The organism is Nitrospira sp., from assembly GCA_016788885.1.
GTDB lineage: Bacteria > Nitrospirota > Nitrospiria > Nitrospirales > Nitrospiraceae > Nitrospira_A.
The window spans coordinates 1-56,500 of the sequence record JAEURX010000037.1; the positions used below are offsets into that span (position 1 = coordinate 1).

The window sequence follows — 56,500 nt, forward strand, 5'->3', positions numbered from 1 at the left end:
CTGCAGCTTGTGAAAAATATTGCGCACATGGTTTTTGACGGTCTTCTCGCTGAGATCCAAACTATTGGCAATTTCCTTGTTCGTCTTTCCGTCGGCCACGAGGCGCAGGACTGTGATTTCACGTTCGGTTAGGTCGTGCTCGACCCACGCCGGCTTTTTTCCCTTCTTCTGTGACATGAGGGAGAACTCGGCGAGGATTTTGCTGGCGACTGACGGGTGGATGAGCGATTCTCCCCGATAGATCGCCCGGATGGCCGCGACGATTTGCGAGGATTCCGAGTCCTTGAGCAGATAGCCGGTGGCGCCGGCTCGCACGAGATCGAAGATGTATTGCTGTTCCTCATACATCGTCAGAGCCACGATGCCCATGTGGGGGAATTCCCGTTTGATTTGCCGAGTGGCTTCAATGCCGCCCATGCGTGGCATGCTGACATCCATCAGAATGACATCCGGCATGAGGGTCTTGGTTTTTTCCACCGCTTCGACACCGTCCTGCGCTTCTCCGACCACGTTGATGTCGTCTTTTGTTTTGAGGATGGCCGCCAGGCCTTCGCGCACCACGCGGTGATCGTCAGCGATCAGGACTTTAATTTTTTCCATGACGAATCGTCTCCTTGTCGGCTAACGGGATGCGCAACACGATCCGCGTGCCGCGCCCTTTCTTTGAATCGATCGTGGCTTCCCCGCCCACCAGTCGCGCTCGCTCCAGGATGCCGCGAATGCCGAAGTGATCCCACTTTTCCGGATCGCGGAGCACGGCGTCCATGTCGAACCCGATCCCGTTGTCGGAGATGGTCACTTGAAGCAAATCGAAGCGAATGTCCAGTTGAACCGAGACTCGGCGGGCCTTGGCGTGTTTCTGGACGTTTGTCAGCGCTTCCTGGACGATGCGGAACAAGAAGATCTTTGTGCGCGGGAACAGGATCGTCTCGTCTCCGGTCACGGAGAACGCGGTCTTGATGCGGTATTGTGTTTCGTAGGACTTGAGATAGTTCGTCAACGCCGGGATGAGCTCCATCTTGTCGTAATGCAACGGCCGCAGGTTGAAGATCACCTGTCGCGCTTCTTGGATGGCGAGCTTCAGTTGAGCTTTCGACTCCCGGATCGTGGCGAGGCTGGCTTTGGGATTCTTGCGAAGGAGTTCCTGGGACAACTCCAGTTTGAAATTGACGCCGGCGAGACTCTGCACCAGACCGTCATGAATTTCGCAGGCAATGCGAGTGCGTTCTTCCGTGACCGCGGCACCCGTTTCTTTGACGTAGAGTCGGTACAGGGACTGGTACTTGTTCAAGGCCTTTTCGATGTCAGCAGTCGCCCGGATGCGAGCTTCGATCAGCTGCCACATGAATTTGGCGCTGGCGCCTCCGATCACGGAGACGCCCATGCGACGGATGTCTTGCAGATATTCGCCGACCTCCGGATTCCCCGACACATCGATGACCAGATCGACCGGACCCATGGTCATGAGTTTCCGGTAGTGGCGAGTGACACGAATTCGCAGGCGCCGGGCGAGTCCGAGACCGGGTGCTTGTGCACTGATGTCGGCAACCCCGACGATGCGCACCAACGGGTCGTTGGCGAAAATTTCCATCAAGGCCGTCCCGCCGCGTCCGGCGCCGATGATGGCGACATGTGTCGCTCCGGGTGTTCGCCGTCTGGTGGGCTGAGGGGTCGTTTGTCGTGCGTGGGTGGTTTTGGTGGTTGCCATATGTGTCGGCACTGGTGAAGCGGAGGTGGCTCCGCGGTGGCTGCATCGTTTCTGTCTGGACTGACACCGAGCGAACCAATCCGAAGCAGCGAGGAGCAGGGGAGGGACTAACGTTCCCGGCGCTGCTGGGCCAGCGACTTGATCTCGTCCATGAACTGGTCGATGTCCTTAAACTCTCGGTACACGGAGGCAAACCGGACGTAGGCCACTTGATCGAGCTGAGACAGTTCTTTCATCACTTCCTCGCCGACGGCGGTGCTCTCGATTTCAGTTTCTCCCATATCCTGGATGCGTTTTTCGATACGGTCGGTGACGGCCTCGATAGTCGTGGTGCTGATCGGCCGCTTTTCGCAGGCCTTCTTCAATCCCGAGACAATCTTGCCTCGATCAAAGGGCTCCCGTCGTCCATCCTTTTTCACGACGGCCGGCATGGTTTCTTCGACCCGTTCGTAGGTGGTGTAGCGGCGTTTACACGACAGGCATTCGCGCCGACGACGGATGACCTCACCTTCCTTGGCCATCCGCGAGTCGACGACTTTGTCTTCGACATCGTCGCAGAAAGGGCACTTCACTGGCGAACGTCCTGCCTAAGCGGGAGACGAATCGTAGGCATGAAAGATGGGGAAACGGTTGCACAATGTTTTTGCCTGCGCACGGACTTCGCTCTGCACCTGTGAGTCTTGCGGATGCTGCAAGACCCGATCGATCAGCGCCACGATTTCGCGCATCTCAGCTTCGCGCATTCCGCGTGTGGAGACGATCGGACTGCCGATCCGGATGCCGCTAGCCACGGCGGGCGGTTTCTCATCGTAGGGAATGGCGTTCTTGTTCACGATGATGCCGGACGCGTCCAAGGCGGCATCGGCTTCTTTTCCGGTGATGCCCTTGTTGGTCAGATTCACCAACATCAGGTGCGTGTCGGTTCCTCCCGAGACGATCTTGTAGCCGCGCTCGATCAGCCCCTGCGCCAGCGTGCGGGCGTTGGCCACTACCTGTTGCTGATACCGCTTGAATGCTGGGGACATGGCTTCCTTGAAGGCGACGGCTTTGGCGGCGATCACATGCATGAGCGGGCCGCCTTGCAAGCCGGGGAAAATGATCTTATCGACAGCTTTCGCATGCTCGGCTTTGCACATCGTCACACCGCCACGGGGGCCACGCAACGTCTTATGGGTCGTCGTCGTCACAAAATCGGCGTAAGGAACGGGATTCGGATGCAACCCGGCGGCAATCAAGCCGGCGATGTGGGCGATATCTACCAACAGATAGGCACCAACCGATTTGGCAATGTCTTGGAACTTGGCGAAGTCGAGGGTGCGGGCATAGGCGCTGGCCCCCACCACCAGCATGCGGGGACGACATTCTTCAGCGATCTTGCGGACCGCCGCATAATCGATGGTTTCGGTCTGCCGGTCCACACCATAGGAAAACGCGCGGAAAATGATACCGGAGAAATTGACCTTGCTGCCGTGGGTGAGGTGTCCCCCTTGGGCGAGGTCGAGGCCCAGGATCGTGTCGCCGGGTTTCAGCACGGCCAGATAGGCAGCCATGTTGGCTTGCGACCCTGAGTGTGGCTGTACGTTGACATGTTCGGCCCCGAAGATTTGCTTGGCGCGATCGATTGCGAGGCTTTCGACGGTATCGACGTGCTGGCAGCCGCCATAATAGCGTTTGCCGGGATATCCTTCGGCGTATTTATTTGTCATCACGCTGCCTTGGGCGGCCAAGACGGCGGGACTGGCAAAATTTTCCGACGCAATTAGCAGCAACTTGTCGCGCTGCCGCTGCTCTTCGGCGACGATGGCGTCATACGTCTCGGGGTCGGTCGATTTCAACGCGTCCAATGACCCGATCAGATCCTGCATGCTTCCTCCGAGCGTGGCGCCGGTCGGGCGGCCACGCGTCATCGCACCACAGATTAGGCCGTGGGAGCGGCTGCTTCCGTTTCTTCCTGTTTCTTGACCACGTGCACCGCGATCGTGGCGGTCACTTCGCGCGGGAGCTTCACGGCAATCGCGTGGGTTCCGAGTTCCTTGATGGGTTGCGCCAGCTGGATCTTGCGACGATCCACGGTAAAGCCCTGCTCGGCCAACCCTTCCGCAATGTCCTTCGCCGTCACCGATCCGAACATCTTGTCGTCTTTTCCGACCTGGGCTGCGATCGTGAGTGACACGGTCGACATCTTCTTGCCATGTGCTTCGATCTCTTGCTTTTCCTTCTTGGCCTTCTCGGCTGCGGCGCGCTTCGCGTGTTCGAATTCTTTGATGTTCCGGCTATTGGCTTCCACAGCCTTCTTGCGCGGCAAGAGATAGTTCCGGGCAAACCCGTTGGAGACGTCCAAAAGGTCGCCAAGATCGCCCACGCCATCGAGTGTTTCCTGGAGAATCACCTTCATACTGCAACTCCTTCTGTTGGAAAGGGAAAAAGCATACTGACGGGCTGTACAAAAGTCAATTGATCCGGAGCGGTCGGATCGGGGTTTTCTTCAGCCGTCCGGACCAGCGATACGGGTGCGTGGCAGGGCGTGGTGCGCCCGTTCGCCATTCGGAGCAAGGGGAGCGTCTGGTTGGTGAGGGGGGTGTTCCCGGCTGGACAGGGTCTTTCTCAACTCTTTAAGATACGCTCCCTATTTCACTGAGCATGCTGCCGCAGATGTCGGGGGCATGTAGGGCCGAGCCCCTTCGACAGTCAGGAGCATAACGAGTTATGGCCGCCATACCCGGCACCTTGCCGGATCTTCTCGATCAGTTGGCTGCGACCCTCGAACGCGATGCCGCGCAGAGTGCAGCGCAGGGGCAGGATCAAGCGGTCGCGCTTGTACGCGGGCGGTTGCTGCAGACAATCGGGAACCTGCACCTCTATGAGTTCTTCCTTCCGCCGGATGTTCGGGTGGGTACCGATCTCGCCGCGACTCTGCTGCTGGGCGAGGAGACGGAACCGACGGAAGGCCTCGTCTTGTTCCAGGAGGGCGAGCGTCTGGTGCTCCAGGTGTTTGATGCGATCGGCGAGGTGGTCCCGCACGCCACGCTGGTGCCGGACTCCAGCGGATTGGTTCTGACGACCAGCCATCGGTTGGCGGAAATGAGCAAGGCAGGTACGTCGTATACGCTAGGTCCTGCGGAACGTTTGCTCCCTATCCTGGAAGCAGCACAAACAGGAGACCATGCCGCGTTGGCGGCCGTGACCCCGACCTCGGTGTTGACGCCGCTGTGGCAGGAGGATACGACAGCGCGCCGGCAGAAGGTGGCCACGCTGGTTATCGAGTTGATTCGAGCCAACAAGCGTATTCTTCTGGTCACCCCAGATCATCAGAGCGCAGATGTCATCACCCTTGTGGCCGCGCGGGCCATAAAGGCGGCCGGGCTGACGTTCAAGAGCTGGCTGAGTCGGTACGAACTGGCGACCAGCAAGGAAAGCGCGGGCATTCCCCTCCCGGATTTGGGATTCGAGGCGCAGATGCATCAATTCTATGCCAAGTCTCGGTCCGACAAGGCGGCGCTGCGCAAGAAGTACGATCGGTTTCGCGAGCTTACGCCGATCCTCGCCTATAAGGCGCAAAAGCAAAAAGATTTGGACGAAGTGCGCCTCCTGGAATGGCGTCTGGTGACACAGTTGAGCGACTACCAGGCGAAGATCAAAGATATCGACGCGACTCTGGCGCAGTATGAACAGCTGCCGATTTGGAAACGTCTGTCCATGCAGGCCATGGGAAAAAATGTCGACTCCCTTCGCGAATACAAGGTCATCTATGAGCGCTACAGCGCCGGGCTTCGCAAGGAGGTCGATATCGCCAAGCAGCGGATCGAAGAGCTCATTCCCGAAGCGACGGTTCCCAAGGAGCTCAAGCCGGAATTTGCCGAGCTAAAAGAGGATGTCATTCATTTGGGCGGCACCAAGAAAATCCGGGAGCTCCTGGCGGCGGAAGAGCATACGAACCGTCAGGCCTTCGTGCAGAACCGGCGGGTGATCGTCACCACTGCCGCGCGAGTGGCGGCGGATCCTTTATTTCGCAAGGTGCGGTTCGACGTGTTGATTGCTGAAGAGGCTCCTCGTATCCCGAGTCCATTTCTCCTGGCCGCGGCGGGGCTGGTGCGCGAACGCATTGTGCTCACCGGCGATCTGCGGGAAGTGACCCCGCACAGCGCCTGGAATCTTCGGAACGGCCTCTCTCCAATCGTGTAACTATCAGGAGGGTTGGCCACGAGCGAATTTTCAGTCGCTCACCTTGACGGGTTCTAACCGATCAGCGATAATCCCGCCTCATTCCTCGAGCCGAAGTGGCGGAACTGGCAGACGCACTGGTTTCAGGTACCAGCGCCCGTAAGGGTATCCGGGTTCAACTCCCGGCTTCGGCACCACCCTTTCTAAATTGTAGCGATTTCGTGAGCTTGCGAAGAGGCAGGGCAGCGACGTGTTATGAGCGTGTTCACGCGGCTCATCGCGCCGTCGAGTTTCTCAGCCTTGATCGACCGGTCGCGCAGGGATAATTCCCTCGATGCATGGCCGACAGTCTTCATGATCGTGTCGGGATCCATCCCGGTGTCAGCCAAGCACGTCACCACACAGCGCCGAATATCGTGGAAAATGACGTCTTTGATCTCCCGTATCCTGCAGAGCGGCACGAGCCACTTCATTCTCAACTCGACGTCACGGTCCTGTCCCCGAACTACTACTGCCTGATCCACAGCACGGAAGATTCTGAAGAACTAAAAGTAGTCCGACCACGATCCGCACCCGAAGCGAGGACTGCGTATGACTGACAAGCTCAATCCCAAGCAGCCGTTAAGTGTAGAAGAGAGCGTCCTCGCCACCATGTGGGCGATGGAAGCGATTGTTGAGCTACTCCAGAGCAAGGGACTCTGTTCGAAGCAGGAGGTCCATGATATGGTTTCGGAATTGCGGACCCGGCATGCTGAACTGAAGGGAAAGGTCATTGTGCCCGGCACTCTCGCCAACACTACAGAAGAGCAATATCTGATCGATCATGTGCTCAAGCTCATTGAGGCGGTCGGGTTGCAGCCAGCAGAATCGAAGGAACTTCTTCGCCGAGTGTCGTTGATCATCGATCAGCACGCACGCACGAAACAGATGCCGAGGTGAGTTTTCGCCACCAAGGCATGCGTATTCATTTCACGAGACGCTCAACCCGTTCCCTTCCTTCTGTACCCGAATTGTTGCCATCTTCCGAAAACGTTCTCCACCTTCACAACGATCTGAGCATGGCCACGGACGCCGCTATGAGGAAGTCCCTGTGATCAAGAGATTCGTCGACGTGATGGCTTTTCTCGTTCTGGGCCTGGCCGGTGTGGTTGTCATGTATGGCCTGTTTGCCTTCATGGTGGTCGCTTGGAGTTGGCTGGAGGAGCGGGGGCTTCTGGGGCAGGCAGGCCTCGTGGTTCTGCTCGTGGGGTGGGCATCTCATCGTGTCCTCCTGTTTTGGAGGGAGTCGCAATCAGAAGGTTGATCAGAATGGGGATCGCCTACTCAAACCGTGTGTCTGGCACCTTGTTGCGGATGGGTATTGTCGGCGATCGGCTGATCGGCACAAACATGTGATCACCCAATGAGGGGAGGGTTCGCTGTCGAATCCCGCAGGCCCGCCCTCCACTGTCCGCCAGAACTCTTCGACAGACTCAGCCAGCAGATTTTTGATGCGCTCAATCACGAAGGCGTGACTTCCCACTAAGCCCTCCAGGTTGTGGCCCGCACAGCGGAATTCTTCGCCGCCGTTGATCTGGTCGCGGGCCGTCCCTCTCATTCGCGCCCGGACTGGTTCCTCAGTACCCCCTGCTCGGATGTGTTGTGACGAGATGCCCTACCTCTTTGGCTCGTCGACAGGCCTAACTCGGGAAGCAAGGAGGGCATCACTCCTTCTAGGCCGTAACGATATTGAGCGTTTGTTGCGCGAACTCGGCCAGGGGAGTTTTCCTCTCCCTTGAGGTCGTCCTGTGCGTGGTGCAGGGATGTGGAACGGAGTCGGTTAGGAGGGATGGACTACGATCCGACCGGCGTCATCAACCAGTTGGTGATATAGACGTTGAGAACCTGGCCCTTGCCCTTTGGCAGCAGCTTGTTGACGGTGCGCTTGAGATCTTCTCGCAAGGTGACTGATTGACCGGGCACGCGCAGGTCTTGAACCGGATAGGTATGCAGCATTTCCATAATGTACCGATCGATCTGGTCGTGTCGTTCCCTGATGATCGTGGCGGTCGCAGGCCGATCGATCTCCACGGCGAGGTTTGCTTGAACGTAGTAGAATCGCGCCCCGTCATCGACCGGGGCCACGATGGCCGGCAGATTGATGGTGAGGCCCGCAGATGTTGGTGAGAGTTCAGCGGAGGGCTTGCTCAGCGAGAGCGTGCGCGGAATCAGGTCGGGGGTAGAGAAGCCGCCAAGATACCCGACCACCAAGAGGATGGACGAGATACTGATCAAGAGGGCGAGGCAGATGCGCAGGGTGATGTTCATGCCGTCAATGATTGGGGTATGGTGACTGCTCAGCCGGCGCTGCTGTTCAGAGGCCGGAATCGCCGTCCGGATAAGCGTACCACCTGCCGCCTGAAAGTCTGTACGTAGTCATCATGGTTTTCGAGCTGGGTAAATGCCCAGGCTGTTCCAAGCGATGTCGGAATTCTCTCTCCCCATACATTCAAAGACATCCGGCCAATTGTCAGATGTGTCCGACAGTGCCTTGGTTGCAAAGGGAACCGTGGTAGCAGCAACCGGTAAGAACGCTCACTGTCCCTGCCGTGAGCACAGTGATCAACCTGCCCTTTTATCCCCATGATCGCAGTAGTCCCCTTTGATATACTCCCGGCTAATTCGGTTCTCCTGTCGTCACGATGCCGCTCGTGCCGGGCGCCGTTGGCGATGGGAGCCACGCCATACGGATGTGGTCCACTCCCAATCGGTCGTCCTCCACTCCGGCTCACAACTACTCATCAAGATTATGACACTCGGTTGGAAGCGGAAGAAGAACCAGGTTCTTTGGGCGGAACCGGATGAGTGAGCGGAGATCAGCCAGATCAGTTGGACCTGGGTGCGCGGCCACAAGGGGCACCCTGAAAACGAAGCCTGCGACTTCCTGGCGCAACGCACCGCCTCCATCGCGGCGTCCTCTGGTGGCGCGCAGGTTCAGAAAGGACAGCATGCATCTCCTCAAGGTCGGACGCTTCCATATTAACCTCGACTATATCCAATTCATCCACGAGGAACGGGAGGATTTAATTCTGCATTTCGGTGAGGGGGCCAACCTTCGGACCACCTCTGTCGCGCGCAATTCCCCTGAAGGTGAACTGCTGCAGCGGTTCATGGTCCACCATCTCTGGGCGGATCCGTCTCCGGCCTAGTAGGCATCAAGTCTTCGTACCTGCCCTTGTGTAGTGCAGCTCATTCGATCATTGCCGGTGTGCGGGAGCAGGTGTTGTGGTGGGTGTGTCGGGTTGGACGGAATGCGTGGACTATCCAATGCGGAGCGTCGATCTCGGCTTGGTTGCCGTTCGGCAATTCCCTGAACAGCCGGTGTCCCGGCCCGTCAGCCAGAGCCGGTTTCTGGCGAACCACGTATAGCCTCGGACGAGGAGCGGATCGATGAGAGGGAGGCGGCTCAGGCGGGCCAGCATCCCCAGTCCGACCGCCTGCCAGATGGCGCGGAAGACTTCCACGCCGGTGATGAGCATTCCATCGTCCCATTGCGCGTGAATCACTGCGCCAAGGCGTGCGGGATCGAGGCCGGTTGATCCTGCGTCGTACCCAGGGGCCGAGAAATCACAGAGCTTCAGCCGTTGCTTTCTATCCAAGTGCTTCATCAGCGCCATCTCGCGCGCACAGATGGGGCAGGCGCCGTCATAGAACACGGTGAGTGGGTAGAGTGGCATCGAAACCGACCCTTCGTTAGCCTGGGATCGGAAAGCGTCGCGTGAGTTGTTCCAGCTTCTCGTCGAGCTCGCCGAAGGTTTCCAGCACGTCGATATCGGCTTCCGTAAAATGCCGCCGCATGGCAAGTGCTCCCTGGCCGCCGGCCAAGAGTGCGGACAGCGGCGCCACCTCTTGTGCCAGCGCGTGAATCAATTCACTTGCCGGTAAGTCCGGGAGTGCGATGGTACAGGAGAGAATGGTCAAGTCCGGGGCGACTTCACGACAGAGGTTGCTGAGGGAGAGGATGGGGACGTTGGCTCCGAGGTAGTAAACCCGACAGCCGCGAACTCGGCAACGATAGGCGACGGCGAGCGAGGCAAGATCGTGTTCCTCGCCGGGCGGGCAAGCCACGACGACCGTGGCGCCGAACTCCGCGACCGGGAGTTGGTTCATGGCCGCATACAATTTTTGTTTGATCTGGCTGGTCACGTAATGCTCGACCGCCACGCTGATGCGGCCGGTATGCCACAGCTGCCCCACACGTTCCTGCAGCGGCAGCAGAATCCCGTGGAGTGCTTCTTCGAAGGGCACTACCGCCACGGCACCGTTTAATCGCTTTTCGAAGGTGATCCGATCGAGTGGTTCCAGGGCGATTAGCAGTTCTCGCAACAGCCGATCAAACGTATTGTCGACGACGGCCATTCGTGGCCCCGATGTGCGCATGCGGTTGATTAGCTCTTCCCGTCCCGCTTTGGCCAGATCTCCGATTGATGCTCCCGCATCCAGCTGCTGCTTGAGATACCGCAGCAGTGCCACGTCCTCATCTGAATAGTTGCGATAGCGGTTGGCTCCTCTGGTCGGTTTGAGCAGAGCAAATCGACGCTCCCACACGCGAATGACGTCGCGGCTCAGGCCGGTGAGTTTCGCAACCCTATGAATTCTGTGAGTATTCATCGCGTGGATTCAGTATAGATTCATGTCCAATGTTTGTCAAATATTATCCCATAAAAACTCTTGACACGTTGGACATATAGGGTGTAAACATTGGACATACACGTTGCAAACATTGGACACTGTTGCGCAGGAGTAACCATGGCAGCACAACACGCGACCGAAGAAATCGTAGGACGAAGCGAGACCCGGGTCGAGGTTCTGAAGTTCCGGCAGGAGTCGAGCTGCACGCGATGCGGTGGGCTCATGGTTCCTGATTTCTGTACGGATCTGCTGAACGGTTCCGGCTCGCTCGACTGCTCCACCCTCCGCTGCGTGCAATGCGGTGACATCGTCGATCCGGTCATTCGGTGGAATCGTCATCTCCAGCGACTGGCCGGTGCAGCCCGCGAGCTGAAGGTCGTGGGTCAGTTCTCCCGCGCTCAGGTGCCCGCGTAGGATTCATTGTGATGAAGATCATGGGCGGTCTAACGAAGGAGGTACACATGCGGAGTCGAAAATCTGTGCAGATAGGCATAGCGGCAGTGCTGTTAACGGGGGCCGCGACGTTGGCGGTCGCGGCGGAATCGGCGGGCGATAAGGATATGGTGCTGATTCCGAAAGGAGAATTCACCATGGGGAGCAATGAGCATGCCGATGAGGCCCGGCATCAGGTGGTGCTGGACGCCTACCTCATCGATAAGTTCGAGGCGTCGAATGCGCGATACAAGGAATTCATGCGGGCGACCGGCCATCCCGCCCCGGCCTACTGGGACGATCCGCGTCTCAGTAAGCCTGAACAGCCGGTTGTTGGGGTGAGCTGGACCGACGCCAACGCCTTTTGCAAGTGGGATGGCAAGCGGTTGCCCACGGAAGCGGAATGGGAAAAGGCGGCTAAGGGACCGGAGGGCGACAATCACTATCCGTGGGGCCATCATCTCGACCCGAAAAAGGCCAACTATGGTCAAAACGTGGGACGCACCATGCCGGTCGATTCCTATCCCGAGGGCGTGAGCGGATACGGCGTCTACCACATGGCGGGCAATGTCTTCGAGTGGGTGGACGATTGGTACGATCCGAAATATTACCGGAGCAGTAACGCGCTGAATCCTCGCGGCGCGGACAAAGGCTACAACTTCGCGAACCAAGGTCCGGTCAAGGTCTTGCGCGGCGGCTCCTGGCTCGCTCCGGAAACCTCCCTGCACACCAGTCACCGATTCTGGAATCAGCCGGAAAACAATTCCTACGGTGTTGGATTGGGCTTCCGCTGTGCCAAGTCGGTCACCGTGGTGTCGGAGGAAGCGGCTCAAGCCGGACGTGACGCATTTATCCAGGCACTCGTCGGGATGGGTGCGGAGAAGCACGCAGATGCCCTTGCGTCTATTGAGAAGGCGCTCGCGGCAGATCCAGACAACCGAGAGTATCAGGCGACTCGAGAGCTCATCAAGAACAGCATGAAGAAGTGATCCGTGACGCAGAGGGGCGGCGATGTCCGCCTTCCTGCCGCACCGCGGGCAAGGAGGTACGGCATGAATATGATGAGACACGTGCTTGGAGCAGGTTTGGCCATGGGTGTGGTCATCGCGTTGCCGGTAGCCCATACGGAAGAATCCGACATTCCGAGCGATACGGTGTGCGTGGGCAAGGGCCGTCTGTGATGGGATTGGACAAGACTGAGCTGGCCAAGTCAGACCGGCGGCTCTCCATGTACGTCAAGCGCATGAATACACCCTGGTCAGCGGAAGCGTTTCACGACGAAGGTCCGGCCCATATGGTGTTCTTGGATTCGTACCTCATCGACACGTATGAGGTGGCGAACAAGGACTATGGGGAATTCATTTGTGCCACCGGCCATCCCGCGCCGGCCTCTTGGGATGATCCTCGTCTGAACACGCCACGTCAGCCTGTGGTCGGTGTGAATGGGATCGATGCCAAGAGCTAACTGCGAGTTCCGGGGGAAGTGCCTTCCGACGGAGGCGGAGTGGGAGATGGCGGCTCACGGGCCGAACGGCAACCTGTATCCCTGGGGCAACGATGTCGATTCCGATACGGCCAACTATGATCGACATCATGAGGCGACCCTGCCCGTGGATTCGCATCCGGAGGGTGCCATCCGGTCGACGCATCGGTTCTGGAATCACCCGCTCAACAACAGCTACGGGGTGGGGTTAGGGTTCCGCTGCGCCAAGAACGCGCCGTCTGATTGGGAACAGCGCATTCGCGACAGCAACATCACCGCATGAGTGGAAATGGGCCGGGAGCGATTTGCCGAGGCGTTGCAGGCGGTCAATCGGGGGCTGGTGATGGATTCAGTTAACGTAGAACTCCTGGAACTGCGTCCCCTGATCGAGCAGTCGATAGCCCGACGCTGAGGTCTGCGCGCGAACGGAGTCGCTGAGACAGTTCCTACGAGGGAGGCAGAGCCATGACGAACAGGACAATGATCACGCTGATCGGTGGGGTTGCGGCGTGGCTGTGGGCGACGGCGATTCACGCCGGTCCCCTGGATGCCAGTCGCCACATGCATCCGGAAAATGTGCAACTCGTGCATGAGGCGGAGCATAGCGTGGACCATGCCTGGGAGGTGTACCACCGTGCGGCGCTCGGCGGGACCGTGGCGTCGCCCGATCTGCAGGCACAAATCGAACAACACTTGCATGAAGCACGAACCCTCGTGACCCAGGCGCAGGAGGCCGCCGACCGTGGCGACGCAGGTGCCGTGGAGCGCCTCGTCGGTCAAATCAGCAGGCACACGGAACAGGCGATTGCGGGGAGCAAGGAGCAGAAGCGATGACACAAGGTGTGAGTGAGAGAAGGACCAGGTGGAGTGTGGCAGGTCTCTTCGCGACGGCCGCCTTTGCACTTGCCCTGAGTCCTGCGACGGCGGCGCCGCCCAGCAAGGAGCTGGATTCCGTGCCGATGATCACCGTTCCGGCCGGACCATTCACGAGGGGGACCCAGAGTCCCAGGGGGCGAGCTGACGAATGGCCACAGCGCACTGTGCATGTCGATGCCTTCGTCATTGATCAGGTGGAGGTGACCAACGAGCGCTACCTGGCCTTTGTGGCGACGACCGGTCACCGAAACCCGCCGAATCCTTATGGTACCGGTGCGCTGGTGTCGGCGAAAGGGATCGAGCAACTTCCGGTCGTCCAGGTGACCTGGTACGACGCCAAGGCCTATTGCGCCTGGGCCAAGAAACGGTTGCCGACCGAAGCGGAATGGGAAAAGGCGGCACGCGGGACCGATGGTCGGACGTATCCGTGGGGCAACGACGAAGCGACGTCGACACGGGCAAATTATGACCGCGAGTGGGTCAACGAGAAGACGCTCTATGCGGTGGGGTCGCTGCCGGGAGGCGACTCACCCTATGGTATCAAGGACATGTCCGGCAACGCTCGTGAGTGGGTTCAGGACTGGTACGACCCTGACTACTACCAGAACGCGCCGACGACGAATCCGCAAGGTCCGGACAAGGGCATCGTGCGGGTCATTCGAGGAGGATCCTGGCACAGTCCGCTGGCTGACATTACGGCGACCGCGCGTGGTCGGGGCGGATTTGCATTGCAGACCCATGGGACCGGATTCCGCTGTGTGCGTGGTCTGGCGGGACAGGACGCTGCCGCTCACGAACCGGCGGCCAAGTGAATCACGATGGGCGGTGGTCGGCTCAAGCTGATCGAAATTGAGAAATTGGAGGTACCGCGACTCCGCACGCGGCCTCCCGTTGAGGCGGATGGGTTCTTCCTTCGGAGGAACCCGTCCCCTCGGCGAACCATCGAACGGAACAACACAAGGTCCCCTATGGGTGGGACATGAACGAAGGAGGTGCACATGGGGCAGCTGATCGTCGTAGGTCTGGTCCTCGTAGCGGTGAGCGTTGCCGCCGCCGCATTGATGAGTCGCAGGAAACCCGTCTACGTCGTCGTGAGGCAGGGAACGTATCGATCTCACAGCGAGTAAGTCACGTGTGGCGAGTGGGTGTGCTGCACCGTGATCAGGGAGAAGAGATTCAGGGAAGACTATTTATTTTTCTCGAAGTCGGGGGTTCCAATGGAAACACATGGGACGCCGGAATCATACACTCCTTCGCAAGAGGGCAACCATCGATGCCCTCGTTGCGGTGGGCTCTTGTTGACGCAACAGTACATCGATCTCCTGGACGACACTGGTCAGATTGATATCACGGCATGGCACTGCACGATCTGCGGGGAGGTGCTCGATCCCGTGATACTGAAGAATCGGTATGGCCCTCCGCCGAACTTGCTGTATGGCACAAAAGAGCGCAAGTTCAGTCAGCGTGTGACGGCTCTCCCGGGCCAGCCGGGATCGAAACCGGCAACAGATTTGGGTGAAGCAAGGGGCAGCAGAAATTCCCCTGAGGGCGGGTCTCCCATCGAACCCTCGTAGAAACTTCTTGTCGGCAAGGACGCGAGATATGCGGATTGTCATCACCGGAGGAACGGGATTCATCGGGCACGCGCTGGTCGACGCGTTGACGCGCCAGCAGCATGATGTGGTGGTTCTGTGTCGGAAGCCCGCACGATCGGTTCACTCGTCTGCTGTGTACGTGGAGTGGGATGCTCGAACCGTGGGCCCTTGGAGAGCTGAGCTACAAGAGGCTGATGCGGTCGTCAACTTGGCCGGTGCCCCCATTGCCGAAGGTCGGTGGACGCCGGCCCGTAAGCGTCTGCTGCTGGAAAGCCGAACCGTTAGCACCAGACTATTGGTCGATGCTCTCGCTGCCCGTATCTCGCCACTTCCTGTGTTCATCACGGCGTCGGGCATTGGGTACTACGGTGCGAGTGACGACCGGGTCCTCGACGAGGGGTCGGCACTCGGAGAAGGATTCTTGGCGGACTTGTCTGCAGCGTGGGAGGCAGAGGCGTTGCGTGCCGCCCAGTTCCGTACGCGGGTCGTGGTGCTGCGTACGGGTATGGTGCTTGAAGAGGACGGTGGGGCATTGCCGAAAATGTTGCTACCGTTTCGCTTCTTCGCCGGGGGGCCGGTCCTGCCCGGCACGCAGTGGGTCTCGTGGATTCACCGCGCGGATCTGATCGGACTTATTCAATGGGCGATGACGACGCCGACCGTGTGTGGTCCGCTCAATGCCGTGGCTCCTGAGGCGGTAACGATGAAGACCTTTTGTACGACGGTCGGCAGAGTGCTCCATCGTCCCTCGTGGCTGCCGGTCCCGAGCTTGGCCTTGCAGCTGGCGCTGGGGGAGCTGGGGACATTGATGACGACCGGTCAACGTGTGGACCCGGCGAAGGCGAGAGCGGGCGGCTACGCCTTCCGGTATCCGACGCTGGAGCCGGCGTTACGAGCGATTGTCGGTGGGGAGCGTCGGCCATGACTGCCTTCATTGAACCCGTCATGCAGTATGCGCACGCACTGGCGGTGGCCGTACTGGTCGGCAAGGTGGTGTTGCTCTCCTTTGTGGTCGCGCCGATTCTTGCGAAGCAGTTGGGACCGGACCAGTTCGGTCCTGTCGTTCGCCGATTATTCCCTGCCTACTACCTGTTGGGCATGGGCGCGGCGACGGTCGGACTCCTGTCGCTGCTCGCGATTGGATCCCTGCGCGGGCTGAGCGCGTCGGTGCTGGGAGCGGGAGGGATCTGGGTGGTGATTCTTCTCGCAGAGTCCTACTGTCGTTCGCCGCTGACTCCACAAAGCAACGCGATGCGGGATCGGCTCAAGGAGCAGGAGCAGCAGGGTGATGTTGATCCGGTGTTGCAGGCGGCCTGGACTCGGCTACACCAACGGTCGCTGTGCCTGAATTCATTGGTGCTGATCGGAGGCCTGTGCTTGGTCGGCATGATTCGTCAAATCTCATGATGATGAAGGGGGAAGGATGATGCACACACAAGGGTCTGTCGGGCGTTGCCTCTTTGCGGCGCTACTGAGCCTCGCCGTGAGTCAAACCTGGGGCATCAGTGATCAACTTTGGGCCGGGGACGGTCATGAGAAAGGCGGGTCGCAAGGCCCGATGTATGGTCTGGAGACGACCATTCCGGACGGCGTGATCGGCGTGGCGCTGCACGTGGGGGCTGAGCGCGTCGGTGATCCGTCGGTCTTGTTTATCGCGCAAGTGTTGCCGGATGGTCCGGCGGAGAAGGCGGGGCTCAAGCAGGGTGATCAAGTAACAACCGTAGATGGCGCTGCGCTGACCGGCAAGACGTACGAGCAGGTTGCGCTTATGGTGCGTGGGGAGCCGGGAACCGTGGTGAAATTGGGGGTAAAGTCGGAGGACGGTGTACGGGAGGTCTCCGTCACGCGGGTTGCCGGGCAGACCTTGTACAAGGGGCAGATGGGGTCGCACGGTGGTCAGACTAAATAGGTGAGGCATGAAACAGGTGATTGCAGGGATGGTGGCGTTGGGGCTTGTCGCCGCCCTGTCACCGGCTCAGGCGGTGGAGACAACGTCGGCATATCCGGCCCTGTCGGGGCTTGCGAGAACAGGACTCTACCTATTAGCCGGCGACTATCGTCGGGCACTGGAGGCCTGCGAACGAGGGATCCAGGACCGGCCGTCAGCCGAAACCTATCTGCATCTCACCTACGTCTATCACGCCATCGATGCGTACCTGGAACAGTTGTCCAAGGATGAAAGCTGGATGGCCGTCGAGCAGTTGTATCTGAATCTCGCCTATCGGCACACCGAAGATCTCGTCGACCCTCCAGGCGGGCTGGCCCGTATGGCGAAAGAAATGATCCAGACCAGCGTGCGTCAGCAGGCGGACGTCAGCGCCGCAATGGCGGTTCGGCTCAACAAGTCGGTGTCCGATCGACTCTGGACGGAGCAGACGCAATGGCGGAGCGCGCACCCCACGACCTGGTGGCAGGCGTTTCCGGAGGCCTGGGTTCGATGAGGACGGTTCCCCCGCGGCATCGTGTCCGCACAGTGAAGGAGGCAGGACCATGCTGAGACAGACCACTCAACGCGGCATCGATCTCAAGTTATTCGGCGCCATGTTTCTCCTCGTGGGCTTGATCGATATGCTCATCATCGAAGGGTTCCCGGCCTATGCGCTGAAGCTGTTCGGGGTCACGATCGCGGGACCACTGGCCTACCTCGTCAAACTGCATTCGCCGGCCGCCCACTTCCTGATCGGCTATGGCTTCGTGTTTTTGCGCCCCTGGGCCTGGGGGTTGGCCATGGCCTATGGAGGATTCGGCCTGATGAGTGAGCTGATGAACCAGTTTCAATTCGGCTACCACCATCTGCGTACGGGTTTCATGGCTACAACGGTCCTGTTTCTCTGCTATGTTTCGTGGCGACGAGTGTTGTTTGTCGATCCGTTGCCGCCACCGACTCGGTTGGCGTCTTCGTCCCCAGAGGTGCATTTATGAAGGGGCTGGTCTGGTTTCGTCGAGATCTCCGGATACATGACAATCCTGCGCTGTCAGCCGCCTGCAAGGAGTGCCGGGAGATCGTGCCCCTGTTCGTGTTCGACGAGCCTCTGCTGCGTGATCATGTCTTCGGGGCCGCCTGTGTCGGGTTCATGTTGGGATGCCTGGAGGATGTACGCCGCTCCTTGGCTGAGCGCGGAGTGACGCTCCTCTGGCGGACGGGTGAGCCGGTGGAGACGGTGTTGCGGACGGCTCAGGACCTGGCGGTGGACGCGGTGTATTGGAATCGTGATTATGAGCCAGGCGCCATCGATCGGGATCGAATCGCACAGCAGCAGTTGGCTCGACAGGGTCGTACCGTCAAGACCTTTAAGGACCATGTGGTGTTTGAGGCTGAGGAGGTGCGGAGTCTGACCGGGGATCCGTTTCAACGGTATAGTGCGTATCGCGATCGGTGGTGGGCGAAGTGGCGTGCGGCCGCGCCGCCTGTGCTGCCTGTGCCGACCCTTCCATGCGCGGGGAACACGGTATCTTCCATGCCCCCCTGGCCGAAGCCGGAAGATCTTGGCTATACGTCGGTGCCGATGTGGATCGAGCCGGGTGAACAGGCGGCGCGAGCCAGATTGCAGTGGTTTTTACAAGGGCCGATCCATCGCTACGTCAGCGGGAGAAATCTTCCGGCGCAGGACGGGACATCCAAGTTGTCCCCGCATGTGCGGTTCGGAACGATCAGTGCGCGCACGATGGTGCATGCCGCACTCCACACCCTCTCGCAGGGCGGACAGGTCTCTCGCGCCGATGTCTTCACCTGGATCGACGAGTTGGTGTGGCGGGAGTTTTTTCAGCAGGTGTTGACGGCGTTTCCGCATGTCGCAGAGGGGCCGTTCAAGGCGAAGCCCGGACTGCCCCCTCCGCGTTCTGCCGGGCCTGAGCGCGACCGGTTGTTTGTCGCCTGGAGTCAGGGTCAGACCGGCTATCCGATCGTCGACGCCGGGATGCGTCAGTTGAACAAGACCGGATGGATGCATAATCGCGTGCGCATGATCGTGGCGTCGTTTCTGGTGAAGGATCTTCGTCTGGATTGGCGAAGCGGTGAACGGTACTTTATGGAGCAGCTGGTGGACGGTGACCTGGCAGCCAACAACGGCAACTGGCAGTGGTGCGCGTCGACCGGTACGGATGCCATGCAAGGCTATCGCATTTTTAACCCTACCCTTCAAAGTGCGAAGTTCGATCCAGACGGGGGGTATGTGCGCCAGTATGTCCCGGAACTGAGTCAGGTACCGACCAAGTGGATTCACGAACCGTCGCTCATGCCCAAGGAGGAACAGGTGCGGGCTCGATGCCGCATCGGCATCGACTACCCTGAGCCGATCGTCGATCATCGGCAGGCGCGTCAGGAATATTTGGATCTCGGGAAGCAGCAGGTGGCCCCGTGACGTCGCCGGCGCTTCGCCTCGGCATCAGCCGGTGTTTGCTCGGCGAACAGGTTCGGTTTGATGGCGGCCACAAGCGGGACCAGTTTCTGACGGAGGTGTTAGGCCGATATGTGGAATGGGTTCCGGTGTGTCCGGAAGTCGAGGCGGGGCTCGGCACGCCGCGTGAAGCGATGCGACTGGTAGGAAATCCGCTGCGGCCGAGCCTGGTGTCGATCAAGAGCGGGCAGGATCACACCCTTGCCTTGGAGGTCATGACGAACAGACGCCTGGCTGACCTGGAAGGGGTGGATCTGTCGGGGTTTGTGTTCAAAAAAGATTCTCCCAGTTGCGGAGTGGAACGTGTCCGAACGTACAATGAGCATGGCATGCCCAATCGCAAGGGCGTGGGCCTCTTCGCGCGAGCCTTCGTCGGACGGTTCCCGCTTGTCCCGGTCGAGGAGGAAGGCCGGCTGAGTGATCCCATGTTACGAGAAAATTTCATTGAGCGGGTCTTCTGTTATCGGCGCTGGCAGGATTTGATCCGTGGCGGGGTGACGAGGCAAGCGGTAGTACGATTTCACACAATTCATAAATACCTGCTCCTGGCCCACAGCGCTCCGCACTACCGCCAGCTTGGCCGGTTGGTGGCGCAAGTCCATGAGTGTCGCCCCAAAGACCTGGCCCTTCGATACGGTGAACTCTTCATGCAGGCCCTGGCGGTGCGGGCGACGGTACGCAAGCACGTCAATGTCCTGCAACATATCCTGGGGCATTTCAAGGATCGCCTTGCTGCGCAGGAAAAAGCGGAACTATTGGGTGTGATTGCGGACTATCATCAGGGACTCACGCCGTTGATCGTGCCCCTGACCTTGATCAAACACTACGTGCAGGTATTTGATGTCGAATATATTCGCGAGCAGGTGTATCTGAATCCCCATCCGAAGGAATTGATGTTACGTAATCACGTATAAACGGATGTGATTCCTCGTCCGAGGCCTCTGCGATGAACCGTCTTCGCAGTGAATCGCATCCACAGGCATCCAGTCGAATGCGACGGTGAAGAGAGTCAGTGTCAATCCATGCGAGCGAGACATTCTTGAGAAGGAGCGAGGACATGGCGACAGTGCGGAAGGGTGTGATTCTAGTCGGACACGGCGGCATTCCCAAGGGCTGCCCACAAGATTTGGTGACGAAATTGAAGCGGCTCGAAGCCCAGCGCCGCGCGGCCAATCAGCCGCCGTCGGCAGAGGAACTGGAGTTGGATGGCAAGGTTCGCCACTGGCCGAGAAATGCGGAGACCGATCCCTATCAAGCCGGTTTGGAAGCCGTGGCGGCGAAGTTGCGCGCCACGCTGGGGGATGTGCTGTTCGCCGTGGCCTATAACGAGTTTTGTGCCCCGACATTGGAAGAGTCGGTCGACCAACTCGCCAAACAGGGTGCGACCCATATTACCGTGGCGACCACGATGTTCACGCCTGGTGGTTCGCATTCTGAAATCGAGATCCCTGAAATTCTCACGCACCTTCGTCCGCAGTACCCGGGGGTGGAGCTCCGTTATGCCTGGCCGTTTGATCTCAGCCTGGTCGCAGGAACGCTGGCTGAACAGGTGAAACGATTCTCCTGACCGTTCCCCTGATGTGCATTCCGATGGTATACGGAGTGGCTAGACCGGTGCCGGAGTCGTGTCATCGGATAGTAGGCTGATTCAGATGAACCGTGTTGGGCAATGCGTGATGTCTTCTGATCGGCAACCAGTGTAGAATCAGCCGCCGGCACATGGGCCTGCGAGCTGCATCGACGGCATGGCCCCTGGGCGATCATGGGAGCACAGGACAAATCATGCTGCAAGACGAACTTGTCGCCGCGTTTCACAAGACTCAGTCGTTCAAATGGGATCCGAGCGGAGGCTTCAAACTCGCATCGGGATTGCTGAGCCCGTTTTACGTTGATTGTCGAACCTTGATGGCATTTCCCTATGCACGCCACTTGGTGGCCAAACGAGCGTGGGAGGTCATCAAGGATCAAGACATTGATTGTCTCGGAGGGCTGGAGATCGGCGCGATTTCCATCGCCACGTCGATCTCCGATTATGCCTATCTTGCGTCTCCTCGCCGGGAGTGGCGGACATTTTTCGTACGCAAGCAGGCGAAGGATCATGGCCTTGGTCGGTTGGTCGAGGGAGTCGTTCTGGCCGGGGATCGTGCGCTCGTCGTCGATGATGTGCTCACCAGCGGTGGGTCTGTCGTGAAGGCGATCGTCGCAGCTCGTGAGGCAGGGCTTGAAGTGAAGGAAGCCCTGGTGATTGTCGATCGGAAAGAGCAGGACGGTCGAGCCCGTGTCGAGCAGTTGGGAGTGCGGGTGGCGAGTCTCCTCACGATTGATGAGCTCATGCAGGGTCGGCCGTCCGCTTCCTAGGCTATTTGCACTCGAACTGTATTCCCCACCGTCGCTCCTCGACGACATCGCTGGATCCTGCGATGGGACTGGCTTGGCGAAGTCGCCCCTTGGTTTCCCCCTCGCGGACGATCGTGTGCCCGCCCGGACACTTGTGATCGATGATCCGCATTGCGTCCTTGCGGAATGTGGACAACAGCGTGCCTTGCTCGGCACGGTACGGGTACACGACGACGCCTCCATGGTCTGAGTCTTTAACGAGAATGGCGCCGTCTCCGCAAGCTGACAGGAGGGCGCACATCACCAGGCTCATCAGACTTGACCAACTTTTCATCGAGTACCTATCATACAAGGTGAATGCCAGACCCATCATGTCGTCAACCAAGGAGCCAGCCATGCGATATCTTACTTGTATCACGTGTGCAGTCGTTCTCGGCGGGTTTCTTCTCCAGGAACCAGTGCCTTCCCTCGCCTATCATTCCTACGTATTGAGCGTACAACAATTACGAGCCGGCCTCGCCAAGGCGCCCTCCACGAGCGCCAAGGGGTTTGTCTTGATCGATGTGCGCTCCCCGGAAGAGCATGCGTCCGGCATGATTCCCGGCACCGACCTGAACATCGATTTTCGAGAAATGAAGGCGCGTCACCGTGAACTGGGGGTGAAACTGGATGATCATATCGTCGTCTATTGCCAATCCGGCCATCGCAGCAACATCGCTGCGGAAACCTTAGCCGACCTGGGGTATACGCATGTCTACAATGTGGTGGGAAGCATGAATGCGTGGACCGAAGCGGGATTTCCCATCGCACCGGGACGGTGAGTCGGGTGGTGTCAGGGCTTTCGGGGTGCCTGCGACGATTCCGACAATGCTCCTGTCCTCGCAGAGGTCCGCGGGCTGATCCCGATGACCGTGGGAAGAGGAATGTGGACGCCTGTGTTGCCGGCCAGCAATGCACGCCAGCCAGCCTGGGCGGCGGTTTCCTGGGCGGCGTGCAGCAGATCCTGGCTGGCGATGACATCGGACGAGGCGCCACCGTCCATGGCCATGGCCTGCCGGAGTGAAGGGAGTTGCCGATGCAGACAGTCGGCCAGGTGATGTAGCGACACGATGTCCACGGTCTTGATCACGAGGATCGCCCCTTGCCCGTCTTCAGCCACCACCGTCTGAAACGCACGTTTCCCGCTGTCTCGCACCCGGAGTTTGCCCGTCCGGTCGAACAACATCAGTGATTGTGCAGCCTCGCGGTAGAGCGGCGGATCTTCGGTGAATGCTTCAAACGCGAGATCGAAGACGCGCGCTTTTCGAAGTGTTCCGTCGACAGGTTCCGCCGCAAACAGTCCTTGCCACGAATGATGTTTCTTACCCCCGAGCGACCGGCCTTCTTTCAGCAACACGCCCAGATAGGAATAGTCCTCGCGAAACAAGCCTGCATTGAACATGACGTAGGCGTCGGTCCGTTGCTGCCAATCATGGATCGAGATCGGAGCGCGAAGCCCTTCGTCGCGATACTGATGGATGGAAAATCGGAATCGTTCCGGGTCGACTTGGAGCATCAGCAAGGCGGGAACCTGCGGGCAGGTGTCGATGGGGTTCCAGAGCGCCACTTGCATGCCGGTAGTCAGTCGCTCCCAAGGCAATGATTCTGCCTCGGCCGGCCGAGCCGTGACGACTCCATACAATCCGATGATGAGCAGGCAGCCGCACAGTGCATGTTCCCAGCGATGGAGTGTCGGCGGTCCTGAGCGGCGATGGTCCATTAATACGCGTTGTCCTTGATCGTTTCGACAGGGCACGTCGGCACGACGCCCCTGCGGTCTGAGTATAAGAAGGATCGACACATGGGTCAAACTGGTGATGGGCAACGGTCGGTCGGCACTGATCTCTTACGAGGCTCTGGCGGTGCGAGATGTGTGGTTCGGTGGTGATGTTTGCACGTGCGCCGGCCCGGTCCCCGGCGCAGAGGAGTCGAGCAGTGCGCGCACGGTGCGTAGCAGCAGATCCGGCGTGAACGGTTTCTGGAGAAATGTGGTGCGGTGCGGATCCATGCCGCTGTTGACGGAAATGTCGTCGAGGTATCCGGACATGAACAGCACCCGGAGATTTGGCTTGATGACCGCCAGATGTTCGGCCAGCTCCCGGCCGTTCATGCCCGGCATCACCACATCGGTCAGCAGGAGATCGACGTGATAACTCTGTTGCGTGGCCGTGAGGCAGGCTTCGACTCCGTTCTTGGCCTCGATCACCTGGTAGCCGGTCTTGAGTAACTCGCGACGCACGAGGTCGCGCACCCCATTATCATCTTCGACCAACAGGATGGTTTCAGATCCGTGGCGTGGTTGGGCCTGTGGGGAATCGGTGGACGTGGCGGTGGTTTGCGGTGTGGCTCGCGGGAAGTACAGGTCAAAGGTCGTTCCGTGTCCGACCTGGCTCCAGACATCGATGCCGCCGCCGCAGGTGGTGACGATCCCGAAGACGGTCGACAGGCCGAGGCCCGTGCCTTTATGCGCTTCCTTGGTGGTAAAGAAGGGCTCGAATAGGTGGCCGAGCACGTCGGTATTCATGCCGCACCCGGTGTCCGTCACCGTCAATTTCACATAGTGTCCGAGCGGCAAGGGGTGTAGGTGGTGCATCGGGGTGCGCGCAAGCTCGACCTGTGAAGTTTCAATGGCCAGGAGGCCGCCGTTGGGCATGGCGTCTCTGGCATTCACGACCAGATTCATCAGGACTTGCTCCAATTGTCCTGGATCGGCTTTCACATGCCCGTTATGGGGATCGGGACGGATGACCAGTTGGATGTCCTCTCCGATGAGGCGCCGGAGCATGCCTTCGACGTTGCCGATGACCGAGTTCAGCGGCAGTACGTTCGGTTCCATCGGTTGCTTCCGGCTGAAGGCCATCAGTTGGCGAATCAGGTTCGCCGCCCGTTCGCCAGCCTTTTGCATTTCTTCGATCTTGGCGCGGATGGGACTACCGACGGACAGTTCGTCCAGCAGCACCTGGCTATGTCCCATGATGACGGTCAGCAGATTGTTGAAATCATGGGCAAGTCCCCCGGCCAGGCGGCCGACGGCTTCCATCTTCTGCGCCTGTCGCAATTGCTTTTCGCTCATCCGTAAGGCGTCTTCCGCGCGTTTCCGCTCCAATCGCTCATCGAGTTCGCGGAGCGTTCGGCGCACGGAGGGCACCAGTCTGCCGAGACGCTGTTTGGAAATGTAGTCGGTTGCGCCGCGCTGCATCATATCGACGGCGAACTCTTCCCCTTGCATGCCGGAGACGAACAGAAACGGCACGTCGGGATGCAGGGCCCGCGCGAGGTCAAGGGCCGCCGCTCCATCGAAGTCGGGCACTGTCGTATCAGCTAGGATGAGGCTGAATCCGCCCTGCCGGAGCGCCGCAAGAAAGTCTTCCCGCGTGTGGACCCGTTTTGTCTGGCAAGGAATGCCGGCATTCCGGAGCGTGGAGTCAATCAGCTCCGCGTCCGCTGGGTTGCCCTCGAGATGGATGAGTCGCAGGGGCTGAGTCATCTTTACGTTCGGGCTCAAATGGTTATGCCGACCGTTCAGCTGTACGGCCGGCGCCTTCAGGGGGTGGTTCGTTGATCATGCCCCAGAATACACCGAGTTCTTTCACGGCTTTGAGAAATTGGTGGAACTCAACCGGTTTGACCACGTAGGCATTGGCGCCGAGCGCATAACTTTCCGCCAGATCCCGCTCTTCTCGGGAGGAAGTGAGCATCACGACGGGGATGGGGCGCAAGTCCGCATCATTCTTGATGGTGCGTAAGACTTCGAGTCCATCGACTTTCGGCATCTTCAAGTCAAGCAGGACGACGGCCGGGTTGCCCTGGAGTCGGGTCTTGAAGTGGCCCCGGCAATAGAGATAATCGAGTACTTCCGCCCCGTCATGACAGAGGATGACCTTGTCGGCCAGCTGGTGTTCTTCCATGGCCGCGAGCGTCAGCTCCGCGTCGCGCGGGTTGTCTTCTGCCAGCACAATGGGTTTGGAGAGTGTCATGTGGAAGGCCTCGCTAGCGGGAGGCTGACGTAAAAGGCGGCACCGTTGCCGAGGGCCCCTTCCGCCCAGGTTTTCCCCCCATGTCGGTGAATAATTCGTCGGACATTGGCCAGGCCGATGCCCGTCCCTTCGAATTCATCCGCGCGATGGAGTCGTTGAAAGACTCCAAAGAGCTTGTTGGCATACTGCATATCGAATCCTACTCCATTGTCTCGCACGAATAACACTGCTTCGCCGGGACCGTCGCTCCGGGTTCCGATTTCGATGGTGGCGTTCGGCTGTGTGCTGGTGAATTTAATCGCGTTGGCGATCAAGTTGATGAACACCTGGCGCAACATAGCGGCGTCCCCCGTGACGTCAGGGAGTTGAGCGATTGTCCATGAGATGGCGCGATCTTGCAAGTCATGTCGAAGATCGTGCAGGACGGCCGCGATCAATTGGTTCAGATTGACGGTGCCGCGCAACATCTCCTGTCGACCCATGCGGGAAAAGACCAAGAGATCATCGATGAGTTGCCCCATCCGGGTGGCGGCCTCCGAGATGGTGTGTAGGTAACGTTTGGCCTTGTCGTCGAGGGAGACGGACGTGGCTTTGGCCAGCAGTGAGGCGTACCCATCGATGTGTCGCAGCGGTGCGCGTAGGTCATGGGAGACGGAATAGCTGAACGCTTCCAATTCTTTATTTGCGGCCTCAAGGAGTTCCCCCCGCCGATGCAGTTCTTCGGCGATCCGCCGTCTTGCGGTGATGTCATGCCGGATCAGGTAGTACACCGCCGCGAGGAGCACGAAGAGGAGGAGGGCACCGATGCTGAGCAGAATGATGCTGGAGCGGGTCGTCCTGGTGGATTCGATCACCCGTTGCGCAAGCGCCTTATTTTCTTCCTGCTCCATGAGTCCCTGAAGTTTCCTCGCCGCATCGAGCGACGCCTTCGCGACACCGGTTAAGGCCATGTCTCGAACGGACTCATATCCGGTCTTATTCCGTACCTCAATGGCATTGCGTTCTTGCTGCAACTGTTGAGTGATGAGCTGTTCGAGGTGCGTGACGTGTGCCCCCTGACTGCTGTCGGGGTCCGTGAGATCGCGCAGGTAACGGATGAACTCCGGTGCGCGGTCCCGAAGCGTATTGTAGGCCGCAAGGTAGCTTTCGTCTCCGGTGACAAGGAAGCGTCGGTGGCCATTTTCTGCGTCGTCCAACGCCTCTCCCATCGCACCGAGCAGTTGGATGAACTCGTGGCTGCGCTGGTCTTGGTGGCCGTTCCGGATGAGGACGGTCATGTTGCGATAGGAAATGACGGAAATGACGAGGATTCCCGCAAACACCAGCCCAAAGCCTGCCAAAACGCGCTGTTCGATGGAGCGCGCCTGGACGCTTCGAATCAACGAACCGACAAACGATAATTGGGACGGGACTCGTTCGCCCTTCGGAAGCGCGGTATTGATGCTGGCATCGAGCGTCCGTTGAGGATCTGGTTCGTTCATGTTCATCATGAAAGCCCAGGTGTGCCGATGGACACAAGCGGGTCGTGCGGGACGCTAATGAGTGCAGTCCGTGAACGTCAGCCTGTATTGTAGCAGAAGGCCTTGATAAGAGAAGGGATTTTATGAAAACCGGAGGCGGTGACCGGAGCGGCGCTCTTAACCCCCGACGGGGGGCGTCGGAGGAGAAAGCGACGCGGCCGGACCGAGGAGGTTCGAAAACATCAGGGTTGCGGAGACCGCCCAGTCGAGGAACGGTTGCGGATAGATGCCGATCACCAGCGTACCAGCCAGTCCGACATAGATGACGGCACGCAGCGGGCCTGTGGTCTTGATGGGAGAAGAATCGAGTGGTTCATTGATGTACATTTTTTTGACCACGATCAAGTAGTAGTACATCGAGACGACGATATTGACGAGCCCCACGGTAATAAGCGTGTAAAGGCCTTCTTTGATCGCGGCGACAAAGATATAGAGCTTGCCGATGAAGCCGGCGAGCGGCGGGACGCCAGCCAGTGAGAGCAGGAAAATCAGCATGGCGAACGCGAGAAACGGCGAACGCCGATTCAAGCCGCGGTAGTCATCGATCTCGTCGGTGCCCAACGAATTGCTGATCGCCATGATGACGGCGAAGGCACCAAGATTGGCAAAGAGATAGGTCAGCAGGTAGAACAAAATGGAATCGGTGCCCATTTTGGTGCCTGCAGCGAGACCGATGAGGACGTTGCCGACCTGCGCGATACCGGAATAGGCCAACAGCCGCTTGATGTTTCGTTGTGCAATGGCGACGATGTTGCCGTAGGTCATGGAGAGGATCGAGGCTGCTACGATGAGCAGCGCCCACGCCGGCTTGAAGGTCGCAAGCGCTACGAGGAAGAGGCGCAATAGAATGGCGAAGGCGGCGACTTTCGGTGCGATGGACAGGAACGCGGTCACGGGAGTCGGGGCACCGTGATAGGTGTCCGGAATCCAGGAATGGAAGGGAACGGCGCCGATCTTGAACCCCAGGGCGGCAAAAATGAGGAGGAATCCGATGACCAGGCCGGTGGTCGGGTTGGCCCCGGTCATTTCGGAAAAGACGAGCTTGCCGGTTTCCCCATAGACGAGGCTGATGCCATAGCCGAGCAGCCCCGCAGCAAAGACGCCGAGAATGAAGAATTTGAGGCCTGCCTCGTTAGAGGCCATGTCGTCGCGCAGGTAGGAAACGAGCACGTAAAACCCGAATGTGGCGAATTCCAACGTGACAAAGAGTGAGAGGAGATCGTTGGCGGAGGCCATGAACATCATGCCCAGCGCCGACATCGCAACGAGGAAATAGTATTCTCCTCTGAAAAAGGAAAAGCGGTGTACGTAATCGATCGAGAGGAGAATGACCAGAGTCGTGGCTAGGAGGATCATCACCTTGAAGAAGATGGCCATCCGGTCCACCACGAACATCTTGGCGAAGAGGGTCCCGGTGATGCCGGTCATGTCGAACCACGCAAGGCAGCCCAGAGTGATCAACAACCCGGCGATCGTGAGATACGCTAGCTGTTCTTGGACAATGCGCTTGAAGGAGAAATCTACGGCCAGCACGACACACAGCCAGACCGTCAGAAACAGCTCGGGAAGCAAGAGCAAGAGATCGCTGGGCGATAGCGTCAGAGAGAAATTCATCGCGGGGTCACCTTCGCGATCGCCTCATGGGAAGCCGATACTGGCGTGATGGGCGAACTGGCAAGTGGAATATGTGTCGGCTGCTCCGCGACCGGCACGACTTTCGTGATGCGTGCGATCAGCGGGTCGACGCCGGAACGGACGACCGAGTACAGGTGGCCGGGGAAAATGCCAAAGCTGACGCTGACCAGGATCATGAGGAGGAGTGGCATGCGATCCACCACGGCAACGGCGTCGTGGGAATGGCTATATTTTTCCGCCATCGAGCCATAGAAGAGGCCTCGCATCATCTTGAAGAGATACGCCATGGTCAGCACGATACCGAGCACGGCGACAACCACTTGGAACGGGTATTTATTCCAACTGCCGACGATGATCATGACCTCGGCAATGAAGTTCACGGTTCCCGGCATTCCGATTGAGGCCATGCAGCCGATGACGAAGGCGGCGGAGATGAACGGCATCCGGTTCGAGAGACCGCCGAGGGACGGAATGTCCCGGGTGTGAGTTTGGTCATACACCCAGCCGGCCATGGCGAACAGCATGCCGGTGGCCATCGCGTGGGCGAACATGTAGATGATGGCTCCGCTGAGGCTAATGTAGTCCAAGGCCGCCATACCCAGGAAGACGTATCCCATGTGGCTCGAACTGGAGTAGCCGATGACGTATTTGGTGTCTTTGGCGTAGTAGGCAACAAGCCCACCGTAAATGATGCTGAAAATGCAGAGCACGGCGGCGATCGGCATCAGCTCCCGAGTCGTTTCGGGGAGGATCTCAAATGCCACGCGAATGATGGAGAAGTGTCCCAACTTCATCAGCACGCCGGCGTGCAACATGCTGGTGGCTGCCGGAGCGGCGGCGTGACCGACAGGCGACCAGGAGTGCAAGGGCCAGATCGGAGCGATGGATGCAAAGCCAAAAAAGATCAGCAACCAGATGAGCGTGGCCAACGGGCCTGAGAAATGCGCCTTCTCCCGCAGCACGAGAATATCGAAGGTGTTCAGGCCGGAGAACTTATAGATGAGCAAGATGCCCATTAAGGCCGCAACAGCGAACGCTGAAAGGAACAGGACCAGCTTCATGGCCGCGTATTCCTTGCTGTTGGCGCCGAAGTTGAAAATGAAGCCGACGGAATCGCGCTGTTTCAAGCCTTCCGGATCGGTCATCTCGAGGTACTTCTTCGTGTGACTGCCCCACATGCCCAGGAGCAAATACATGGGGATCACGGACATTTCATAGAAGAAGTAGAGGAAGAACAGGTCCAGCGACATGAAGACGCCGATGGTGGCGGCGGCGAGGATCAAGATCCAGATGTAAAACTCCTTCATCCGATCTTTGATATGCCAAGACACAAAAATACCGGCAAAGAGCAGAATGCCTGAGGCGAGGACAAGCGGAGTCCCGATGCCATCGACACCCAGGTGGAGTGAGATGCCCAACTGCCGCGACCATTCAAGGCGTTGGATGAACTGGTAGCCGCCTTTGATCGGGTCGTAAGCGTAAAACAGGTAGATGGACGCCACCAGTGTGACGAAGGCGGAGCCGGCTGCCACACCGCGCACCAGCGAGACCTGGCGATTGGAGACAAAGATCAGCGCGAGTGCTCCGACAAACGGGGCGAACAAGATAATGAGGAGAGTGTATTCAGCCATGGTCTTACTTTGAGGGCACTTGGGTCACAGTGTTTACCGAGGCGACTTTGGCGCGATCCAGCCGGTCGACGAGGGCTTGAATCGAGCCATTCATCATCCTCAGGAATGGGGATGGGTAGAGGCCGATCCACAAAATCATGATCGAGAGCGAAAGCGCAATGGTGATTTCGCGCATGTGGAGATCCTTGATGGCGGTAGAGACGTGTTTGCCGACAGGACCCAGCATGGAACGTTCGTAGTACCAGAGAAAATACGCGGCACCAAAGATCACCCCGAGGACAGCCACCGCGCCAAACCACCATTTGGCTTTGAAGGCGCCCAGGAGGATCAGAAACTCACCCACAAAGCCATTCGTGCCTGGAAGTCCAATGGACGCCATGCCGATCAGCAGGAGAAACGTGGCTAAGAGCGGCGCTTGTTTGGCAAATCCCCCAAACGATCCAAGGTGTGAGCTTTGTTGCCTGGTTGAGAGGAAGCCGGCCATGAAAAAGAGCCCGGCCGTACTGAATCCGAGGTTGATCATGGTCAGCAGGCTCCCTTGAAGCCCTTGGAAGTTCAAGGCAAACAACCCCACCACCACGAAACCAAGGTGGCTGATGCTGCTGAAGGCAAGGAGCCGTTTGAAGTCGAGTTGGACCAATGCCACGACTGCGCCATAAAGAATCGCGGTGAGGGCCAGCACCATGACGATGGCAATCACCCCTTCGCTCTTTGAAGCCTCAGGGAGTAACGGGAAGGTAAAGCGAAGGAATCCATACGTGCCGAGCTTCATGCCAGCCAGCATGACTGCCATGCCGATTGGCCCTTCGACCAAGGCGTCAGGGAGCCAGGTGTGGAACGGGAACACCGGAGCCTTGAACGCAAATCCCATGAACATGAGCCAGAAGATCAAGATCTGCTGGGAGAGCGGAATCGGGACGGACAACAGCTCCAGGAGATCAAATGAGTAGACATGGTCGAAGTGGTGCGTAACGGCCCACTGATGGTAGTTGATGTCCAGCAAGGCAATGCCAACCAGCATGAATACGCTGCCCAAGAGCGTGTAGAGCACATACTTGAGGGCTGCGTAATGGCGATCGGCCCCGCCTCCCCACAGCTTGATCAAGAAGTAGCTGGGGATGAGCATGAGCTCCCAGAACACGAAAAACAGGATCAGGTCGATCGAGACGAAGATGCCGATGGTGGTGGTTTCCAGTGCCAACAGCGCCATGAAATACAGGCGCACCTGGTTGCGGACGGTGTCCCAGGAGTAGATCACGACCAAGACGGTGAGAAAGGCCGTCAACCCTACGAAGAGCACACTGATTCCATCGACGGCTAAGTGATAGCCGATGCCGAGCGCCGGCAGCCATCGCGCATGTTCTGCAAACTGCATGGCTGCGGAATCGGGGACGAAGCGCACCAGGACGAGGCATGCGAGCGCCAACTCCACGAGGGTAATGCCCAATGTCGTGGATTTGAGGAGATCTTCGTCGTCAATCAGCCAAAGCACTGCCGCCCCGACCAAGGGAAGGAAGATCAGGTATGACAGGATGGGAAAGCCGAAACTAAACTCTTCAAGCATCGTAGGTCCAAACAATCTGCCGCGTCAGCGTGCTGAATACCCGGTGGAACCGCCTCCGGTCCAGATCAACAAGATGAGGTGGACGAGAATAAAGAGTCCCGCCACGATGATGGCCGCATACTGGTGTACCATGCCGGTTTGAAGGCGGCGCCAGGAGCGCGCCAGGAGGTGGTTCGCATATCCAATGATATTGAGTCCGGCATAGACCACGTGTTTTTCTGTCCAGGTGATTGCCGCAGAGCTTAGATCGGTCCCACGATCGATGCTGCGGACAATCCCGTCGATAATGGTCCGATCAAACCAGTCGCAGAGTCTTCCCAACTGTTTGGTAGGTTCGACGAACAGGGTATCGTACAACTCGTCCACATAGTATTTGTTGAGCAGTGTGGTGTAGACGCCGGGCAAGCGGTCGGCCAGAGCGGTGGCTGCCGTTGACGGTCCACTATAAAAATAGTGGGCAAGCCCCCATCCGAGGAGCGCGATGACAGTGGCGGTCCCCATCAGGCCAAACATCAATGCGGGCGGAGTTGCATGTTCTTCTCCGGCGACTCCGGCAACCGAATGCAGAAAATGGTGGAACCAACCGTTCTCTGGCGGCACACCAGGAAAGCCGCCGACGACTGAGAGGGTAGCCAAAACGATCAAGGGCCCGATCATGACCATTGGAGATTCATGCACGTGTTCTGCAGTGTGATGATCCAGCCGAGACGTTCCGTAGAAGGTCAGATAGGTCAGTCGGAACATGTAGAAAGACGTCAAGAACGCGCCGACCGCGGCCATGCCATAGAGCAGATAATGGTGGTGGACGAAGGCATGGCCCATGATTTCGTCCTTACTCCAAAAGCCTGCTAGAGGCGGGATTCCCGCGATGGCGATAGTACCGATGAGAAACAACGCGTGCGTCCATGGAATCTTGGACTTCAACGCCCCCATTTTTCGGATATCCTGCTCACCGGAGAGCGCGTGAATGACAGACCCTGCCGAGAGAAAGAGTAACGCCTTGAAGAATGCGTGGGTCATTAAATGGAATACGGCAGCGGTGTAGGCGCCGAGACCGCAGCCAAGAAACATGTACCCCAGCTGGCTGACGGTGGAATAGGCTAACACCCGCTTGATATCGGTTTGGACGAGGCCGATTGTTGCGGCAAAGAGCGCCGTCACCCCCCCGATCCAGGCGACGGTGGTCATGGCGATGGGCGCCAGATCGAAAATGGCATGGTTACGCACGATCATGTAGACGCCGGCGGTGACCATGGTAGCGGCATGGATGAGCGCGCTGACCGGCGTGGGGCCTTCCATCGCATCCGGCAACCAGGTGTAGAGGGGAAGCTGGGCTGACTTGCCGACGGCACCCACGAGAAGGCACAGCGCAATGGCGGTGGCCATTTCTGGTGAGAGTTGCGCGGCATTCTGCATGACTTGCGTGTAATCGAGCGTCCGGAAGTTCACGAAGATGAGGAAAATCGCGAGGAGGAATCCGGCGTCTCCGATCCGGTTGACTACGAAGGCTTTTGTGGCGGCTTTGGCAGCCGAGACTTTGTCGTAGTAGTAGCCGATCAATAGGTACGAGCAGAGTCCCACTCCTTCCCAGCCGATGAACAACACCACGTAGTTGTTGCCCATGACGAGGAGGAGCATCGAGACCATGAACAAGTTCATGTATACGAAGAAACGTGTGAAACCGGTCTCCCCATGCATGTAGCCAACGGAGTAGACGTGGATGAGGAAGCCCACACCGGTGATCACTAACAGCATGATGCAGGTAAGCGGATCGATCAAATAGGCGAGGTTGATCGTGAGATCTCCGCCAAAGATCCATTTGTACGCGATGACCTCCCGTGCCGCTCCCGTGCGGAGGGTTTCCGTAAACACGGCGAGCACACAGAGGAAGGACATCAGGACCGAACCCCACGCGAAGCGGTGGGCGAGATCGTGAGAATAGCGGTGTCCGAAGAGGCCGTTCACAAGGACAGCCATCAGGGGAAACAGGGGAATCAGTTTGACGATCAGATCAATAGAGTCGGACACGTTACCACTTCAAAAGATTCATTTCGTCGACGTTGGTGGAAATTTTGCCGCGGAACACCACAATGATGATCGCGAGCCCGATTGCCGCTTCTCCCGCCGCAATCGCGATGATAAACAAGGCGACGATCTGACCTTGCATGGATTCGAGATAGTGGGAAAACGCCACCAGATTGATGGTGGCGGCGTTCAACATGATTTCGACGGACATCAGGACGATAATAAAATTGCGCCGGATGAGGACACCGAGCAGGCCCGTCGTAAACAGAATCGCGCTGACGACAACATAGGCGGATAAGGGAATCATGCGTCCCGCCTCGTCTCAACTGACTTCGGGGTTTTGGCCAAGACGATGGCACCGACGATGGCGCCGGTAAGAAAGACGCCGATGATTTCAAATTGGAGCAAGTAGTCGCTGAACATCTTGATGCCGACGGCATGCGCATCGCCATTGAGAAGGACGGCGGCCGTCGAGGCGTCCCCCCGGGATCCGCTGAATGGAGAGCGGACCAACAGAAATACGAGATACGCCAAACCTATCGCAGCGGGAGCCAGCAGGTACGGCGTTTTGGCATGGAAGTAGCGATCGTCGGTCTTGAGATTTAATAGCATGAGCACGAACAGATACAGCACGAGGATCGCGCCGGCGTAGACGATGACTTGCACTGCCCAGAGAAATTCGGCGTTCAGCATGACAAAGAGACCTGAGACGTGAAGAAGCAGGGCCAGGAGTGCGAGCCCGCACTGCACCGGGTTCTTCAGCGACACGGTCAGGATACCGGCGACAATACTGACCACTGCGAAATACGCGAAAAACAAGAAAGCCATAACAGTACGGTTCAGCTCAAATGTTTGGGTTGTGACTGTGTAGGTTTGAGGACCGATTGCGGAAAGTAATAGCGATACTCCCGACTCTCGTCCGAATTCTTTTCTTGGTTGTGCGTATACAGATATTTTTTTGCGTCGTCGAGATGGCGTGCGCCGACCTCGTAGAGGCGTTTTTTGTCGAACAGGAGAGTCCGCTTGTCGTGCGTGGAGAATTCATACATTTTGGTCATCGCCAGTGCGTTGACCGGACAGGCTTCGACGCAATATCCGCAAAACACGCATTTGGTGATGTCGATATAGAACTCGCTGGCGAAACGCTGTAAGGGCCGTTCGGGGTCTTCCTGGCTGATGACCTTGATGCAACGGGACGGACAGGCAGCCTCGCAGAGATCGCAGCCCACACAACGATCGCGACCATCCGCGTAGCGAAGCAGGCCGAGGGCACCTCGGTGACCATCCGGAATCGTCCGCTGCTCGCGAGGGTACTGGAAGGTGATGGGGCGATGAAACATGTGTTTGAAGGTCACCTTCATCGCGTCCCATATTTCATAAAACAACGCCGCATGAAGAATTTTTTTGGTCAACGCCCCGACACTCATTCCCAACACCTTTCGCGACATCAAAAAGACGGACGAGCTTACTCTTACGCACCAACCTTTTCAATCGTTACACGCGTCGATTTGAAATACGGCACTCCGGTGACTGGATCGGCTTCCGTGGTCATCAAATCTTTCACCGGGGGTTCGTTGAAATGTTCCGGAAAGAAGCAGCAGCCGACTTGGATGTCCGAGTCAGCCTTCACTCCCGCTTGGACAGCACCTTGGCGTGATGTGAGTCGGACGGTGGACTGCTCTGTGAGGCCGAGTTTTTCGACGTCGGCCGGATTCATGCGTATCCGCCCGGTGTTCGGTTCGATATTGATGAGCCCTGATGCCTGGGTGGACATCTTGCCGGAGTGATAGAGGACCTGTCCCATCATCAGGGTATAGGGCCGTGCCTCATCATCCGTGGATGCCTGTGCCGCAGGGCGGCGATAACGCTCCTGGACCTCGGCTGCGTAACCGTTCGAAAGATAGGCATCCGGAGACGGCGAGACCCGCCGAGGCTGGCCGAGGTTGTAGTACCCCGGCAACAGTTTCATAATTTCGTTTTGCACGTCCTGGGGCGACTGGTAGGGCCACTCGTAGCCGAGCCCATTGGCCAGGGCGATCAGGATATGCCAATCCGGGAGGCTTTCGCCGACATGATCAAGCGCCTGGCGGACGCGTAAGACCTTCCCTTCAAGGCTGGTGAAGGTGCCGTCCTTTTCCGCATAGGTGGCGGCCGGTAGCACGACGTGCGCCATGTTGGCGGTTTCAGTCAGGAACGGATCCTGAACGATCAAGAGTTGAAGTTTGTCGAGGGCAGCTTTCACCTGCATCGAGGCAGGTAAGGTGGCCAAGGGGTTTTCCCCAATGACGTAGAGCGCCTTAATCTGGCCGGTCTGGATACGTGCCAGAATCTCAAGGAGATTCGCGCCCGTGCCGGTCGCGGGCAGGGTGACTTCCCAGGCTTTGCCGAAGCGTTCACGCGCGCCGGGATCATCGAATCGTGCTTGCCCAGGCAAAAATTCCGGAGCCACGCCCATGTCGATGGCGCCCTGTTCGTTGACCTCTTCGGTCACGGTCGTGACGCCGGAGCCCGGTTGCCCGAGTTTTCCCGTCACCCAGGCGAGATCAATGAGCTTGAGGACATTCTGGTATCCATTCGGACGACGAACGATGCCCTCTGCGCACAATGCAACGGCGCGCGGTGCTTCGGCAAAAATGGTTGCTACCTCGCGGATCTGATCGACTGGGACGCCGGTTTGCGAGGCAACGTGATCCAGCGAAATCTGTGCGACCGCCGCTTTCAGAGCCGCAAACGCCTGAGGATGTTGCGTGGTAGCCGCTTCATCTACGAGATCCTGTTCGATGACGGCTTTGACCAGGCCGTCGATCAACAGGGCCTCCGTTCCCGGCTTCACCAGGAGCGGGTGTGACGCGAGTTGGCCAATGTTGGTCGTGGCAGAGTCGACGACGATCACTTGGGCATGATAGACGCGGACAGCTTCCTTGATACGGACGGCGGTTAAGGGGTTGGTTTCGGTGATGTTCGACCCGATGACAAGGACGGCCTTGGCTTTGGTCAGGTCTTCCCAATCATTCAGCGGGCGGCCAATGCCGACGGCATGGCGAACAGCGTGAACATAATTCAGATGGCCATACCGCGCGCTACTGTCGAGCTGGTTGGTCCTCAGGCCGGCTCGCATGAGCTTTTGGAACAGATACAGCTCTTCGTTCGTACAGCGGGCGGTAATGAGTCCGGCAATCGACTCCGGACCATGCTTGCGGTGGATGTCGGAGAGTCGGTCAATGACCGTCTGCATGGCATCCAGCCAGGGTGTTTCCGTCAAGGTGTCGCCGATGCGAACCAGAGGCTGCCGCAGGCGTTGCTCACTGTCGATGTATTGGAACCCGAATCGCCCCCTGACGCAGAGCCCACCATGACCCTTGGCGGTTTCAGTGCGATCGCCCCACTTATTCTTCCAGGAGAGCGGCGAGGTGACGCGGACCACTTCGGTGTCCTTGGTTTCGAGATGCATCTGGCACCCGTCACCACAATAGTTACATGTGGTCGTGGTTTTCTTCATTTGCCACGGCTTGTACAAATACTTGGAGTATTTGTTCGTGATGGCGCCCACCGGACAGACAGCCAGGCAGTCCCCGCAGAACTCACAGGCCAGCGGCTGGTCACCCTTGGCAACGACCTGGTTGAAGCCGCCCTTCTTCATGAATTGCAGCGCGTCGATCATCAGGACGTCTTTGCAGACATTGATGCATTCGGCGCAGGCGATGCAGCGATTCATGTTGAAATCAAGCACCAAGCTCCGCGTGTCCTCGGGAATAAACTTTTGTTTGGCGCTGGCGAGGTTGGTGACACCATGTTGGAACGCCATGTCCTGGAGTTCGCAATGTCCGTCGGCATCACAGACCGGGCAGTCCAGGGGATGGACGGACAGGTGTTTTTCAACCGCTTTCTTGCGCGCCGCGAACAGATCCTCGCCTTCGGTGCGGATCACCATGCCCGCTGTGGCTTTAGCCGTGCACGAGCGGACCGGGGCTTTCTTGCCTTCCTGCATCACGAGGCACATGCCGCAGGAGCCGAAGGGATCGAAGGTATAGTGGTAGCACATGGCAGGGATGATCTTGCCCGTGCTGGCGATGACATCGTAGAGCGAGACGCCGTCCTTGGCCGATACCGTTCGTCCATCAATCGACAGTTCGATGGTAGAGGCTTCGACGTCGGGATTAGTCGCTGGTTTCAAGCCCATGGTTCCTCAAATACGATTTATCGATTTGGCGATCCGACGAACGACAGGGGCGTCGTTCCTCTGAACCACTCGATGCGTCAACGGTCACACTCGCCCATGACGATGTCGTATGTGCCGAAAATCGTCACGGCATCAGCGATCATATAGCCTTTCGACATATGATCGAACGCGCCCATATGGATGAACGAGGGCGCACGAATTTTCAACCGGTAGGGTTTCCCTCCGCCCGTGCTGACGATATAAAACCCCAACTCGCCTTTATGCGCTTCGGTTCCGCAGTAGATTTCTCCCGGAGGGGCATTGAATCCCTGCGAAAACAATTTAAACTGCTGGATCATGGATTCCAGGTTCGTGAACACCCGCTCTTTCGGAGGCAGGGTGACGCTGGGGACGTCTGCCATGACCGGCCCGTCCTGGATCTGCTCAAGGCACTGGCGGATGATCTTGACGCTTTCGTACATCTCTTGCACGCGAATCCAGTATCGATCATAGGTGTCGCCGTTCTTTCCGACGGGGACGCTGAATTCACACTTGGGATAGGCCGAATAGGGTTCATATTTACGGAGGTCATAGTCGACCCCGGAGCCGCGCAGCGTGGGTCCACTCAGCCCAAAGCTCAGGGCGTCCTCAGCCGAGATCACGGCCACGCCCTTAGTTCGCGCGAGCCAGATGCGGTTCTTTTCCAGGAAGATGACGTATTCATCGATCTTCGGCGGAAAGTAATCCAGGAATTGTTTCAGTTTGGCGAACAAAGATGGCGTAAAGTCCCGCTCGACACCGCCGATGCGATACCAACTGGTGGTGAGCCGGGCACCGCACAGCTCATCAAACCAGTCGAGCAGAATTTCACGGTCTCGGAAACAGTAGAAAAAGACGGTCATCGCACCGATGTCGAGGGCTTGGGTGCCCAACCAGAACTGGTGGCCAATGATGCGCTGAATTTCCGCCACGATGGTGCGCAGATACTCGGCACGGTCCGGCACCGTGATGTTCATTAATTTTTCGACCGCTCGACAGTAGGCAAAGTTGTTATACATCGCACACACATAGTCGAGTCGATCCGTGTGCGGGATGAATTGATGATAGGTTCCTTCTTCAGCCAGTTTTTCCACTCCGCGGTGGAGAAAGCCCATGACCGGGGTGGACTTGACCAGGCGCTCACCTTCCAACTCCAGGATGACTTTCAACACGCCATGGGTGCTTGGGTGTTGCGGTCCCATGTTGAGGAGGAGTTCTTCGGTCCTGAGCGTTGGAAGCGTTTCGCTTTCCGGATGCTCGGGATCGACTTTATAAACCGTAGTTCGTTGGTCTTCGAACTGTGCCATGATCGTGCCGTAGTCCTGCCAGGCCGCCTTTATCGGGTCGGTTCATCCAAAAATTCGAATGTGTCACGCCAGCCCTTTCCGCGGAGCGGAAAGTCTTTGCGCAGGGGATAGCCCTCGTCGTATTCGTCCGGCATCAGAATGCGGCGAAGATCGGGATGGTTCCGGAATCGGATCCCCATCATGTCGTAGACCTCGCGCTCCATGAAATCGGCGCCTTTCCAGATGTCGGTCAGAGAGTCCACGATACAGTCTGATTCCGGCACCCGAGCCTTCAGGCGAATCCGCTGTCGCGTGCGAACAGAGTAGACTTCGTAGACGACCTCGAATCGTTCCTCGTCGTCGGGCCAATCCACCGAGCTGACGTGGACGATATAATCGAATCGCAGGGCGGGATCGTCTCGAAGGAACTGCGCCACGTCGTGTAGACTCGCACGGTTGACGGTCACCGCTACGTCTCCCCGCCATTCCGCTACCTTCGTGCAGGCGCCCGGGAACGTTTCCTCGATTCGTTTCGCTGGGTGACTCATGACCTAGATTTCCGTCCGTCAGACCTTCAGGGCGTCCCTGACTTCCTTCGGCTGTGAAAGGAACACGCGCTTTTGCATGATGCGCTCCTGCAGTTTCAGAATGCCGTCGAAGAGGGCTTCCGGAGTAGGAGGACATCCCGGTACATAAATATCGACCGGTACGAAGCGATCAACTCCCTGCACCACGCTGTAACTATCGTAAATATTTCCTGAAGTGGCACAGGACCCCATCGCAATGACGTACTTGGGCTCGGGCATCTGATCGTAGATCTTGCGAATCACCGGGGCCATCCGTCGGCATACCGTTCCCGCGACGATCATGAGGTCGGATTGGCGGGGGGAGGCTCGGAAGACTCCTGCCCCATAACGGTCCATGTCGTACCGGGATGAGACGGCCGCGATCATTTCAATGGCGCAGCAGGCGAGTCCGAAGGTCATGGGCCACAAGGACCCTTTCCTGGCCCAATTCACGGCCTTTTCAACCGTGAGGGTGATCACATCGGGGGAACCGTCTTTGTCGTGTCCCCCCAGTTGAATTAATCCCATTCCAACGCTCCTTTTCGCCAGGCGTAGACATAGGCGACGAGGAAAAGACCGATAAAGATCAGCATTTCGAGCAGGCCGATGAGGCCGATCTTGTTAAAGACAATCGCCCAGGGATACAGAAAGATGACTTCGACGTCGAAAATCACGAACAGCATGGCAAAGATGTAATAGCGCACCGGAAACGGCATTCTGGCGTCCGAGAACGGTTCGGAGCCGCACTCATAGGTCGACAGTTTTTCCGGTTCCGGGTACTTGGGCTGAACAAAATAGCTGATGAGTAACGTGCCGGCACCAAACGCCAGGGCGATGAACACGAACACCAATATTGGAAAATATCGGCTTAGGTACTCTAAGAGGAGCTCGGAACCGGCCATCGACTCGAACCTCAACGGGTTTGAGGACTTATAGGGCTATTTAAGAGGTCGGAATCTTAGCCCCTGGTTATTTTTAATAGCAAGCGCACAAAGGACCTAGGTCTTTAGTCCCGATAGTCCTAGAAAGTGAATACTGTCCAGCAGTTATGAAGCAGCGAGGGAGAGGATCGTGGGAGGTGGTTATGACTGGGGCTCTGTTGCGAATTTCTCGTCCGGCTCAGATCTCTCTGTGAATGAGGCCTGCCCCTTTCCTGTGGCCGTGTTCATTTTATCGGCGGGGGTTCGCAATCCGCTCGGTGGGCCGCCTGAGCTGACATCCCACTCCGACGCCATCGGCGTAGCGGGCTGCACTTTCGTCCGCCGAGGGACTTGGGTGTTGATGCGCTGTCTTCCGGTCGTCATGTGGTGTCCTACGTGGTTCGGCCTGTTGAGCGGCGTCATCGACAAGCTCACGATACCATCCAAGGAGTGCTGAATCAAACCGCGAGGCGCGGGTCGATTTCTTGACAACCCCCCGCTCTTTGCTAAGGTTGCTACAGACAACCCCCTAACGTGTAAGCTAGATGAGGACATTATTTATGCGCGCCAGCCTGACCATCCTGTCATGCAGTCTCATGGCCGTAGTCGCCATTCCTGTTCATGCCCAAGATGCGCAAAGCGTACGCCTGGGCCAAGCCGCGTTGACCTATGCCGCGGGGTCGATTCGACAGGACATGCCCCTGGAGGGCGTGGTCAATGTGATGACCGGCGACAATCAGCTGGCGGGCAATCGAATGATGCTGGGGTGGTCGGGAACCGACACGCTTTATCTCAAACTAAACAAGCCGGGTGAGGCGGCCCTGGGGGATCTCTATACGGTGTACCGGCGGGCTCGCAAAGTGTTCCATCCCATTACGAAGCAGTATCTGGGGTACGTCATCAACCGGGTCGGGGTCGTCAAGGTGATTCAGGTCGATCCGGTGCTGGTCGGTGTGCAAGTGGTTCGTTCGTATGGCCCGATTTCCCCCGGGGATCCCGTCATGCGGTTTACGCCCCCCGCCGCTGAGGAGATCGCCGAGCAGACTTCAGCAGCTGGTGACGTGGAGGCGGTGATCGTTGAATTGCAGTCCGACAAGCACATGTCCCTCGTGGCCCAAAGCAACATTGTCTATCTCGATAAAGGTCAGGCGGATGGTGTCCGGGCCGGAGACTGTCTGGAAATTTTCCGCACGGGTGGCGGCCTTCCTGAACGGAAGATCGGCGAAGTTAAAGTGCTGTCGACCGAGCCGTATACAGCCGCTGCGGTCGTGTCGAAAGCGGTGTCCCGGGCCCTCATTGGTGACCGTCTGCGCACGAAGCAGGGTTCATCTGTTCAACAGGCCTTGCGGTCGGATCAGCGGGAAGAGGACCTTCCCGCCGTGACGGTCCAACCGGTCTCGGCCACGAATGGTGTTCCCTCCGTCCCGGTTCAGCAGGACGCACAGACTGCGAAAACGGCTGGTGCCGACCGCGTACGCGGCGGCGTACGGCTGAATCTTGATGACCTGGCTGATCAGTTGGAATATGAGTCGGGAGAGGTTAAGGTCAAGCCCGCTGGTGTGCCCGTCCTGGCAAAGGTGGCGGAATATTTAGCGACCGCGGCTGACTCTCAACAGGTCCGTGTCGAAGGTCATTCCGACAATATGGAAATCGGGCCGTCGTTGAAAGGAGCCTTCCCTACGAACTGGGAGTTGTCGAAGGCACGCGCGGCAGAAATCGTGCGGTATCTGGTCGAGAAGGGCGGAATGGATTCTGCGAAACTGTCTGCTGTGGGCTATGGAGCGAGCCGACCGGTGGCTAGCAATGGCACTGAGGCGGGACGGAAGAAAAACCGCCGCATCGAGATCGTGCTGGAATCGCCGGAAACCGAGACCCCGCCTCAAGCGGTGAAAGTCCCTGTCACGGAGCAGGAGTCAGAATCGGCACCGTACAGCTTTACCCAGTTGGGCTCGGCGCCTGCGGTTGTCGATAGTCTGCCGGCCGCATCAGCCAATCCGTCTGTCCCGGTTTCGTCCGACGCGTCAGGCGAGCGGGCCCGTGCAGTGTCCGATGTGGCGGTGCCGGCTGCGCCTATTGATTCGAGCATGCCGACACCTACTCCCGGCTCTTAGTCCAGCGCGGCGACCGGCGTGTCTCTGTCAGCTGGTCGCCGCGTCGTGTCCTCCCCCCTGTTATCCGCTCCTTGCTCAATACCCCGGGCTTCCGTCATTGTTGCCCTAGCCTTGTGTTGCTAGAATGCCGCATGCGTGACCAGCCCATGCAGGCACCTGCGTCTCCCCCTGGTTATGTCGACGTGGTATTACCACGTCGACTCCACCGATCCTTTACCTATGCTGTTCCGGCGGAACTCCGAGGTCGCATTGCCGTTGGACAAGCCGTCGTTGTGCCGTTTGGGTCGCAGGATCTGCAGGGCGTGGTCATTGCGCTGCACCACCGGCTGCCGCCGGGGGCTCCGGCGGGAGGACTCAAACCGCTGCGTTCGGGCGCGGTGGCTTCGTCGCTCGATCTGCTGACCCCTGCTCAGATCGAGTTGAGCCGTTGGGTTGCGGAACGGTATGCTGCCCCGTGGGGCCAATGCATTAAGCTCGTGCTTCCTCCCGTCGATCAGCCTCGTCGCACTCCCACTCGATACCTACCGACAGCGCAGGGCCTTGCTCAACTCTCTTCACTCAATGGGCTGAGCGAAACCGAAATGCAACTCCTGGTGCGCCTTCGTCGCCGCCCGAAGGGCGTGATGGGCAGTACCCTTCTGCAGGGCGACAAGTCCGCTGCAATGACGGCGTTGCGGGCACTGGTCAAAAAAGGCTTGATCGAGCGCCATGATGAAGCTGTTGCTCCGAAAGGTATTCGACGTGGGAAGAATCAAGTTTCGAACGAAGCGCCGGCCCTTCCCATGACGGAACACGGTGAGCGCCTGTCGCTCCCCCCGGCGGACGCGCTGTCGTGGCCAGCGGTGATCGACAAGGCATTGGCGGGGCAGGTCTTCTCCGCGCTGTTGCTTGAGGGGGAACGTGCCACGAGACATTGGTGTCTGGTCAAGGCTGCACAGGCCGCTCTCCGCCAGCGTCGGCGAGTGCTGGTGATCACGGGGGATGTCGAGAACGCCGGTCGCCTGGCAGGAGTGTTTACAGCAGCCGGCGAGCAGTCGATAGTCCTGCACAGCGGCCTCTCTGAGAAGGAGCGTGCGACGGTGTGGCAGGCATCCCAAGTTGAGTCGACCATGATTGTGATCGGCACGCGCATGGCGGTGTTTGCACCTCTCGACCGGCTTGGACTAGTGTGGGTCGAAGGAGAGGACGATCTGTCACTCAAAGAGGAGCAGGTGCCTCGGTATCATGCTCGAGACGTGGCCGGCCAACGCGCCCGCCGGGATGGCGCCGTGCTGGTGCTGGCATCGACTCATCCCTCGCTTGAAAGTTGGGCGGCCGTCCAACAGGGTCTGATGACGCCCTGTGTGTATCGCGATCCGACCCACCGTCCCCAGATTCAGATGGTCGACTTGAATGGGTACGGCAGAGATTCATCTGCCGAAACGGTGCTCACGCCTCTTCTGTGCGAAGGCATCCGTGACGCCATGCAGCGGCGATCGTTAGCGATCCTTTTCCTCAATCGCAAGGGCTTCGCAAGCGTGCTTCACTGCAAGGATTGCGGGGAGATGCCGCAGTGCGATGCCTGTAGCGTCGCCTTGACCTTTTTCAGGCGTCGCAATCAGGTGCGCTGTCACTACTGCGGGCGATCGAAGCCCGTGCCGGATCAGTGCCCCGGGTGCCAGTCTTTCAAGTTGGAGCCGGTCGGGTTGGGCACGGAACGGATCGAAGAGGCGGTTCGGCGGATGTTTCCCCTGGCCCGTGTGGGGCGTGTGGACGGTGAGACGATTCGTCGTCCGGCGGACGCCAGGGCCTTCAGCCGGCTGCTCCATGCGGGGGAACTCGATATCGTGATCGGCACGCAGATGCTGTTTCGGTTGGCGCTGCCGGCGAAGGCCGCCTTCGTGGCGGTGCCGGATGCTGATGCCGGTTTGCACGTGCCCGATTTCCGTTCAGCCGAGCGGATGTATCATGCCCTCGTGGACGCCGCGGAATTGGCCCTCCCGGCCGCCGCCGGAGGCCGACTCCTGGTGCAGACCCGGTTCCCGGATCATCACGCGGTGTTGGCGTTCGTGTCGGGCAGCGAGGAGCTGTTTCTGGCGCAAGAACAGGCCTTTCGGCAACTGCTTCAGTATCCGCCCTGGACTTGCCTGATTCGGTTGGATGTGTCCGGAACGGCGGAGCCGGTAGTGGCGCAGGCCGCGCACCGTTGGGCGGCGCTGTTACGAGGACAGGCGGCGTCCATCCAGCGAGCGCAGACCATGGGTGGTCACGGTGCGACTCTGCTGTCGAGTCAGGCCGGGTTGATGCAGGTGCCGCAGCCACTGCACATCCTGGGTCCTTCCCCGGCACCCCATGCCATGGTCCGTGGTCGGTATTGTTGGCAGATCTTGGTCAAATCCGATGCCTCTGAGGCCGGGAGGGCCGTGGTCTTGGAAACCCGTGAGGCACTGGAACGAGACTCCCGGCGGGGCGGGCTGCGGTACGATATCGACGTAGATCCGGTCTCGATGGCGTGAGGTGGGTTACGACCGCACCCGCTTGTTTTTCTTGCGGATCGGAGTGGATGCTGTCGCCTGAGCAGGAGGCGCCTGCTGTTCCCGCAGGCGCTTAAAGAGGCCGAAGGCGAAGGTGACCCAGAACACCGATGTGAACAGTCCGAAGATGACAGCGTTCAGGATTGTCTCCATCTGTTCCTCAGTCGGTTGACTGCCGCTTATGCGCAGCTGCACCATGGTCACGATCGGCCACGTCATGCTTTCAAGGCCGAGCCCTAAGGTGGTCCAGGCCCAGACGGTTCCGATGCTCCGTCCCTTCCACAGGAGAAAGGCGGTGGCGGCAGCGCCGATCAATACCGTCAAGAGGAGCGCAGCCTGCTCCCACATGACGAAGATGCCCATGGCGATGACAAGGCCGCCCAGCACGGCATGTAGTTGAGGAGTCCACCAAGTCATCATTCCGGTCCGTGGTATCTCTGAATGGGGCACGAAAGCGGGCGTAGTGTGCGGATCGCCCGGCTGGAAGTCAATGTGGGAAGTCGCGTGAGGGCACAAAGGATCTGCGCGGGGTGCGGGTCAGCCGGTAATCTCAGCTTGGACGGCGTCCAACAACTGCTGCATCTCGAAGGGTTTTTGGAGCGTGCGGCGGGCGCCGAGCATGCGAGCCACATCCAAGAAGTTTAAGATGCCGATCATGTCGCTGCCCCCGGTGATGGCCATGATCTTCGCATTCGGAAATTCGCGACGTAACGTGAGAATGCTTTCCAAGCCGTCTTGATCTGGCATGAGAATGTCCATGATCACCAGGTCTGCGGGTGCCTGGCGGTATTGCGACAAGCCCTGTTTCCCGTCCGCCGCTTCCTGAACGTGATAGCCCGCTTGCTCAAGTGTGCTGCGGATAAGCCGGCGAATCGCTTCTTCATCGTCCACAATCAAAACCGATGGCATATCGTTCCTCGCAAAAGTCCTCTTCGGTGAAATCGTGTCGTCGGTGTGCGGTGGTTATGACACAGCCGATGTGGTGTGAGCGGGCCGTATCTCCGGCACTGTGACTCTATCGCTCTTTGTCTCGCTCGGCAAGAAATTCCCTCTGTTCCGTGATGGGTGACGACGCTCGGTCCCGCTGCGGTTCGGCTGCCACAGCCGTGTTGGGGGGAATGATTGCCGGCAGGTAGACCTCAATGGTGGTGCCTTGCCCGACCGAACTGGTGGCACGAAGCGTCCCTCCCTGTTCGCTGACCATCTGTTGCGCTGCCCCGAGTTCCGCCCCCGCCTGGGTTCCTCCCGGAAGATGCGCAAAGAGAGGGCCCAGTTTACGGAGTTGGTCCGCTGCGCCCACATCATTGCTGGTATCCGAGACGGTGAGGCGCACATATTGACCCGGGCGGAGCGGGAGTTCCTGCCCGTCTATCACGTGGCTCAAATCGACATTGTCGAGACGCACTTCAAGCACTCCGCCGGTCGCGTTCATCGCTCCCTCAGCATGAGCTAGGAGCTTAACGCAGATTTGGTGGATCTGGGTCGGGTCGGCGAGGACCGGATGGGTCGCTCCGGTGATCCACTCGCGGAGACTGATGGTGTTCGGGAGCCGGCCCTTCAGCAGGCGCAAGGTTTCCTTGAGCAGGATATCGAGGGACACCGGTTGTTTGGCGCCGGTTGTTTGGCGGCTGAACATGAGCATCTGGGTAACCAAGTCCCGTGCCCGTCTGGAGGCGAGGATGACCTGTTGCACATGCCCGTGGGCCCGACTGTCCGGAACAAGAAGCGGCAACGCTAAATCGGAAAATCCCATAATCGCGGTGAGGCAATTATTGAACTCATGGGCCATACCGCCGGCCAGTGTGGCGACGGCCGCCATTTTTTCTGCCTGACGCAGCTGCGCCGCGAGACGTTTCTGCTCTGAGAGGTCGGTGGCCAGCACCTGAATGGCCGGGTGGCCGTCGAACATGACGGCGCTGGCGACCAATTCCATGTCGATCGTGGTGCCATCCGGTCGCGGGCATTGCCGCTCGACTGAGGCAGCGGGAACAGACAGTGGGAGATCGTGGAGAAACTCCTGGGAAAAGCATTCCGACAGCGCGCGGCCTTCGAGGGGGTGGCCTGTCGGGAGATTGAAGAGTCTTGCGCCGGCGTCATTCATGAACAGAAGAGTCTCGTCAGCATAGACAAAAATCGGATGTGGCGAGAGCGACGCTAAACTTCGATAGCGTTCCTCACAGGCGTGTAGGGCGTCCAAGGCCAACTGTCTTGGGGTGATGTCGCGGACCATGCCCGCATATCCGCTGGAAGGGCCGTCGCCGATCCGAAGCGGAAAGGCTTCCGCCATGACCCACCGTACCGATCCGTCAGGCCGTTGAAAGCGAAACTCGCGTGAAAAGCTTCGATCCTGCTCGATGGCCGTGGTCCAGTCGGTGACGATGAGGTCATAGTCCTCTGGCAGGAGCGCATTCAGCCAGCATTCTCCTGCAGCTGAGGTGCCGGACAGGCCGGCGATGCGACGCAGTCGCTCATTCAGGTAACGCGTATGCCCGTGGGAGTCCGCGAGAAAGATGCCGACCGAGGCCTGGTTGGCGAGGGTTCGGAGAAAGGCTTCGAGCAAAGACGGATCTCCGGCAGATGGAAATGTCGATGGCAGGTCTTGGGCACTCACAGGTGGCTCCTTCGTCTATGCTGCGTCGGCTGCGGCATCCGACTCTTCCCGTCCGTTTCACGTGCGCTGTGCCGATGATTCATCGGGCACCGAACGCCTCGCCCATACGATGCCGCATGGGCCCATGAGACTGGCATGATAACACCAAGGTTGGGAGGGCAGTTAGAGATGATTGACATTGGGCAATGGAATTGGGCCCTAGTGCAGTAGGGCCATTTATCTACACAGAATGGACCAGCGTGACGTCGTCGATTCATGCCGACGCGTAGAGGAGTCGTTCGTCTATCAATAGGCGGATGTACGCACGTGATGCACGACGGAAGCTGCCGGGCTGGTGTGAGGGGGACGGACGGGACGATCAGGTTGGCACCCGGTGAGTGCCCTCCCTGTGTGTGTGACGGGCCTGTTGAATATTTGGTGCCGAAGGCGGGACTTGAACCCGCACGGCTTGCGCCACACGCCCCTCAAACGTGCGTGTCTGCCATTCCACCACTTCGGCAACCGAGGCTTACTCCATCGGAACATTGGGCCCGGTCTGTACGCACGCATCGCAGACCGTGGACGGCCCGCCTTGCAACGTCGACGTCGGCCCTCAGGGGAAGCGCATTATAGAAGTGGTCCAAAATGCTTGTCAATCAACTAGTTGTCCGGTAGAATCTGACGCGAGTTTCGGGGACACGTCGCACATCCTTTCCCATCACAGCGATCGACGGGCTCACGTTCGAGATGACGCCTCTCTCAACCTCTCATATTTCGCAGACCGGTCGGCAGACTCGTGTGGCCGCGCTGTTTGATGTGGACAATACCTTGCTCCCGGGGCAAGCGAGTGAAGTGCGGTTTTTTCGGTATCTGTGGAAGCGAGGACTGGTCGGGTGGCGCGAGGTGCGGGACAGCATCGGCTGGGTGTTGCAGAATGCGCCTCCGGTGTCGTTGCATCCGCTCCGCGAGCGGAAACTCTATCTGGCCGGAAAACCCGCTGCTGAAGTTCGCGCGCTGGCCGAGGAGTTTTGCCGGGCCGACCTGTTTCCGCGTGTGTCGAGACAAGGGCTTTCGCGCATGGACGAACATCGTCGAGCCGGACACCATATCGTGATGGTCACCGGATCCCTCGATTTTCTGATCGCACCGCTCGCTGCATTGTTGGAAGTGCCGACTCTGTTGGCCGCCAGCCTGGAACAGCAGCAGCACCGATTCACCGGCCACGTCTGTGCGCCCCTTCCCTATGGCCCCGGCAAGCGGGAGCTGATCGCGCAACTCACGCGGGATTCCGGTATTGACTTGGCCCACTCGTTTGCCTACGGCGATAGTCCCGGCGATGTCGAATTGCTGGGGATGGTGGGGCATCCACTGGTCGTCAACCCGATTCGCGGCATGGGCCGGATCGCGCAGCGGAACGGGTGGCCGACCACCACCTGGACCTGAGGAGGACCGCCCTGCGCCATCCTAATGGGCTGGCGGCCGACGTGATCAAGCATGCTCAAAGTGACGGAAATCTTCCATAGCATCCAAGGCGAATCCACCCATGCGGGCAGACCCTGCGTGTTCGTTCGTTTGACCGGATGCCCGCTTCGGTGCACCTGGTGTGACACGGCCTATGCGTTCTACGGCGGCCGAGATTTCACGGAGAACGATGTGATCGAGCAGGTGCGTGCCTTCGGGTGTCCCCTGGTCGAGGTGACCGGAGGGGAGCCACTCAGTCAACCGGAGGCGTGTTCGTTGCTCGCCCGACTCTGTGACGAAGGGTTTGAGGTGTTGCTGGAGACGAGCGGCGCCATCGATACTGCCGGGGTCGACCGGCGAGTCCGCGTGGTGCTCGACGTAAAATGTCCGGGGAGCGGGATGGCTGAGCGTATGCATTGGCCGAATCTGGAGCGACTGGCGTCTCATGACGAAGTGAAGTTTGTGATCAAGGATCGAGGCGACTATGAATGGGCGCGCGACCTGATTCGTCGTCGCGATCTTACGGCCCGGTGCACGGTGCTCGTGAGTCCGGTATTTGGGGAAACGGATCCGCGGCAATTGGCGGAGTGGGTGTTGGCTGACAGATTACCGGTGCGGTTCCAGTTGCAGTTGCATAAGCACGTGTGGGCGCCGGACATGCGCGGGGTGTAGGCGCAGCCGGTGAACGGTACGAACGAGGGGAGGATTGATGAAGAAGATCCAGGTTCAAGCACAGGTCGGACGGGCGGAGAACGAGGGGGCCGAGGTTCTGGTAGTGCTCAGTTGCGAGGGCGACTCAGACCTCACGCAGGAAACGGCCGCCATCAATACTCAACTCGGAGGCCAGCTTGCCGCGCTGATGCAGCGAGGAGAATTTGAAGGGAAACTCGGCGAAGGGCTGTTGATTCATACCCAGGGTAAAGCCAAGGCGAAACGTCTGTTGCTCGCCGGGCTGGGCAAAGCCAAGGACCTGCGCCTGGATGCCTTTCGCCAAGCGCTGGGCTCTGCGGTCAAACGCGTTCGTCAGGCCAAGGTGTCTTCGTTCGGCGTGGTGCTGCCCGGGGCTCTGCTCGAGGAGATCCCCGTTCAGGATGTCGCGCAAGCGATGGCCGAAGGGGCCATTCTCGGGAATTATCAATTCACGGCCTACCGCAGTCCGAACGGCAGCAAACCGGTTGATGTCGAACGTGTGACGATTCATACCTCCCAAGCGTCGCTGCTTTCACAGATCAATGAGGGGATCCGGCGCGGTGTGGCAACGGCCGAGGCGACGGTGCTCGTGCGAGACCTGTGTAACCATCCGGCCAATGTCATGACGCCCACGCGCATCGTCCAAGAGGCGAAAGCCGTGGCGAAGGAGTCGGGTGTGAAGCTCAAGGTGCTCGAGCAGAAGGATATGGAGCAGCTCGGCATGGGGGCGTTGCTCGGCGTGGCTCGGGGTAGTCATGAACCGCCGAAGTTCATCATCCTCGAATACAAAGGCGCGAAGGCTAAAAAGGGTGACCCGCCGGTGGTGCTGGTCGGCAAAACGATCACGTTCGACACGGGGGGGATTTCGCTCAAGCCGGCTGAAAACATGGAGCACATGAAGGCCGATATGACCGGCGGGGCCGAGGTTCTGGCCACCATGCGGGCTGCGGCACGGCTTAAGTTACCGTTGCACCTCGTGAGTATTCTGCCGGTGGCTGAAAATATGCCTGGTGGACGCGCAATGCGGCCGGGCGACGTGGTGAAGACGCTCTCCGGCAAAACCGTCGAGGTGCAGAACACGGATGCTGAAGGGCGGCTGATTCTTTCGGATGCCTTGGCCTATGCCACCAGATACAAGCCGGCGGTGTTGCTTGACATCGCGACCTTGACCGGTGCCTGCGTCGTCGCACTCGGGCAGTTTGCGATCGGGATGTTTGGTAATAACGATCTGTTGAAGGAGCAGGTTCGCAATGCCGGCATGCGGGCCGGTGAGCGTGTGTGGGAGATGCCGCTGTGGGAGGAATATTTCGAGCAACTCCGCAGTGATGTGGCGGATATGCGGAATATCGGTGGCCGTGGGGGTGGCATGATCACTGCCGCGTTATTCCTGAGCAAGTTTGTGGGCGATTGTCCCTGGATCCATCTGGATATTGCCAGCACGGATTGGAGCGAGCGCGAACGGGCCTATCTGCCGAAGGGGCCCACGGGCATTGGTACGCGCTTGTTGATTCAATTCCTGCTCGATCGCACCCTGCCCTAGAGGCAGCGGTCAGGCTCGAGCACGTGCTTCACGAGACATCAGTCGCTTCTCACCAGTTTCTCGGAGTAGGGTCGCATGACGTTACGAGAGCAAATCGGTCAGCTCTTCATGATGGGGTTCATGGGGACCACGGTCAGCAAAGAGCTGGCGTCGTTCATGAAGGCGTACACGCCGGGCGGCGTAATCTTTTTTAGACGCAACCTCGAATCGGTTCAGCAAATTGTCGATCTGACGAACGGGTTACAAAAGCTGTCGCCTGCGTCGCCCTTGTTGATCGCGATCGATCAAGAGGGGGGACGTGTGTCGCGGCTCCCTGCTGAATTCACGATCTTCCCTCCCTGCGCACAATTGGGACAGTGCAATTCCAGCGAACTGGCCTACTCCGCCGCGGCGACGATCGCGAAGGAGTTGCGTGCGGTGGGCATCAACATGAACATGGCGCCGGTGCTCGACGTGAACAGTAATCCGGAGAATCCCGTGATCGGTGACCGGGCCTTCGGCGCGGACCCTGGCCTCGTTGCGGAGTTGGGGCAGGCCACCATCGGCGGGTTGCAGGACAACATGGTGGTGGCGTGCGGGAAACATTTCCCCGGCCATGGAGATACCTCGGCCGACTCGCACAAGGTACTGCCGGTGGTGGATGCGGGACTTCAGCGGCTCCGCGACACGGAGTTCCCCCCATTTCAGCACGCGATCCGGTTCGGTGTGGCCAGCTTGATGACGGCGCATGTGCTCTATCGCGCGTTAGATCCCGATGCCCCGGCAACCCTCTCGTCGGCCGTCATTCAGCGGATGCTGCGGGAAGAGTTCCGGTATGACGGCGTCGTCTTTACGGATGACTTGGAGATGCATGCCATTATCGATCACGATGGGATCGGCGAGGCGGCCGTCCGATCATTTGTGGCCGGGTGCGATGTGTTGTTGATCTGTAAAGATCAGGATCGAGTGCAGACGGCAATGCAGGCGATGGAGCGCGCGGTGCGAGACGGTCGAATCACTCAGGAGCGGTTGCAGCAATCATTGGTTCGTGTGGCACGACTCAAGTCGCGATACCTGTTACCGTACAAACCGGTCACCATTTCCGATGCCCGCTTGGTGGTGGGATGTCGCACGCACAGGATGCTGCTCGATTCGTGGCATAAGGCCTATGCCCGTGTGCCTGCGCCGAAGGTCTCGGAGAACATGCAGTCGGCGGCGGCATTGGATTCACCGGTTGCGCATGTCTGAGGCATCAGCACACTTTGCTTGATGGGGCTTGTTGGAAGTCAGGGGTGAGGGGCGTCCCTCGCTGAGACACAGGCTTCCCCAATTCCTTCGGACATTCGGCGCTGGCTTTTCTTCCTGGGTTTTGATTCACTGGTCCAGGATCCGATCCATTTCTTATCAGTTTATTTTACCGAGGTACCATGGCTATCAAGAAAGGCGACATTCTCGACGAACGCAAACGGTTCCCCGACTCCTGTGGGTTGGTGGTGAAGTGTACCGGTGGCGGTGAGGGATTCAAGAAAATCTTCTGTTGTGGCCATGAGCTGACCGAAGAGGATCTTGTGCCGGAGATCATGTCGTCGAGGGGCCGAAAACGAGGGGGGCTGCTTCCGGGGGCGATGCTGGAAGAGAAGCGGCAGTTCCCTGATTCTTGCGGCCTTCGCCTCATGGTGATGGATGGAGGGGCCGGGCTTCAAGGGATCGATTGTTGTGGCCATCTCATTACAGCCGGCGCCGTGCATGGGTTGAGGTTCGGCCAACCGCCGGAGGAAGGAGTTCCTATGCCGACTGGTCCGGCAGGGGAGGCGTAATGTCCCCTCCAAACGTGCCGGGGGCAGATGATCAGTTCCATCGGCCTAGTATGCGCTGGTGGCTCGGTTTCATGGACCAACTGGACCGGCTCGGATATGTTGCGGCAGGGTTTAGCCTGCTTGCACTCTGCCTGATTATTTTCGTCCATGCCTGGTACATTTTCCTGGCTCGTCCCATTCACCTCGCGCTCCTCCCCGCTGCGCTCAAGTTATTGAACGATCTGCTCCTGGTCATCATTCTCCTGGAACTGTTTCGTACGGTGGTGCGATTTCTTCAGACGGAAGTGCTGGAGTTAGAACCGTATCTGTCCGTGGGGATCATTGCCTGTACACGGAGACTGTTGACGGCCAGTGCCGAACTCTCCTATCAGCTTGAAGCGGTGGCCAAGGAAAGCCGGCATGAGCTCTTTCAGCAATACCTCATGGATGTCGGCTTGAATGTGCTCGTCATCATCATCCTGATCGGCGGGCTGTACCTGCTTCGCTTACGTCCGTCGATTGAGCGTCGGGCCCTCTCCTGATCGGGGGTGGACCGAATAGCAGGGGGCGCTAGGTCCTTCTTGCCCTCCCTATGCCTCTTATGGCATCATGCACCTCTTCTTGGAGGCATGGTGGCCACATTGCTTGAATATGTGGGATCGGTGCATATTTATCTCGGACCGTACCGAGGGAATCCGATCGCCTTGTATTTGAGACGGACGGAAGCCGGGTGTCAGATCGGCCCGCGCGCCTATCCTTGGAATGACGTGGTAGGTGCGGGGGAAACCCCCAACAAGGCCGCCGCAGATTTCGAAGAAAAGTGGAAGGGCAAAGGACTGGCTGCTGATATGTATTCAGGTCCTTCGTGGGAAGGGGGGATCAAGCCGGAACGGCCTGCCCCGCCGAAACCCGCTGCTCCTCCCAAGCCTGCTGCTGCTCCGGCCGCAGCCACAACCGCCCCAGCTGCTGTTGGAGCCACGAATGCAGCGCCGGTACCTCCTGCGCCTGCCTCAAAACCGGTCGCTCAGGCTCCTGCCCCTGCTGCAGCGGAACCGAAGGCGGCACCGGTCGCCCCGACAGAAGCCTCGTCCTAATTCCCCGTTTCCATCAATCAGTTCAGCGACCGGCCGAGAGCCATGCGGCTCATGGGTCATTCCACGGCAGGACGCCTGGCGAGTCTGCTATGGCGAATCCCATACATGGCATAGACCAGAATGCCGATGATGGTCCACACAAAGAATCGGATCCAGGTCATCCAGGGGAGGAAATACATTAATCCCGAGCAGGCGAGCACACCCAAAATGGGAATGAGTGGCATGAACGGCATGCGGAATGGCCGAGGGTGGTCGGGGTTGGTGTAACGAAGTACGATGATGCCGATGCAGACCAAGACGAAGGCGAACAGCGTCCCGATGTTGGTCATATCCGCCGCTTCGCCGATAGGAATTAGTGCCGCCATAATGGCGACTGCGACACCGGTCAAATACGTCGCATGATGTGGCGTTCGAAATTTTGGATGGACGCCTGAGAGCCAGGGGCCAAGGAGTCCGTCCCGGGACATGGCGAAAAAGACGCGAATCTGGCCTAACATCATCACCACCAGCACGCTCGTAATCCCCGCCACTGCCCCAACGGCCACGAGCGCGGCGCCCCACTTGAATCCGACCACGCGAAGCCCTTCGGCTACGGGTGCGTGGATGTCGATCTTCGAGAAAGGCACCAGCCCCGTCAGGACTGCCGCCACCGTAATGTAGAGCAGTGTGCAAACAGCCAGGGAGGCAAAGATGCCAATAGGAAGATCCCGTTGAGGATTCTTGGCTTCTTCCGCGGTGGTTGAGACGGCATCGAATCCGATGTAAGCAAAGAAGACGATGGCTGCGGCCGCACCGACGCCGGCAAATCCGAATGGCATGAACGGAGACCAGTTTGCCGTGTCGACGGATGAACTGCCGACAGCGATGAAAAACACAATGACGGCGAGTTTGACCAGCACGATCCCGCACGTGGCCCTTGCGCTTTCTTTGACTCCGACAATGAGGATGCCTGTGACGAGGAGGACGATGATTGCGGCCGGGATGTTCGCAATGCCTCCATCGGCACCGGGGGGATGGGTGGCCCAGTAGGGAAGTTCGAGGCCGCAGAGTTTGAGGATATTGTTGAAGTAGCCGGACCAGCCGATCGCGACGGCAACGCAGGCCACGCCATACTCCAAAATTAGGTTCCAGCCGGTGAGCCAGGCTAAAAATTCTCCCAGTGTGGCGTAGGAGTAGGTGTAGGCGCTGCCTGCTACCGGAATCATCGCCGCGAATTCGGCATAACAGAGGGCGGCCAATGCGCAGGTGATGCCGGAGAGAATGAACGACAGGATGATGCCGGGTCCTGCTCCGGGGCGGTGAGCATCTCCGACGATTGCCGTGCCGATGAGGACGAAAATGCCGGTGCCGATAATGGCGCCAATGCCGAGCCCGGTCAGGTCCCAGGCCGTGAGGCTCCGTTTGAGGCGATGTTCGGGGGCGTCGGAATCAGCGAGGATTTGCTTGATGGATTTGGTGCGAAACAGTGGATTGCCCACCCAGTGTCCTCTCTCCGCGTCACGACCACAGCATGTGTGCCGGTTTGGTGAGCCCCCTGTCAGGAGCCGGTCCCGCGTCTCGCAGGCGAAGGTTGGTGTGACGGGCGACGTGAAGCTGCCCGTAGAAATGTCTGAAACAGGCGTCGGTGCAACAGGTGGCGTTCAAAGAGAAATTCCGGATGCCATTGCAGGCCCAGAAAGAACGGAAGTCGAGGGTGTTCGATGGC

The 56,500-nt window shown here is 58.8% G+C and carries 60 protein-coding genes and 2 tRNA genes (1 of these 62 cut by a window edge); 31 read left to right on the top strand and 31 right to left on the bottom strand.

What is annotated here, in order from left to right; all coding sequences use genetic code 11:
- From JNL86_09595 to JNL86_09615, 5 genes are all read right to left on the bottom strand, one after another.
- Positions 1-600, bottom strand: a 600-nt coding sequence (locus tag JNL86_09595) for a response regulator transcription factor (protein ID MBL8043158.1), incomplete at its 3' end; no start/stop codon positions are given.
- The gene (locus JNL86_09600) at positions 587-1,708 is read right to left on the bottom strand and encodes a hypothetical protein (protein ID MBL8043159.1); all 1,122 of its coding nucleotides are present in this window, start codon (positions 1,706-1,708) and stop codon (positions 587-589) included. The genes JNL86_09600 and JNL86_09595, both read right to left, overlap by 14 nt.
- Positions 1,709-1,815: 107 nt before the next feature.
- A complete protein-coding gene (gene nrdR, locus JNL86_09605; protein ID MBL8043160.1) occupies positions 1,816-2,280 on the bottom strand; it encodes a transcriptional repressor NrdR in 465 nt (154 codons plus the stop codon).
- Positions 2,281-2,295: 15 nt separating this feature from the next.
- Entirely contained in the window at positions 2,296-3,573 is a 1,278-nt protein-coding gene (locus tag JNL86_09610; GenBank protein MBL8043161.1) for a serine hydroxymethyltransferase, read from the bottom strand.
- A gap of 53 nt (positions 3,574-3,626) precedes the next feature.
- Positions 3,627-4,103, bottom strand: a complete 477-nt coding sequence (locus JNL86_09615; GenBank protein MBL8043162.1) for a 50S ribosomal protein L9 — start codon at positions 4,101-4,103, stop codon at positions 3,627-3,629.
- Positions 4,104-4,414: 311 nt separating this feature from the next.
- On the opposite strand from JNL86_09615, the gene JNL86_09620 reads away from it, so the two are divergent.
- The 4 genes from JNL86_09620 (at position 4,415) to JNL86_09635 (ending at position 7,172) form a co-directional block, all read left to right on the top strand.
- Positions 4,415-5,890 carry a hypothetical protein gene (locus tag JNL86_09620; GenBank protein MBL8043163.1) on the top strand — a complete coding sequence of 492 codons (1,476 nt, stop codon included), beginning with the start codon at positions 4,415-4,417 and terminating at the stop codon, positions 5,888-5,890.
- 89 nt (positions 5,891-5,979) lie between these two features.
- Positions 5,980-6,066 (top strand) — tRNA-Leu (locus tag JNL86_09625).
- A gap of 394 nt (positions 6,067-6,460) precedes the next feature.
- Positions 6,461-6,808, top strand: coding sequence for a hypothetical protein (locus JNL86_09630; GenBank protein MBL8043164.1), 348 nt, complete (start codon positions 6,461-6,463; stop codon positions 6,806-6,808).
- A 151-nt stretch (positions 6,809-6,959) separates the two neighbouring features.
- Entirely contained in the window at positions 6,960-7,172 is a 213-nt protein-coding gene (locus JNL86_09635; GenBank protein ID MBL8043165.1) for a hypothetical protein, read from the top strand.
- A 530-nt stretch (positions 7,173-7,702) separates the two neighbouring features.
- Here JNL86_09635 and JNL86_09640 read toward each other — a convergent pair.
- Entirely contained in the window at positions 7,703-8,176 is a 474-nt protein-coding gene (locus JNL86_09640; protein ID MBL8043166.1) for a flagellar basal body-associated FliL family protein, read from the bottom strand.
- A 571-nt stretch (positions 8,177-8,747) separates the two neighbouring features.
- Between JNL86_09640 and JNL86_09645 the strand changes: the two genes are divergently transcribed.
- Together JNL86_09645 and JNL86_09650 are read left to right on the top strand one after the other, a co-directional pair.
- A complete protein-coding gene (locus JNL86_09645; protein ID MBL8043167.1) occupies positions 8,748-8,891 on the top strand; it encodes a hypothetical protein in 144 nt (47 codons plus the stop codon).
- Positions 8,857-9,057: a hypothetical protein gene (locus tag JNL86_09650; protein MBL8043168.1), complete on the top strand. Its 201-nt coding sequence runs from the start codon at positions 8,857-8,859 to the stop codon at positions 9,055-9,057. Before JNL86_09645 ends, JNL86_09650 begins: the two co-directional genes overlap by 35 nt.
- Before the next feature lie 111 nt (positions 9,058-9,168).
- On the opposite strand, the gene JNL86_09655 is transcribed toward JNL86_09650, so the two are convergent.
- The gene (locus JNL86_09655) at positions 9,169-9,585 is read right to left on the bottom strand and encodes a DUF393 domain-containing protein (GenBank protein MBL8043169.1); all 417 of its coding nucleotides are present in this window, start codon (positions 9,583-9,585) and stop codon (positions 9,169-9,171) included.
- A 16-nt stretch (positions 9,586-9,601) separates the two neighbouring features.
- Complete coding sequence (locus tag JNL86_09660) at positions 9,602-10,519, bottom strand: MerR family transcriptional regulator (GenBank protein MBL8043170.1); 918 nt, start codon at positions 10,517-10,519, stop codon at positions 9,602-9,604.
- Between the two features lie 138 nt (positions 10,520-10,657).
- On the opposite strand from JNL86_09660, the gene JNL86_09665 reads away from it, so the two are divergent.
- The 15 genes from JNL86_09665 to pyrE all read left to right on the top strand — a co-directional run bounded on the left by JNL86_09665 (position 10,658) and on the right by pyrE (position 21,681).
- Positions 10,658-10,954 (top strand): hypothetical protein, encoded by a 297-nt coding sequence (locus JNL86_09665; protein ID MBL8043171.1) that lies wholly within the window; start codon positions 10,658-10,660, stop codon positions 10,952-10,954.
- Between the two features lie 47 nt (positions 10,955-11,001).
- A complete protein-coding gene (locus tag JNL86_09670; protein ID MBL8043172.1) occupies positions 11,002-11,961 on the top strand; it encodes an SUMF1/EgtB/PvdO family nonheme iron enzyme in 960 nt (319 codons plus the stop codon).
- Positions 11,962-12,152: 191 nt separating this feature from the next.
- Positions 12,153-12,437 carry an SUMF1/EgtB/PvdO family nonheme iron enzyme gene (locus tag JNL86_09675; protein MBL8043173.1) on the top strand — a complete coding sequence of 95 codons (285 nt, stop codon included), beginning with the start codon at positions 12,153-12,155 and terminating at the stop codon, positions 12,435-12,437.
- Entirely contained in the window at positions 12,424-12,738 is a 315-nt protein-coding gene (locus JNL86_09680; protein MBL8043174.1) for an SUMF1/EgtB/PvdO family nonheme iron enzyme, read from the top strand. The genes JNL86_09675 and JNL86_09680 overlap by 14 nt, the downstream gene beginning before the upstream one ends.
- Positions 12,739-12,920: 182 nt before the next feature.
- On the top strand, positions 12,921-13,289 hold the full coding sequence (locus tag JNL86_09685) for a hypothetical protein (GenBank protein ID MBL8043175.1): 369 nt from the start codon (positions 12,921-12,923) through the stop codon (positions 13,287-13,289).
- A complete protein-coding gene (locus tag JNL86_09690) occupies positions 13,286-14,143 on the top strand; it encodes an SUMF1/EgtB/PvdO family nonheme iron enzyme (protein ID MBL8043176.1) in 858 nt (285 codons plus the stop codon). The genes JNL86_09685 and JNL86_09690 overlap by 4 nt, the downstream gene beginning before the upstream one ends.
- A gap of 790 nt (positions 14,144-14,933) precedes the next feature.
- Positions 14,934-15,851, top strand: a complete 918-nt coding sequence (locus JNL86_09695) for a TIGR01777 family oxidoreductase (protein MBL8043177.1) — start codon at positions 14,934-14,936, stop codon at positions 15,849-15,851.
- The gene (locus tag JNL86_09700; GenBank protein ID MBL8043178.1) at positions 15,848-16,333 is read left to right on the top strand and encodes a DUF4149 domain-containing protein; all 486 of its coding nucleotides are present in this window, start codon (positions 15,848-15,850) and stop codon (positions 16,331-16,333) included. The genes JNL86_09695 and JNL86_09700 overlap by 4 nt, the downstream gene beginning before the upstream one ends.
- A gap of 16 nt (positions 16,334-16,349) precedes the next feature.
- Entirely contained in the window at positions 16,350-16,835 is a 486-nt protein-coding gene (locus JNL86_09705; protein ID MBL8043179.1) for a PDZ domain-containing protein, read from the top strand.
- A 7-nt stretch (positions 16,836-16,842) separates the two neighbouring features.
- The gene (locus tag JNL86_09710) at positions 16,843-17,367 is read left to right on the top strand and encodes a hypothetical protein (GenBank protein ID MBL8043180.1); all 525 of its coding nucleotides are present in this window, start codon (positions 16,843-16,845) and stop codon (positions 17,365-17,367) included.
- A gap of 49 nt (positions 17,368-17,416) precedes the next feature.
- The gene (locus tag JNL86_09715; protein ID MBL8043181.1) at positions 17,417-17,848 is read left to right on the top strand and encodes a hypothetical protein; all 432 of its coding nucleotides are present in this window, start codon (positions 17,417-17,419) and stop codon (positions 17,846-17,848) included.
- Positions 17,845-19,287 carry a deoxyribodipyrimidine photo-lyase gene (locus tag JNL86_09720; protein ID MBL8043182.1) on the top strand — a complete coding sequence of 481 codons (1,443 nt, stop codon included), beginning with the start codon at positions 17,845-17,847 and terminating at the stop codon, positions 19,285-19,287. Before JNL86_09715 ends, JNL86_09720 begins: the two co-directional genes overlap by 4 nt.
- On the top strand, positions 19,284-20,237 hold the full coding sequence (locus tag JNL86_09725; protein ID MBL8043183.1) for a DUF523 and DUF1722 domain-containing protein: 954 nt from the start codon (positions 19,284-19,286) through the stop codon (positions 20,235-20,237). The genes JNL86_09720 and JNL86_09725 overlap by 4 nt, the downstream gene beginning before the upstream one ends.
- Before the next feature lie 143 nt (positions 20,238-20,380).
- On the top strand, positions 20,381-20,890 hold the full coding sequence (locus JNL86_09730; GenBank protein MBL8043184.1) for a CbiX/SirB N-terminal domain-containing protein: 510 nt from the start codon (positions 20,381-20,383) through the stop codon (positions 20,888-20,890).
- A gap of 215 nt (positions 20,891-21,105) precedes the next feature.
- Positions 21,106-21,681: an orotate phosphoribosyltransferase gene (gene pyrE, locus JNL86_09735; protein ID MBL8043185.1), complete on the top strand. Its 576-nt coding sequence runs from the start codon at positions 21,106-21,108 to the stop codon at positions 21,679-21,681.
- Between the two features lies 1 nt (position 21,682).
- On the opposite strand, the gene JNL86_09740 is transcribed toward pyrE, so the two are convergent.
- Positions 21,683-21,994, bottom strand: coding sequence for a hypothetical protein (locus tag JNL86_09740; protein ID MBL8043186.1), 312 nt, complete (start codon positions 21,992-21,994; stop codon positions 21,683-21,685).
- Positions 21,995-22,055: 61 nt separating this feature from the next.
- Here JNL86_09740 and JNL86_09745 point away from each other — a divergent pair, with 61 nt between their 5' ends.
- Entirely contained in the window at positions 22,056-22,481 is a 426-nt protein-coding gene (locus tag JNL86_09745; GenBank protein ID MBL8043187.1) for a rhodanese-like domain-containing protein, read from the top strand.
- A gap of 11 nt (positions 22,482-22,492) precedes the next feature.
- Here JNL86_09745 and JNL86_09750 read toward each other — a convergent pair whose 3' ends face one another.
- The 16 genes from JNL86_09750 to ndhC all read right to left on the bottom strand — a co-directional run bounded on the left by JNL86_09750 (position 22,493) and on the right by ndhC (position 41,003).
- Positions 22,493-23,419 (bottom strand): phosphodiester glycosidase family protein, encoded by a 927-nt coding sequence (locus tag JNL86_09750; protein MBL8043188.1) that lies wholly within the window; start codon positions 23,417-23,419, stop codon positions 22,493-22,495.
- Between the two features lie 126 nt (positions 23,420-23,545).
- Positions 23,546-25,186 (bottom strand): response regulator, encoded by a 1,641-nt coding sequence (locus JNL86_09755; GenBank protein ID MBL8043189.1) that lies wholly within the window; start codon positions 25,184-25,186, stop codon positions 23,546-23,548.
- A gap of 22 nt (positions 25,187-25,208) precedes the next feature.
- Entirely contained in the window at positions 25,209-25,676 is a 468-nt protein-coding gene (locus JNL86_09760) for a response regulator (GenBank protein MBL8043190.1), read from the bottom strand.
- Positions 25,673-27,157 carry a CHASE3 domain-containing protein gene (locus JNL86_09765; protein ID MBL8043191.1) on the bottom strand — a complete coding sequence of 495 codons (1,485 nt, stop codon included), beginning with the start codon at positions 27,155-27,157 and terminating at the stop codon, positions 25,673-25,675. Before JNL86_09765 ends, JNL86_09760 begins: the two co-directional genes overlap by 4 nt.
- A 156-nt stretch (positions 27,158-27,313) precedes the next feature.
- Positions 27,314-28,810: an NADH-quinone oxidoreductase subunit N gene (locus JNL86_09770; protein MBL8043192.1), complete on the bottom strand. Its 1,497-nt coding sequence runs from the start codon at positions 28,808-28,810 to the stop codon at positions 27,314-27,316.
- The gene (locus tag JNL86_09775) at positions 28,807-30,462 is read right to left on the bottom strand and encodes an NADH-quinone oxidoreductase subunit M (GenBank protein MBL8043193.1); all 1,656 of its coding nucleotides are present in this window, start codon (positions 30,460-30,462) and stop codon (positions 28,807-28,809) included. Before JNL86_09775 ends, JNL86_09770 begins: the two co-directional genes overlap by 4 nt.
- A gap of 4 nt (positions 30,463-30,466) precedes the next feature.
- Positions 30,467-32,026 carry an NADH-quinone oxidoreductase subunit M gene (locus tag JNL86_09780; GenBank protein ID MBL8043194.1) on the bottom strand — a complete coding sequence of 520 codons (1,560 nt, stop codon included), beginning with the start codon at positions 32,024-32,026 and terminating at the stop codon, positions 30,467-30,469.
- 24 nt (positions 32,027-32,050) lie between these two features.
- On the bottom strand, positions 32,051-34,054 hold the full coding sequence (gene nuoL, locus JNL86_09785; protein MBL8043195.1) for an NADH-quinone oxidoreductase subunit L: 2,004 nt from the start codon (positions 34,052-34,054) through the stop codon (positions 32,051-32,053).
- A gap of 1 nt (position 34,055) precedes the next feature.
- On the bottom strand, positions 34,056-34,358 hold the full coding sequence (nuoK, locus tag JNL86_09790) for an NADH-quinone oxidoreductase subunit NuoK (GenBank protein ID MBL8043196.1): 303 nt from the start codon (positions 34,356-34,358) through the stop codon (positions 34,056-34,058).
- Entirely contained in the window at positions 34,355-34,879 is a 525-nt protein-coding gene (locus tag JNL86_09795) for an NADH-quinone oxidoreductase subunit J (protein ID MBL8043197.1), read from the bottom strand. Before JNL86_09795 ends, nuoK begins: the two co-directional genes overlap by 4 nt.
- Positions 34,880-34,890: 11 nt before the next feature.
- On the bottom strand, positions 34,891-35,499 hold the full coding sequence (locus tag JNL86_09800; protein MBL8043198.1) for an NADH-quinone oxidoreductase subunit I: 609 nt from the start codon (positions 35,497-35,499) through the stop codon (positions 34,891-34,893).
- A 23-nt stretch (positions 35,500-35,522) separates the two neighbouring features.
- Positions 35,523-38,225, bottom strand: coding sequence for a molybdopterin-dependent oxidoreductase (locus tag JNL86_09805; GenBank protein MBL8043199.1), 2,703 nt, complete (start codon positions 38,223-38,225; stop codon positions 35,523-35,525).
- An 83-nt stretch (positions 38,226-38,308) separates the two neighbouring features.
- Positions 38,309-39,556, bottom strand: a complete 1,248-nt coding sequence (gene nuoD, locus JNL86_09810) for an NADH dehydrogenase (quinone) subunit D (GenBank protein ID MBL8043200.1) — start codon at positions 39,554-39,556, stop codon at positions 38,309-38,311.
- 29 nt (positions 39,557-39,585) lie between these two features.
- On the bottom strand, positions 39,586-40,083 hold the full coding sequence (locus tag JNL86_09815; GenBank protein ID MBL8043201.1) for an NADH-quinone oxidoreductase subunit C: 498 nt from the start codon (positions 40,081-40,083) through the stop codon (positions 39,586-39,588).
- An 18-nt stretch (positions 40,084-40,101) separates the two neighbouring features.
- Entirely contained in the window at positions 40,102-40,629 is a 528-nt protein-coding gene (locus tag JNL86_09820) for an NADH-quinone oxidoreductase subunit B (protein ID MBL8043202.1), read from the bottom strand.
- Entirely contained in the window at positions 40,620-41,003 is a 384-nt protein-coding gene (gene ndhC / locus JNL86_09825; protein ID MBL8043203.1) for an NADH-quinone oxidoreductase subunit A, read from the bottom strand. Before ndhC ends, JNL86_09820 begins: the two co-directional genes overlap by 10 nt.
- A 563-nt stretch (positions 41,004-41,566) precedes the next feature.
- Between ndhC and JNL86_09830 the strand changes: the two genes are divergently transcribed.
- Positions 41,567-43,132: an OmpA family protein gene (locus JNL86_09830; protein ID MBL8043204.1), complete on the top strand. Its 1,566-nt coding sequence runs from the start codon at positions 41,567-41,569 to the stop codon at positions 43,130-43,132.
- 131 nt (positions 43,133-43,263) lie between these two features.
- Positions 43,264-45,627 (top strand): primosomal protein N', encoded by a 2,364-nt coding sequence (priA, locus tag JNL86_09835; protein MBL8043205.1) that lies wholly within the window; start codon positions 43,264-43,266, stop codon positions 45,625-45,627.
- 6 nt (positions 45,628-45,633) lie between these two features.
- Here priA and JNL86_09840 read toward each other — a convergent pair whose 3' ends face one another.
- From JNL86_09840 to JNL86_09855, 4 genes are all read right to left on the bottom strand, one after another.
- Positions 45,634-46,065, bottom strand: coding sequence for a hypothetical protein (locus tag JNL86_09840; protein ID MBL8043206.1), 432 nt, complete (start codon positions 46,063-46,065; stop codon positions 45,634-45,636).
- Positions 46,066-46,182: 117 nt separating this feature from the next.
- Positions 46,183-46,554 carry a response regulator gene (locus JNL86_09845; protein MBL8043207.1) on the bottom strand — a complete coding sequence of 124 codons (372 nt, stop codon included), beginning with the start codon at positions 46,552-46,554 and terminating at the stop codon, positions 46,183-46,185.
- Positions 46,555-46,660: 106 nt separating this feature from the next.
- Positions 46,661-48,256 (bottom strand): PAS domain S-box protein, encoded by a 1,596-nt coding sequence (locus JNL86_09850; protein ID MBL8043208.1) that lies wholly within the window; start codon positions 48,254-48,256, stop codon positions 46,661-46,663.
- A gap of 415 nt (positions 48,257-48,671) precedes the next feature.
- Positions 48,672-48,755 (bottom strand) — tRNA-Leu (locus tag JNL86_09855).
- A gap of 227 nt (positions 48,756-48,982) precedes the next feature.
- Here JNL86_09855 and JNL86_09860 point away from each other — a divergent pair.
- The 7 genes from JNL86_09860 (at position 48,983) to JNL86_09890 (ending at position 54,795) form a co-directional block, all read left to right on the top strand.
- Positions 48,983-49,678, top strand: coding sequence for an HAD family hydrolase (locus JNL86_09860; GenBank protein MBL8043209.1), 696 nt, complete (start codon positions 48,983-48,985; stop codon positions 49,676-49,678).
- A 51-nt stretch (positions 49,679-49,729) separates the two neighbouring features.
- Positions 49,730-50,368: a 7-carboxy-7-deazaguanine synthase QueE gene (gene queE / locus JNL86_09865; GenBank protein MBL8043210.1), complete on the top strand. Its 639-nt coding sequence runs from the start codon at positions 49,730-49,732 to the stop codon at positions 50,366-50,368.
- Between the two features lie 37 nt (positions 50,369-50,405).
- Positions 50,406-51,926, top strand: a complete 1,521-nt coding sequence (locus JNL86_09870) for a leucyl aminopeptidase (GenBank protein ID MBL8043211.1) — start codon at positions 50,406-50,408, stop codon at positions 51,924-51,926.
- A 75-nt stretch (positions 51,927-52,001) separates the two neighbouring features.
- Positions 52,002-53,153, top strand: a complete 1,152-nt coding sequence (gene nagZ, locus JNL86_09875; GenBank protein MBL8043212.1) for a beta-N-acetylhexosaminidase — start codon at positions 52,002-52,004, stop codon at positions 53,151-53,153.
- 179 nt (positions 53,154-53,332) lie between these two features.
- Positions 53,333-53,722 carry a hypothetical protein gene (locus tag JNL86_09880; protein ID MBL8043213.1) on the top strand — a complete coding sequence of 130 codons (390 nt, stop codon included), beginning with the start codon at positions 53,333-53,335 and terminating at the stop codon, positions 53,720-53,722.
- Positions 53,722-54,243: a phosphate-starvation-inducible PsiE family protein gene (locus JNL86_09885; GenBank protein ID MBL8043214.1), complete on the top strand. Its 522-nt coding sequence runs from the start codon at positions 53,722-53,724 to the stop codon at positions 54,241-54,243. The genes JNL86_09880 and JNL86_09885 overlap by 1 nt, the downstream gene beginning before the upstream one ends.
- Positions 54,244-54,330: 87 nt before the next feature.
- Positions 54,331-54,795, top strand: coding sequence for a hypothetical protein (locus JNL86_09890; GenBank protein ID MBL8043215.1), 465 nt, complete (start codon positions 54,331-54,333; stop codon positions 54,793-54,795).
- Between the two features lie 56 nt (positions 54,796-54,851).
- Here the strand turns inward: JNL86_09890 and JNL86_09895 are convergent, their stop codons facing one another.
- Both JNL86_09895 and JNL86_09900 read right to left on the bottom strand, forming a co-directional pair.
- A complete protein-coding gene (locus JNL86_09895; protein ID MBL8043216.1) occupies positions 54,852-56,273 on the bottom strand; it encodes an amino acid permease in 1,422 nt (473 codons plus the stop codon).
- A gap of 59 nt (positions 56,274-56,332) precedes the next feature.
- Positions 56,333-56,500, bottom strand: partial view of a gamma-glutamyl-gamma-aminobutyrate hydrolase family protein gene (locus JNL86_09900; protein ID MBL8043217.1) — the 3' end only. The gene runs 609 nt beyond the window's last position; only the last 168 of its 777 coding nucleotides appear in the window; its start codon lies beyond the right edge, outside the window; the stop codon is at positions 56,333-56,335.

Bases quoted from the DNA above. Each gene is read 5' to 3' on its own strand.
- JNL86_09720 (MBL8043182.1), top strand. From the start codon at position 17,845: ATGAAGGGGCTGGTCTGGTTTCGTCGAGATCTCCGGATACATGACAAT.
- JNL86_09670 (MBL8043172.1), top strand. From the start codon at position 11,002: ATGCGGAGTCGAAAATCTGTGCAGATAGGCATAGCGGCAGTGCTGTTA.
- JNL86_09715 (MBL8043181.1), top strand. From the start codon at position 17,417: ATGCTGAGACAGACCACTCAACGCGGCATCGATCTCAAGTTATTCGGC.
- JNL86_09620 (MBL8043163.1), top strand. From the start codon at position 4,415: ATGGCCGCCATACCCGGCACCTTGCCGGATCTTCTCGATCAGTTGGCT.
- JNL86_09885 (MBL8043214.1), top strand. From the start codon at position 53,722: ATGTCCCCTCCAAACGTGCCGGGGGCAGATGATCAGTTCCATCGGCCT.
- JNL86_09700 (MBL8043178.1), top strand. From the start codon at position 15,848: ATGACTGCCTTCATTGAACCCGTCATGCAGTATGCGCACGCACTGGCG.
- JNL86_09860 (MBL8043209.1), top strand. From the start codon at position 48,983: ATGACGCCTCTCTCAACCTCTCATATTTCGCAGACCGGTCGGCAGACT.
- JNL86_09750 (MBL8043188.1), bottom strand. From the start codon at position 23,419: ATGGACCATCGCCGCTCAGGACCGCCGACACTCCATCGCTGGGAACAT.
- JNL86_09770 (MBL8043192.1), bottom strand. From the start codon at position 28,810: ATGAATTTCTCTCTGACGCTATCGCCCAGCGATCTCTTGCTCTTGCTT.
- JNL86_09665 (MBL8043171.1), top strand. From the start codon at position 10,658: ATGGCAGCACAACACGCGACCGAAGAAATCGTAGGACGAAGCGAGACC.
- ndhC (MBL8043203.1), bottom strand. From the start codon at position 41,003: ATGGCCGGTTCCGAGCTCCTCTTAGAGTACCTAAGCCGATATTTTCCA.
- JNL86_09730 (MBL8043184.1), top strand. From the start codon at position 20,381: ATGGCGACAGTGCGGAAGGGTGTGATTCTAGTCGGACACGGCGGCATT.
- JNL86_09615 (MBL8043162.1), bottom strand. From the start codon at position 4,103: ATGAAGGTGATTCTCCAGGAAACACTCGATGGCGTGGGCGATCTTGGC.
- nagZ (MBL8043212.1), top strand. From the start codon at position 52,002: ATGACGTTACGAGAGCAAATCGGTCAGCTCTTCATGATGGGGTTCATG.
- JNL86_09655 (MBL8043169.1), bottom strand. From the start codon at position 9,585: ATGCCACTCTACCCACTCACCGTGTTCTATGACGGCGCCTGCCCCATC.
- JNL86_09840 (MBL8043206.1), bottom strand. From the start codon at position 46,065: ATGATGACTTGGTGGACTCCTCAACTACATGCCGTGCTGGGCGGCCTT.
- pyrE (MBL8043185.1), top strand. From the start codon at position 21,106: ATGCTGCAAGACGAACTTGTCGCCGCGTTTCACAAGACTCAGTCGTTC.
- priA (MBL8043205.1), top strand. From the start codon at position 43,264: ATGCGTGACCAGCCCATGCAGGCACCTGCGTCTCCCCCTGGTTATGTC.
- JNL86_09640 (MBL8043166.1), bottom strand. From the start codon at position 8,176: ATGAACATCACCCTGCGCATCTGCCTCGCCCTCTTGATCAGTATCTCG.
- JNL86_09765 (MBL8043191.1), bottom strand. From the start codon at position 27,157: ATGAACGAACCAGATCCTCAACGGACGCTCGATGCCAGCATCAATACC.
- nuoD (MBL8043200.1), bottom strand. From the start codon at position 39,556: ATGGCACAGTTCGAAGACCAACGAACTACGGTTTATAAAGTCGATCCC.
- JNL86_09795 (MBL8043197.1), bottom strand. From the start codon at position 34,879: ATGGCTTTCTTGTTTTTCGCGTATTTCGCAGTGGTCAGTATTGTCGCC.
- JNL86_09880 (MBL8043213.1), top strand. From the start codon at position 53,333: ATGGCTATCAAGAAAGGCGACATTCTCGACGAACGCAAACGGTTCCCC.
- JNL86_09600 (MBL8043159.1), bottom strand. From the start codon at position 1,708: ATGGCAACCACCAAAACCACCCACGCACGACAAACGACCCCTCAGCCC.
- JNL86_09745 (MBL8043187.1), top strand. From the start codon at position 22,056: ATGCGATATCTTACTTGTATCACGTGTGCAGTCGTTCTCGGCGGGTTT.
- JNL86_09820 (MBL8043202.1), bottom strand. From the start codon at position 40,629: ATGGGATTAATTCAACTGGGGGGACACGACAAAGACGGTTCCCCCGAT.
- JNL86_09830 (MBL8043204.1), top strand. From the start codon at position 41,567: ATGAGGACATTATTTATGCGCGCCAGCCTGACCATCCTGTCATGCAGT.
- JNL86_09675 (MBL8043173.1), top strand. From the start codon at position 12,153: ATGGGATTGGACAAGACTGAGCTGGCCAAGTCAGACCGGCGGCTCTCC.
- queE (MBL8043210.1), top strand. From the start codon at position 49,730: ATGCTCAAAGTGACGGAAATCTTCCATAGCATCCAAGGCGAATCCACC.
- JNL86_09800 (MBL8043198.1), bottom strand. From the start codon at position 35,499: ATGTCGCGAAAGGTGTTGGGAATGAGTGTCGGGGCGTTGACCAAAAAA.
- JNL86_09690 (MBL8043176.1), top strand. From the start codon at position 13,286: ATGACACAAGGTGTGAGTGAGAGAAGGACCAGGTGGAGTGTGGCAGGT.
- JNL86_09780 (MBL8043194.1), bottom strand. From the start codon at position 32,026: ATGCTTGAAGAGTTTAGTTTCGGCTTTCCCATCCTGTCATACCTGATC.
- JNL86_09775 (MBL8043193.1), bottom strand. From the start codon at position 30,462: ATGGCTGAATACACTCTCCTCATTATCTTGTTCGCCCCGTTTGTCGGA.
- JNL86_09845 (MBL8043207.1), bottom strand. From the start codon at position 46,554: ATGCCATCGGTTTTGATTGTGGACGATGAAGAAGCGATTCGCCGGCTT.
- JNL86_09630 (MBL8043164.1), top strand. From the start codon at position 6,461: ATGACTGACAAGCTCAATCCCAAGCAGCCGTTAAGTGTAGAAGAGAGC.
- JNL86_09695 (MBL8043177.1), top strand. From the start codon at position 14,934: ATGCGGATTGTCATCACCGGAGGAACGGGATTCATCGGGCACGCGCTG.
- JNL86_09705 (MBL8043179.1), top strand. From the start codon at position 16,350: ATGATGCACACACAAGGGTCTGTCGGGCGTTGCCTCTTTGCGGCGCTA.
- JNL86_09685 (MBL8043175.1), top strand. From the start codon at position 12,921: ATGACGAACAGGACAATGATCACGCTGATCGGTGGGGTTGCGGCGTGG.
- JNL86_09760 (MBL8043190.1), bottom strand. From the start codon at position 25,676: ATGACACTCTCCAAACCCATTGTGCTGGCAGAAGACAACCCGCGCGAC.
- JNL86_09660 (MBL8043170.1), bottom strand. From the start codon at position 10,519: ATGAATACTCACAGAATTCATAGGGTTGCGAAACTCACCGGCCTGAGC.
- JNL86_09870 (MBL8043211.1), top strand. From the start codon at position 50,406: ATGAAGAAGATCCAGGTTCAAGCACAGGTCGGACGGGCGGAGAACGAG.
- JNL86_09610 (MBL8043161.1), bottom strand. From the start codon at position 3,573: ATGCAGGATCTGATCGGGTCATTGGACGCGTTGAAATCGACCGACCCC.
- JNL86_09890 (MBL8043215.1), top strand. From the start codon at position 54,331: ATGGTGGCCACATTGCTTGAATATGTGGGATCGGTGCATATTTATCTC.
- nuoK (MBL8043196.1), bottom strand. From the start codon at position 34,358: ATGATTCCCTTATCCGCCTATGTTGTCGTCAGCGCGATTCTGTTTACG.
- JNL86_09740 (MBL8043186.1), bottom strand. From the start codon at position 21,994: ATGAAAAGTTGGTCAAGTCTGATGAGCCTGGTGATGTGCGCCCTCCTG.
- JNL86_09815 (MBL8043201.1), bottom strand. From the start codon at position 40,083: ATGAGTCACCCAGCGAAACGAATCGAGGAAACGTTCCCGGGCGCCTGC.
- JNL86_09680 (MBL8043174.1), top strand. From the start codon at position 12,424: ATGCCAAGAGCTAACTGCGAGTTCCGGGGGAAGTGCCTTCCGACGGAG.
- JNL86_09755 (MBL8043189.1), bottom strand. From the start codon at position 25,186: ATGACTCAGCCCCTGCGACTCATCCATCTCGAGGGCAACCCAGCGGAC.
- JNL86_09710 (MBL8043180.1), top strand. From the start codon at position 16,843: ATGAAACAGGTGATTGCAGGGATGGTGGCGTTGGGGCTTGTCGCCGCC.
- JNL86_09650 (MBL8043168.1), top strand. From the start codon at position 8,857: ATGCATCTCCTCAAGGTCGGACGCTTCCATATTAACCTCGACTATATC.